Consider the following 57,671-nt stretch of genomic DNA (forward strand, 5'->3'; position numbering starts at 1 on the left):
CTTGATCAAGCAAATTAGCTAGCTGTTGAGAAGCTTGTTCCATCAAGCTAGAGTGAAATGGACCACTTACATTTAAAGGAATGACTCGCTTTGCTCCTTGCTCTTTCAATCGCACCGTAGCTTGATCTATCCCTGCTTTTGTACCGGATATAACAATTTGGCCAGGGCAATTTAAATTAGCAATTTCAACGCAGGCTTCAATCTCGGATAGCGTTAACTTTATCGCTTCTTGATCTAAGCCTAATACGGCAGCCATGCCACCTTGCCCATCAGGATCAGCTTGTTCCATTAACTTGCCACGTTCATAGACGAGCTTTAAGGCAGAGTCAAAGTCAAGCACTCCTGCCGCTACCAGCGCACTGTACTCGCCTAAGCTATGGCCCGCTACAAAGCTTGGCTGAACACCTTCAGCCTTTAACTTCTCATATATAATCGTGCTGATTAATAGTAAAGCTGGTTGAGCATACTTCGTTTCAGTCAATGTCTGCTCAGGGCCATGTAAAATCAGGTCAGTTAATGCTGTGTTTAAAATTCGATCAGCTTGATTAAAAAAGTCTTTACTTGACTCATCTTCGTTAATAAAAGCTTCTCCCATGCCAACCTTCTGTGATCCTTGACCTGGAAAAATAAAACCCACTCGCTTCATGTTATTCCTCCTCATTTAACTGCATCGATGCAATAGTTTGCTCAATCAGAGTTGTAACATCATTAGTCACCATATGATTGGCCTGTTTAATTGCACTGTAAATCGCACGAGGATTAGATGATCCATGTGCCTTTATCACCGGAGCGGCTAAACCAAATAATCCTGCTCCACCATATTCAGCATAATCTAATTTAGCTTTTAATTGCTTTAGATTCGATTTAATGACACTGGTCGCAAGCTTTGCTTTTAAAGATGAGGTTAAAGATTCTTTAAGCATACTAAACATGGTTAAAGCGGTCCCCTCAATTGTTTTTAAAGCAATATTGCCACTAAAACCATCTGTGACAACCACATCAGCCACGCCATCAAGCAAATCACGTGCCTCAACATTTCCAATAAAGTGAATCGGTGCATCTTTTAACAATGCAAAGGCTTGTTTAGTCAATTCGGTGCCCTTACCATCTTCAGTTCCAACATTCAGTAGACCTACGCGTGGTTTGCTAATGTTCCGAACCTTTTCACTGTAAATCGATCCCATAATGCCATATTGAACCAAATGCTTTGGTTTAGCCTCAACATTAGCACCTACGTCTAATAAGACAAAGCCCTTTTGATCAATTGTCGGTAATGTTGGACTTAATGCTGGCCGTTCTATTCCTTTAATTCGTCCAACCTGGAAAAGGCCCGCACTCATCAATGCACCTGTATTTCCGGCTGATATACACGCATCTGCGCGTCCTGCTTTTACTTCTTGTGCCATCAGCACGAGTGAGGCATCCTTTTTTCTTCGAACAGCTTTAACAGGCTCTTCATCACCTGTTATGACTGTCGTTGTATGTATAATGTCTATATTATGATTATTGTTTAGCAACGGCTTAATTTGATCCTGATCCCCAACTAAAGTAATGCTAAGATTATCCATTTCGCTAACGGCCATTACCGCTCCTTCAACAATTGCCTGAGGAGCATGATCACCGCCCATTGCATCTATAACCAATCTCATATTGTCTCCTCCTATTTATCGGTAGATCGAAACATCGTAAATATCCCTGAAAAAACAAGCTCCTGATCGACATAACTATCAACATTCACTATCGTTCTCTTTTTCTTATCAATGGTTTTTACATGGGCCTTAGCAATGACACGTTCTCCTTGTTTAACCTGACGTGAAAACCTAATTTCCGCTTTAGCCGTTAAGGCTAACTCGTCATCAATGACTGCAACAGCTAATGAATTAGCTTGAGCAAACAAGTGATGTCCCCGGGCAATATCGTTCCGACTAAATACATGGTCTTTGGTAATATCAAGAATGGAGATAGCTCGTTGATCAAGCTCAAGATCAATGATTTCGCCAATGACGTCATCGATGGGTAGTGCTTTTACCGTCTCATTCCATTGATCCGTTGCAACTGACTTAATCCGCTCACGTAATTCTGGGATAGATAACTCCATTCGATCTAATCGGATCGTTTGGATACTGACTGAAAAAAAATCTGCTAATGCTTCATCTGTTATAAAAGGGGTCTCTTCTATCTTCATTTTTAATTGCTCTTGACGGATCTTTTTCGGTAATCTCATTCCAGTCACCACCTCAACTATTCCTTATTCATTCATCCTATGACTAGGTACTAATAGTAATATATATGACTATGAATCATTTTGCAACCCTAAACTTTAATCAAAGCCATTAGTCTTTTGCTTTTGAACAAAATCGATATGCTGTTTTAATCGGGCATAATCTGGGTTTTGAGCTAAACGGTTTTCAAAGATAATATTAGCTGCATCCCGACGTGCGGTCTCTAATGTTCGGTAATCATGAACCAGATCAGCTAATTTAAATTCTGGTAATCCACTTTGCTTATGACCAAAAAAGTCACCCGGACCACGTAACTTTAGATCCTGTTCTGCTAATTCAAAGCCATTACTTGTTTCGGTCATAATGCGCATGCGCTCTTTTCCAATCTCACCTTTGGGATCAGCAATTAATATACAATAGCTTTGAGCATTCCCTCGACCAACTCGACCTCTTAATTGATGAAGCTGAGCAAGTCCAAAACGTTCCGCGTCATATATCACCATCACCGTTGCATTCGGAACATTGACACCAACCTCTACAACAGTGGTTGCAATAAGCAACTGGATCTCATTTTCAGTAAAGCTGCGCATAACTGCTTCCTTTTCTTCATTTGTCAATCGTCCATGTAGTAAGCCAAGCTTAATATCTGGAGCTAGCAAACCTTGAAGATTATGAAAGAGATCAACAGCATTTTGAATATCAAGCTTATCAGACTCTTCAATTAATGGGGTGACAACATAAGCTTGATGGCCTTTGGCAATTTCCTTTTCTATAAAGGTTAGAATTCGTGGCAGCATCGATTCTTTAACCCAAAATGTCTCAATTTGCCTACGTCCTGCAGGCATTTGATCAATAACAGAAACGTCCATATCGCCATAACTCGTAATCGCTAATGTTCGTGGAATCGGGGTAGCTGTCATAAAGAGAACGTCTGGATCAATTCCCTTTTCTCGTAAAACCTTACGCTGATTCACACCAAATCGATGTTGCTCATCAACAATTACCGTACCAAGGTTAGCAAAATTAACGTCATCTTGAATCAGAGCATGAGTACCAACAACAATATTAATCTGACCGTTCTCAAGATTAGCCAAAATTTCACGTTTGTGCTTAGCTTTAATGGATCCGGTTAATAATTCAACATGAACTAGACCATTAAAAAGCTGCTGTAATGATTGAAAATGCTGTTCAGCTAAGATTTCAGTTGGCACCATAATCGCCCCCTGTTTTCCTGCGGTCACGGAGCTATATAAAGCTATTGCCGCAATAACTGTTTTACCAGATCCAACATCGCCTTGAAGCAAGCGATGCATCCGATGGGGGGAGCGCATGTCATCGTGAATTTGCTTAAGAGCTTGCTGCTGTGCTTCAGTTAAGGTAAACGGTAATTGCTCAATAAACGCCTGAACAAGCTTAAGATCATAGAGCTGGGCATTACCATTTGTCCGTTCGCGGTTGTGCTTACGTAATGCTTGCATCTTAAGCTGGAAAAGTAAAAGCTCCTCATAAATGAGACGACGCTTTGCTTGCTTCAAGCTAGCAAAATCCTTTGGGAAGTGGATTTCAGTTAAGGCTGTGGCTCGATCAAGCAGTTTATACGCTGTTAAGTACTCTTTCGGTAAAATCTCATCAATAACTGAAGCAAATTGTGCTAATCCTTGACGAACAATTTTGCTGAACTGAGCTGACTTTATCGTCTGTTTTAACAGATAAATAGGTTGAATACTTTGTTCTTGATTTATTTCCCCAACTTTGTAGTTTTCAATTGTTATTTGTTGGCGATGCTGATCCCACTTTCCGGTTACTGTCACTTTTTCTCCAACCTGCAAATGTTTTTTTGCAAAGGCACGATTAAACATCACACCTTTAACAACCACTTGGCCTACTCTTAGAGGAACAGTTAAACGTGACTTTTTCTTTCCATAGAAAGTTACAATTGCTTCATTAATAATTTCCCCTTCAATGGTAGCTTTTTGATCATGACTAAGCTGATCTAGTGTGCTTACTTGGAAATGATCATATCGTGTTGGAAAAGTATAAAGTAGATCTTCCACACAATTAATATTTAATTCAACTAGCTTTTCAGCTAAAGCTGGACCTACTCCATTAATTTCAGTAACAGATTGGCTCTCCATTGTTATCACACTCTCTATTTCGATTGATTGTATAGCATCGCAGCTAACGTTTGTCCTGTAGGTGTTGCAGCTAGTCCACCCTCTGCAGTCTCACGAAGCGCACTCGGCATTTGCTGTCCAATACGATACATCGCACCAATGACTTCATCACAAGGAATTTTACTTTTTACGCCTGCGAGCGCCATATCAGCAGCCACGATTGCATTCGACGTACCCATTGCATTTCGTTTAACACAAGGCACTTCCACTAATCCAGCAACCGGATCACATACAAGGCCTAGCATATTTTTTAATGTAATGGCAAAAGCATGAGCACTCTGTTCTGCTGAACCTTGTGCCATTTCGACAACGGCTGCTGCGGCCATTGCAGCAGCCGAGCCTACTTCTGCTTGACAACCACCAGCTGCACCAGAGATAAAGGCGTTATTCGCAACGACAAATCCAAATGCGCCAGCAGTAAATAAAAAATTGACCATTTGCTCTCGTGTTGGATTAAGCCGCTCCTTAACAGCAAATAATGCCCCAGGTACACAACCTGCACTACCAGCAGTTGGCGTCGCACAGACAATGCCCATCGCTGCATTGACTTCATTTGTTGCCACTGCTTTACTAACGGCATCCAATACAACTTGACCTGATAGCGGTTGATGGTTTTGCATATATTGTTGCAATAAAACAGCATCGCCACCTGTTAAACCAGAATGTGACTGAACACCAGCCAATCCCTGTTCAACGGCTTCTTCCATTACCGTTAAGTTTTTTTCCATACGTTCAATAATGACTGCTCTCGGTTGGTCATGAACCTCTATCTCTTGTCGAATCATCACCTCTGATATTGTTATATTATCACGCTCTGCTTGAGCAACTAGTTCTGCAACTGTTCGAAACATAGTCTTCCCTCCACAATCTTCACCAATTAATTGACTACCTTTGCTAATCTAATAATATGCTTAGCAGAGCGTAGCTCTTGCTCGATCTCCGGTTCAATATTTTGATCGAGTTCAATCGTCATTAAAGCTTCCTTACCAATATCTTTACGATTCACTTCCATTCGCCCAATATTAATCTCATGCTTCGCTAATATTTCCGTAACTGATGCAATAGCACCAAAACGATCATTATGCATAATTAAAATAGCCGGATAGCTACCGGAAAGATGTAATTGGAAACCATTAAGCTCAATAATTTCAATTTTACCTCCACCAACAGAAACTCCTACTAATTCCAGTTCATCTTCACCCTCACCTAATTTAATTCTAACGGTATTTGGGTGCTCAACAGCTGTATTTTCCTCAATAAAGTCAAAAGCAAGTCCTTGCTGATTCGCATATGAAAAAGCCTCAGGAATTCGGTTATCATCTGTACCAAAACCGAGAATTCCAGCCACTAACGCTACATCAGTGCCATGTCCTTTATAAGTTTTAGCAAATGATCCATATAAATGAATCGACGCTCTAGAAGGTGATCTGCCGTATAAATGACGTGCAGCATTGCCAATTTTTACAGCTCCTGCTGTGTGTGAACTTGATGGTCCAATCATAATCGGTCCAATTATATCAAAAACAGAATTAAATTTCCCCACTTTATCACCTCATAGATAGATAGTATTTTTCTTCTAGTATACACGCTGATTGGTAAAATCCCAACTTGTCTAATACGATTTAATAGAAATAAGAGTGGAGAGAGCAGATTTTTAGCTTGAAATTTCGGAACAAGAGACAGAGGAGATCTTAAAAGAATAGCGATAGCTTTTTGAAGCTAAAATATGAGCATGACATAAATCAAGTGGAATTTTTTATAGGGAGAATGGATTGATTGGATCATCTTTCTACTACTTGCAAATCGATTGCTAAAGGGTTGACATCTGCCTACGTCGTAAAAAAGGCTCCAAAGCTTTAGCTTTGAAACCTCTTGTTTATCAGTACTTATTATTCAACTGAGAAAATATAAGAATAAATTGGCTGGTCCCCTTTGTGAATTTCAACTTCAAGCTCTGGATACTTGTCTTCAATATATTCGGTTAATGCTACAGTATCTTGATCAGAGCCGTCTTCACCTTGTAAGACGGTAATAATTTCATCATCTTCTTCAATCAGCTCACTAAGCAATTGTTTGATTGCTGTTAATTGATCTGAATCAGTCGCTTTAATTTTACCATCTGCAAGTCCCATGAAGTTGCCTTTTTCAATGGTTAAACCATCAATTTGGGTGTCCCTAACGGCATATGTGATTTGACCCGTTTTCACTTGCTGACTAGCCGCCTTCATATTTGTTCCATTCTCTTCTAAGCCTAAGTCTGGATTATAAGCTAACAATGCTGTCATCCCTTGTGGTATTGTCTTAGTAGGAATAACAATGACATTGGCATCACTTAATTTAGCCGCTTGTTCAGCCGCCATAATAATATTTTTATTATTAGGTAAAATAATGACTTTTTCTGCATGTGCCTGAACAATCGCATCTGCAATATCCTGAGTGCTCGGATTCATCGTTTGACCACCTTGAATAACAACGGTTGTTCCCAAGCTCGTTAATAATTCCTCAATACCAGATCCCATAGCTACGGAAACAATACCATATTCAGCTTTAGCCTTAGGCTTAGGTTGTGGTTGTTCGCCTACAATTGCTGAGTGCTGCTCACGCATATTCTCTACTTTTAACTGAACAAAGCTACCGAATCTTTGTGCTAAATTCATGGCTTGACCAGGATATTCAACATGAACATGGACACGAACAAAGTCATCGTCTGACACGACTAATAATGAATCCCCTAGTTCACTTAGCTCCTGACGGAAAGCTTCTTCATCATAAGGATGCTTGGCCAGTTTATCTGCTTCAAACTTAACCATGAATTCTGTACAATAGCCAAATTCAATATCTTCTGTGTTCATATAGTCTTGGTGTGATTTGTGATGCTCCGCATTAACCATTTCTTCCATCGGGACCGTTTCGGTGTCTGTTTCAGGCAACTCTTCTCCTTTTAATGAAGCTAAAAAAGCTTCATAAATCACAACAAGCCCTTGACCTCCACTATCAACTACTCCAACTTCCTTTAATACAGGTAATAATTCTGGTGTACGACTTAAAGATTGCTTAGCTTCATTAACCACAAGCTCCATAAAAGCTATAAAATCATCTGTTTTTTCAGTGAATGATTCAGCTGCATTTGCTGTATCCTTAGCCACTGTCAAGATGGTTCCTTCAACAGGCTTAATTACCGCCTTATAGGCTGTTCTAACACCACTTTGTAAGGCTGCTGCAAAACTTTTAGGTGTGAGTAAATCCAAATCCGCTACACCTTTAGCAAAGCCGCGAAACAATTGCGACAAAATAACGCCAGAGTTACCACGCGCCCCCATAAGCAAGCCTCTGGCAAAAGCGTTAGCGACCTCGGAAACTGTGCCACTCGACACTTTTTTAACCTCATTGGCTCCTGAAGTCATTGATAAATTCATGTTCGTTCCTGTATCACCATCTGGAACAGGAAAAACATTAAGCGCATCAATCATATTCGCGTTATTAGAAAGGTGATTAGCTCCTAGCAATATCATTTCAGCTAACTTGGCACCTTCTATCTTAGATAATACCACTACAACTTCCTCCCTTGTCTTTCAACACAAACCTTATTTTAGCAAAAATCAAATCACTCTTCCGATTGGACTCGAACCCCTTGGATAAAGATGTTCACAGCATTAATAGGTAAACCTAACGTCTTATCTAATGTGTATTTGACTTGAGACTGAACATTGTGGGCAATCTCAGAAATCTTGGTGCCATAGCTCACGATTATATACATATCTATGGTGAGTTGATCCCCATCCTGTTTTACCACAACACCTTTAGCGAAATTTTCCTTCCGTAAAATTTCCGCAATTCCATCTTTAAGCTGGTTCTTTGAAGCCATTCCTATAATACCATAACATTCAATAGCTGCTCCACCAGCAACGGTTGCAATCACTTCATTTGTAATCGTTACACGTCCATCTTTTGTGGTTAATTCAATAGACATACATTAACCTCCTTGGTTATCTACACTTCAATTAATAGTATATGCTAAGTCTCATTCGTTCATTTTATATCTACCAGCTTCAATGAACATGAATAGCCATTAAACATTTTACAATACTTTATGCAAATAGAAAAGGATTTATCTAAATTAAATGGAGACGCTTAAATTTACTCTTCATCTTTTTCTACAATGGACGAAAATTGTTTTTATGTCAAGTGATTATCCTTGAACACCCTGACAAAGATGCATTTGGCATCAGCTAAAGTTAAAGTAGACATTGCATTTAAATTAGTATTATGATAAATTATATAAGTATGAAATGAGATAGTTGTATGTGGGAGGGAATAAAATGAGCCGCAAATGTGTCGTTACTGGACGTCAAACTAAAGCTGGAAATCATCGTTCACACGCAATGAACGCAAATAAACGTAAGTGGAAAGCAAATGTTCAAAAAGTACGCATTATGGTAGACGGTAAACCTAAAAAAGTTTATGTGTCTGCACGTGCATTAAAATCTGGTAAAGTTGAACGTGTATAATATGTTAATCATGTAAAAGAGCACCTCCTAATTAAAGCGGGGTGCTCTTTTACTAACTAAAATACTTACTTTTTTTCTTTCCCTTGAAATGTTCCTGCCAAAAAACGTACAAATCCTCCGAGAAATTTTGGGAGCTTTATCGTATAAAAACGCATGAGACCCCTCCTCTTTAATAGCTTACAGTTGCAGCAAACGTTAATGATTTTGCTCACTACTCTTTATCACTATTAATATGCCTGTTTTAAATGAAAAAGTACCACAATTGCTGATCAAATGATTGGATAAGGCCAAAGAATCACCAAGTTGCAAGGTATGATCCACCAATGGATAATAAAATCCTTTTAACGTTAGACCGATCACTTCATTTGATAATGCTAGAAATGACACTTTATTAAAAAAGGGGTGTTTGGTTATTTGATAATGGCCAGGATTATAGATGGTCATTTCATTTTGAGTATCAATGATCGTAACCTTGACATCTCTGTCAACAAGCTTAGTTAATAAAAATAGGCTAGCAAGCTCATGATCCAATCTACCACCGGTTACACCAAATATCAAAATTTCTTTTGGTGCTAATGTCATAGCGTGTTCTACAGCCAGTTCCAAATCGGTTAGGTCTTTTTCTATAGGATAGACTGCACATTGATTTGCATGTTGTTTAATCACAGTAAGGTGATCGGCAGAGACAGAATCAAAATCACCAATGGCTAAATCAATCGGTTGTTCGTAATCTAGTAAATATTGTGCCCCTTGATCACAGCCAATCCAATAATCAGCACGTTGATTATACTGTTTCAAATTTGCTAATAAGGATTTTGGTCCTCCTGCGACAATCGCCACACAAGTCATCTTAAGTACCTACTCAATCGCCTTACGAATATCTTCGATGGCTTGCTGACGATTGGTTTGGTCGAAAATCGCACTTCCAGCAACAAAGACATCGACACCTACATCAGCACATTGCTTAGCAGTCGTAGGATTTATCCCTCCATCTACCTCAAACTCTAGAGAAAGGCCAAGCTCTTTTCGCCACTGATCAACTTGTTTGATTTTGGTTAAGACAGACTCGATAAAAACTTGTCCACCAAACCCTGGATTTACAGTCATAAATAATAGCAAGTCTAATTCAGGTAAGATAGGTTTGATAAGTTCAACAGGTGTAGCCGGATTAAGCACTAATCCAGCTTTAACATTGTGTTCCTTAATAGCTGATATTGTGCGATGGAGATGTTGACAGGTTTCCACATGAACAGAAATATAATCTGCTCCAGCTTTGGCAAACTGACTGATGTATTGATCGGGATTATCAATCATTAAGTGAACATCTAATGGTAATGACGTAACTGGACGAATCGCTTCAACAACTAGAGGTCCGATTGTGATGTTTGGTACGAAATGACCATCCATGACATCAACATGAATATAATCTGCTCCAGCTAACGCTACTTCTTTGATTTCTTCACCTAATTTGGCAAAATCAGCAGATAAAATCGATGGTGCAATTTTTTTCATAAGTTAATACCTCGGCTTTCTCAAATTTATTTCTTGATAGAATTGCAAATAATTTTGATAGCGATGGCTTGCAATGTCGCCACGATCTACAGCTTCCTTTACAGCGCATTTCGGTTCATTAATATGCATGCATCCTCTAAATTTACAACTCGAACGATAATTAGAAAATTCAACAAAACATGATGGCAAGTGCTCAAGCTCTAGCGTGTCAAACTCTAAGGAACTAAATCCTGGGGTGTCGGCTACTAATCCACCGCATATATCGATTAACTCAACATGTCGAGTGGTGTGCCTTCCTCTCCCTAAACTAGTCGAAATTTCTGCTGTTTTTAATGCTAGGTTAGGGTCAAGTAAATTAAGAAAAGAAGATTTCCCAACCCCCGATTGACCAGCTATAACAGAAATTTTATTTTCAAATAATGCCGTAAATGATGATGAATCTGTCATTTTTTGTTTATTTGAAAGTACTTCAACCTGATAACCAATTTTTCTGTAATAGTTAATATAATCATTGAGCACACCAATTTCTGCTTCGTTCACTAAGTCAACTTTTGTCACTAAGATAACGGGTTGAATTTGATTGGCTTCTACTAAGGTTAAAAATCGATCCAATAGAGCCGTACTAAAATCAGGCTCCTTCGCAGAAACTGTAATGATCACCTGATCAAGATTAGCAATTGGCGGCCGTACTAGCTCATTTTTGCGTGGGAGCAACTCAATTAGATAACCCTCTGATTGGTTATCAGCATCAAAAATAACGTGATCCCCAACGAGAGGGGTCTGCTTCTTTTTGCGAAACAAACCTCTACCTCTACATTGATATGTTTCACCATCACTTAAAACATAATAAAAGCCGCTTAACGCCTTCATAATTTGTCCCGTTGCCATCGCTTAATTCCCCTCCACATCTTCGAAAGCAACTGTCCGTTGCAGAATGACGCGATCATCACGCTCAATTTTATAAGTGGCAGTTGAATTAGGTGCTATTACTAGCCGAATAGTAAATTCAGTATCCTCTAAAATCATATCTGTCTCATACAGATCGCTAAGGTTATGATTCATGTCGTCAACATAAATTCTGACCTCTTGATGTTGTGCTTGCTCATTCTCAGCATCACCGCTTGATTGTACTGTATAAGGTACGGTTACAGTAACACTATGATTAACAGGTGGTTTTTCTTCCTCACCTAGTGAGACTGTATATTTGACAACCGCTCCTTCTTTAAGCTCAGTACCAGCTGATGGTGACTGCCTAATCACATCTCCTTTTGGCACGGAGGAAGAATATTCTTCTGTTTGATCGGGTACAAGCCCATTTTCACTTAAATATTGGCTAGCACTAGACTGATCCATTCCCGCCAGATCTTCTAAGGTAACAGTACGTTTGCCGATACTGACTTCAAAAATAACCACCGTTTCAGCTGGAACAACCTCCTGATCTGGTTCTGGTTCTCTTTGGCCAATAATTTGCCCCTCTGGTAGGTCTGAATGAATATCTACACGTTCAACCTTTTGATAACCTAGCTCGTCGAGCAAACGTGCAACTTGATTGTAGGATTGACCTACATAATCTTGAAAAATTTCAGTTTCAGGACCTAGACTAACAAAGACCGTTACCGTCGATCCCACTTTAACACTTGAATCTGCACTTGGGTCTGTCCGAACGACATGATCAGTTTCTATCTCTTCGGAATGAACGTCTTCACGTTCAACCTCTAAGCCAAGTTCTCTTAGTAAATCTTCAGCATCTTCAAATAGCTCTCCTTCGAGATCTGGGATATCGACATCTTTCGGCTGGAACAGATTTGGTAAAATAAACAAGGCAAATAAGCTAGCCGTTAATAAAACAAACAAAATCACCGAAATCCACATCACTATCTTTTTCTTTTTACTCATCTTTTTCTTCTTTTTATTGTTAGTTTTTTTACCTTTTACTGACTTTTCCGATTGGCCTTCTTCATTATTTTGATTTAGTGGCTGTGCAGGACGTGTCGGTTCAGTATTTTGCTTTGTATGAACAAGCGTATCATCCGTATCACTGTGTTCAAGTTGTTTATCGGTAATAATGGGAATAGCTTTTGTCTCATCACCGGGCTCATCAGGTTGAACATAAGCCGGTTCATTTAATCGATCAATATTTAAAGACGTGGTTAGATCTTGTTCAAATGCTGCGACGGAATCGTACCGATGAAAAGGATCTTTTGCTGTTGCTCTAAGCACAACATTTTCTAAACTTTGTGGTACATCGGGGTTCCATTCTCGAACTGATGGTGTTTTCGATTGCAAATGCTTAAGCGCAATTGAGACAGCTGATTGACCAGAGAACGGTAATCGCCCTGTTAGTAACTCAAATAAGACAATACCCAATGAATAAATATCCGACTTTTTATTGGCGACACCGCCTCTCGCTTGCTCGGGAGATAAATAGTGAACAGACCCTAGTACAGAATTTGTTTGTGTTAATGAAGTCGCACTTAGTGCAAGAGCTATACCAAAATCGGCCACCTTTACTTGTTTTTCTGAATTAATCATGATATTTTGCGGTTTAATATCACGATGGACGATATGGTTTTCATGTGCATGTTCAATGGCGGCACTTATTTGTTGCATAATATCAATGGTTTCTTCAACCGAGATCGGGCCATTTTGTTGGATATAACGTTTTAATGTCATTCCATCGACATACTCCATCACCATATAATAAATATCATCTTCTTCATCTACATCATAGATGTTTACGATATTAGGATGGGAGAGACTGGTTGCAGATTGGGCCTCCCTATGAAAGCGACGAATAAACTCCTCATCATTGGCATACTCAAGCCTTAAGGCTTTAATGGCTACTTCGCGCTCTAAAATGGTGTCATAACCTAGATAAACATTAGCCATGCCACCTCCCCCAATTAAACGCCTCACTTGATACCGTTCACTTAACTCTCTTCCTTCTAACAAGAGGCATCACCTGCCTCTATGTCACTAAATTCAGTAAGGACAAGCGTGATGTTATCTTCCCCGCCCCGATCATTAGCCTGCTGAACCATTTCTTCCGCGATTTGTCTCAATGATTGTTCATTGGCAAGGAAATTAGCGAGCTCATCATCTGCAATCTTGTTCGTCAAACCATCCGAACAAATCATTAATCGATCACCCTTTTGCCATGGAGATGAAAACACATCCGGATCAATGGTCGGGTTTGTTCCGAGTGCTTTCATTAATACATTCTTTCTTGGATGATGCTCAGCGTCTTCACGTGAAATTTGACCTGAACGAACTAACTCATTTACAAGTGAATGGTCATCTGTAATTTGGGTTAATTGATTATTGTGATAACGATAACAGCGGCTATCACCAATATGAGCAATTGAGACATGTTCATCGGTATAAATCACCGCAATAACGGTGGTTCCCATACCTTTGCATTCTGGATGTTGCTCAGCATAGTCATACACATTCTGATTAGCTTGTAATATGTGCTTATTTAGCCATGCTTCAGCAGCATCAGGAGTCGTAATAGCATCCGTCTGCTTCCAAGCTTGTTCAAAATAGTCCTTAACCATTTGACTCGCAACGTCCCCAGCCTGATGTCCACCCATTCCATCAGCGACTAGGCTAAGTGTTTGGCCTATTTGGTTCTTGAAAACTCCACCAGCATCTTCATTATGCTGCCGTACTTTGCCTTGATCTGATAAAAAATACTGCTTCATTACATCTCTCACCTCTTATCTCACTTGATCAGATAAACCGATCGTAGATCTTAATTAACTTTATTCCTTTTTATAACGTAATCGTGTTAAAAAAAAGCCATCTGATTGAAAATCATCAGGAAATATTTGCAGTCCATATGGCGTCACTCCTGAACTCTCACGTAAAAATTCAGGTAATTCTGTAAAAAAGTCTGGATCAACTTCAAATGCCTGATGACTTGATAAAAACTCATTAATGATAATTTCATTTTCCGTCGGATCAACGGTACAGGTACTATACAAAAGTTTACCATCTTTTTTAAGCAATGGAGAAACTTTATCCAATATTTCATATTGGATTAAAGCAAGTGACTGAACATCATCTGCTGTTTTCGTATATTTAATATCTGGCTTACCACGAATAACTCCTAAACCAGAGCATGGAACATCAAGCAAAATCCGGTCAAAGCTATTTGACTTATGCTCATCAGCTAACAATCGCGCATCCTTCCCTTTGGCACGAATATTAATTAACCCTAATTGCTGAGCCTTCTGGCTGACAAGCTTTGCTTTCTTATTATGTAAATCATAAGCATAGACATGACCAGTATTATGCAAAACCTCAGCAATATGGGTGGCTTTACCACCAGGTGCACTACAGGCATCAAGTACAATTTGTCCTTCTGCTAGATCCATCATTTCCGCAACAAGCATTGAGCTTTGATCTTGCACGGTAAAGACTCCTTCTTTAAAAAGAGGATGTTTTAATACATTCCCTTGCTCCACAACCAGCCCTTGCTTCGAAAACGGCGATGCTTTAAGCACAAAGCCTTCTTCCAATAGGATGTCCTGCAATTTTTCTCTAGTCATTTTCAATGGATTGACTCTTATACTTAAAGGTTTTTGTTGTAAATTAGCCTGACAAATTGAGACTGTTTTTTCTACTCCATAGCAATCAGCCCAACGTTCAACAAGCCATCTAGGGTGGCTTGTTTCGATTGCAATCTGTTCGATTGAATCAGTTATGTCAGTAAGATCCGGGAAGCCTTGTCGCTGTGCCGAACGAAGCACACCGTTAACTAGCTTTGCTACACCACTATGACCTCGTCGCTTAGCAATTTCAACTGCTTGATGAAGAATAGCGTGATCTGGCACCTTATCTAAAAACTTCATTTGATAAAATGAAAGATAAAGCAGCCACTTTACCCAATTCTCAAGCTTATTCGCTTTTTTTACAAAATATTGAGTGTAATAGTTAAGGGTTAGCTTTCGTTGTAATGTTCCATAAACCAGTTCAGTTAACAACGCTTCATCTTTTGAAGACCAATCTGACTGACTCAAAGCTTGATCGAGGACAAGGTGACTAAAGCCGCCATTATCTCCGATTCGTTCCAAAACCTTAAGGGCTTGTTGCCTTAATTGATATTTACTCATTTCATTCTCCTAGCTTCATTCCTATTTTAAACATTTCTGAACGACCGTTTAAATATTCTCTAACAGTCATACGCTTTTTCCCAGATAATTGAATATCCGTGAGTTTAATAACAGTCTTTCCCCCACAGGCGATATAGATACCGTCATTTGTTACCTCAATAATCGCACCAGGTGCTTGGTCAGTTTTCATTGAACTAAGCTCCGCCCACCATATTTTTAAGTTTTGACCAGCAATAGTTGTGCTAGCGACAGGCCATGGATGCAGTCCTCGAATTTGATTATAAACATCTGTTGCTGAGCGTTGCCAATCAATTTGTTCTTGTGCCCGCGTGATGTTAGGGGCATAAGTGGCTAGACGATCATCTTGTTCTTCAGAAGTTACTGTACCATCAAACAAGGCAGGCAACGTTTTGTGTAGCAATTGAGCACCTGCATCAGCAAGCTTGTCATGCAGAATACCGACATGATCATCTATCTCGATCGGAACAGCAACCTGATCAATAATCGCACCTGCATCAAGGGCTTCAGCCATGTACATTAAGGTAATCCCTGTTTCTTTCTTTCCTTGCATAATCGCATAATGAATGGGCGCCCCGCCTCTTAATTCAGGAAGTAATGATGCGTGAACGTTAATACAACCATATTCAGGTGCATCTAATAAGCCCTTCGGTAAAATTTGACCAAATGCAGCTGTTACAATTAAATCAGGTTGATAGGCGAGTATTTCTTGAAAGCTATCTTTAACTTTTTCTGGTTGAAATACTGGTAAGTCGTGTTTAAGTGCCTCTTCTTTAACTGGTGGTGCAGATAGGATACGTTTTCTTCCTTTCGGTCGATCTGGCTGGGTGACAACCAGAACCACTTCATATTTGTCATCAAGTAATTGTTTCAGAATTGGTACAGCAAAATCAGGTGTTCCCATAAATACAATTCGCTTCATTAGCTTTAACCTCACTTACATTAATTGATAGGGTTGAAGATCTATCTGAATCATTAAGTCATCTTTTCTGATCATGTCTTCATAATAGGATAGTATTTTTGATAAAATACGTTTTTGTTCTGGCTCTTCTTTATATTTTATCATGCATTGGTAGCGATAGCGATTTTTTATCCGCTCTAACGGTGATGGGGTCGGACCTAATACACGTGCTTGTTTGGATAAATATTTAATTAGTAATTGACTAATCGTTCGAGTTACATCTAGAGCTTGATTAGGATTGGGATGTGATACCGTGATCAATGTTATATAATAATATGGTGGGTATTGATAAGCTCGGCGCAAAGCCATTTCTTTCTCGAAAAAACCCTGGTAATTATAGTTTTTGGCCATCTCTATACTATAGTGATCAGGTGTGTAGGTTTGGACAATTACTTCTCCTTCTAATTGATGACGACCAGCACGTCCACTCACCTGGGTTAATAGTTGAAAGGTTTTTTCAGCTGCTCTAAAATCAGGTAAATTTAATAAACTATCAGCTGCTAGTACGCCGACTAATGTAACCTCAGGAAAATCCAACCCCTTGGCGATCATCTGCGTTCCAAGTAAAATATCCGCTTCCTTGCGGGCAAATTTCTTAAGTAATTGTTCATGCGAGCCTTTCTTCCTTGTTGTGTCTACATCCATACGAATAACACGAGCTTCAGGAATAAGTTGATTAAGTGTTTCTTCTACTTTTTGTGTTCCTGTTCCAAAATAACGAATCGTACTAGACTCACAGTTTGGGCAAACTGTGGGCATATCCTCTTGGTGGTGACAATAATGACATTTTAATTTATTTTGGTGACGGTGATAAGTAAGCGAAATATCACAATGTGGGCATTGAATAACATGTCCACAATCCCGGCACATGACGAAAGTAGAGTAACCCCTTCTATTTAGAAATAAAACGATTTGTTCCTTCTTGATTAGCCGCTGTTCGATGGCCTCTTTTAGTTGACGGGAAAACATGGTTCGATTCCCTGCATGAAGTTCTTCCCGCATATCAACAATGTCGATTTGAGGCATAGAGCTATCATTCATCCGATTTGGCATCGCCAATAATTGATAAACACCCTTTGTCGCTCTTGCAAAGCTTTCTAGAGTTGGTGTTGCACTTCCTAAGATGACAGGGCACCGATGTGTTTCAGCTCTTTTAATGGCAACATCCTTCACATGATAACGCGGATGATCTTCTTGTTTATAGCTAGACTCATGCTCCTCATCGATGATAATTAACCCAATATTTTCAAATGGAGCAAAAATCGCAGACCGTGCACCTACTACGACTTGCACTTCTTTACGCTGGATTTTACGCCACTCATCAAAACGTTCTCCCTTTGACAGCGCACTATGCATCACCGCAACCTTGGAACCAAAACGTCCTTTAAAACGCTCCACCATCTGAGGGGTAAGCGCTATTTCAGGGACAAGCACGATCGCTTCTTTGCCCAAGGTTAAAGCTTGTGCAATAGCTTGTAAATAAACCTCTGTTTTTCCGCTTCCGGTAACACCATGTAGTAGAAAAACATCATGTTGCTCAGCATTCAAGGCCTTTGATATTTGCTCTAATGCCTGATGCTGCTGAGGCTTAAGCTGTAAAGGCTCCGTACGATGGATCGTTTGGTCCTGGTAAGGATTACGATAAGCTTCTGCTTGAAAAGTTTCGATAATCTCGTCAGTGATTAACGGATTTAATGTTTGTCTTGATACTTGAACATTGCTTAATAATTGCTTTAATTGAATCGGTTCTTGGTTTTCCATAAAGTATTTGATAACTGCCTGTTGCTTAACCGCACGTATAGACAGCCCTGCTAAATAATCGTCTAACTCTTGTTTAGACGCTATACATCTGATCATCGTCACGGTCTTGTATGTGGCTTTACTCTTCACTTGCTGAATAATTTCAATATCACCATCTGCCACAGCTTGCTTAAGCTTGGCTAAAGAACCATTTTGGTCAACAAATTCCTCAAAGTTTATGTAATCCCGTCCTGCAAATATTGCCTCAAGTTCCTCGATTAATTCAACTGTAGTTAAGCGATGCAATATTTTTTGGTAACCTGCACGTAATGCTTGAGGGAGCATTGCTTGAAAAGCTGAAATATAAAAACTCATCGTATGTTCGGCCATCCACTTGCCCAGCTCGATAAGTTCTTCTGTCAACACAGGGGTTAGATCCATGATGTCTTTAATTGGTTTTAATTGATCGCGTACTGAATTTGGCTCAATAGCCAGTACATAGCCCATGATCATGCGGGGGCCAAATGGAACGGTAACACGCATTCCCGCTTCAAGCGATCCGTCTAAATGAGCTGGTATCAAATAATCAAATATTTTATTGGTTTGTGAGGCTGGTACATCAACGACTACTTTTGCAACCGTCACAATTAATCGACCCCTATTTCTTTAATAATAAAATGTAGCAGTTGTTCAGCTATCGCTTGTTTACTCGTTAATGCTATTTTTTCTTCCATACCCGTTTTTGTGATCAGATGAACCTCATTGGTATCCGTACCAAATCCAGCTCCTGGTAAAGAAATATCGTTAATAACGATAGCGTCTAAATTCTTTTCGATCAGCTTTGCTTTTCCATACTCCTTTATCTGATCAGTTTCTGCAGCAAAGCCAACTAAATATTGCTGTTCTTTCTGTTTTCCTAATTCTTTTAAAATGTCCCGCGTTCTTTCTAACTCTATTTGAAGCATCCCTGGTTGTTTCTTCAATTTTTGGTCATAGGTTTTAACTGGACGATAATCCGCAACAGCTGCTGATTTAATCACAATATCCTGGTCATGATAATGTGCGAGCATCGCTTGATACATTTCTTCAGCTGAGGTGACGTCTATTCGTTTAACATCCTTTGGGGTGTCGAGTTGCACTGGGCCAGAAATAAGCGTAACCATTGCCCCAAGTTTAGCAGCCGCTTCAGCAAGCGCATAGCCCATTTTACCAGAGGAATGATTGGTAAAGAAACGAACAGGATCAATCTTCTCTTTAGTCGGACCAGCCGAGATTAGTACTTTCTTACCCTGTAGCAAAGATCGGCGCTTAAATGCATCTGCTAAATAGTTAAAAATAGCTTCTGGTTCAGCCAACCGTCCTTTTCCAACATAACCTTCTGCTAAATAACCAACATCAGGCTCAATAATTTGACAACCTCTTTCACTAAGTGTTTTTAAATTGGCTTGAACAGCTTGGTGCTGATACATATGTACGTTCATAGCTGGTGCTATGTATATCGGTGCCTCAGTAGCTAGTAAAGTAGTTGAGAGCATATCATCAGCAATTCCATTCGCATATTTACCAATAATATTGGCTGTAGCTGGAGCCACGACAAAAGCATCAGCCCAATCTGCCAGTTCAATATGCTGAATATGCGAGGCACTTACTTCTTTAAACGTATCTAGGTAAACGGGTTGCTTTGAGACAGCTTGAAATGATAGAGGGGTGACAAATTGTTGTGCCCCGTTTGTCATAATCACCTTAACCGTTGCTCCCGCTTGTGTCAGTTTACTTGTTAAGGCAACTGCCTTATATGCTGCAATCCCACCGGTAACGCCTAAAACAATACGTTTTTGATCAAACATCATGATTCACTCCTTCTCAGTTAATCCCAACCACACCATCTTATCCTAAACCATCTCTCAGTACTTCTTTCGGAACCTCTACCTTGATGGACGAATAATTATAGACGAAACCCTCGTATGCCACTGGCAAACGAGGGAAACCTTAATGTCGACGTGATTAGCGTCTTTCAGTATAATCGGTTGAGATATAGGTTAATTTGCCTGAATTAATTTCTTCTAAGGCAACTCCAACATTTTTAGCAGACTTAGGATTATCCACTTGAATAATCTTAGTATCTTGAATTTGTCTGGCACGCCGAGCAGATAACGTGACTAATGTGTATTTTGAATTAATCTTTGTTTGTAATTGGTCAATTGATGGTTCTAACATCATGATTGACTCACCTCCAATAATTTCTTATATTGACTAGCAACACGCTCGCGTTTACAATGTTCGCTTTTGACAATAGCTTGCACTTTTTCCACTGCGCTTTCGACTTTATCATTAACGACGACATAATCATAAGCATCCATCAGTTCAATTTCGTCCTTGGCTGCCTTTAAACGATTCATGACAAGCGCTTCTGTCTCTGTCCCTCGATTGACGATGCGATTCTTCAATTCTTCTAAGCTAGGTGGTGACAAGAATATAAAAACACCTTCAGGAAAATTTTCTTTAACCTGTAATGCACCTTGTACTTCAATTTCTAAAAAGACATCTTTTCCTTTTTCAAGTGTCTCTTCCACATAGTGGCGTGGTGTGCCATAATAATTGCCTACATATTCTGCATGCTCTAATAATTGATTATCTTCTATCATTTGCTCAAATTCATCTCGAGAGCGATAAAAGTAATCAACCCCTTCTTTTTCTCCTGATCTCATCGGGCGCGTGGTCATTGAAATAGAATATTGTAAGGCTGTATCCTTTTGAAATAACGCCTTTCTAACTGTCCCTTTTCCAACACCAGATGGACCTGATAAAACAAATAAAATTCCCTTCTGCTCAATCAACGGTTCAATCCCTCCACTTTATCATTATCAGCTAACCTAGTTATTAAAAAAACATAATGGCAACTATGTATATTGAGTATGGCTATATGCCCATAGCACTTATCCCTCTATCAAACGCGTCTTGGCGTTTTTTGCGCCCAGATGTTATCGAGCTTTACTCGATAAATTTCCGCTGAAAATCTGGCTGTATCGCCCAAGGCTTTAACTTTATTCAGCATGGGGTATGTCCCCCCTGAATGGAATACATATTTGCATTCACTTTACCACTTATAGCAGTGGGAGACTTCTGCTGAATGAAGTTAAAATCTTAGCAACAAATATTAAGACTCATCAAGCTCTTCTTCATGACTTAATACGCGTTGACCGACTGTCTCTGGCTGAACAGCAGATAAAACGACATGATCACTATCGGTAATGATCACAGCTCGTGTTCGTCTGCCATAAGTCGCATCAACCAATTTGTTATTCTCCCTCGCTACGGAAATAATCCGTTTAATTGGCGCTGATTCTGGTGATACAATCGTAATAATTCGATTAGCCGAAACAACATTACCAAAGCCAATATTAATTAATCGTAAGCTCAATCCTGCTCCCCCTCTTGATAGGTAAGGCTCTCGTCTCTGTTAATCTACCCTTATATGATCTTATCTTTATTATTATAGTATAAATTAAACCTTTTTGAAAATGGTTATTCGATATTTTGAACCTGCTCTTTAACCTTTTCAATCTCAGCCTTTAACCAAACAACCTGTGTACCTATCTTAACATCATTTGCTTTTGCGCCAATTGTATTTGCTTCTCTTCCCAATTCTTGAACGATAAAGTCTAGCTTACGCCCGATTTCATTCGATTGCACAAATAGCTCCTTCATTTGATTGAGGTGACTATTGATTCTAGTTAGTTCTTCAGTTATATCTCCCTTTTCTGCTAATATCGCTAGCTCTTGAAAAAAACGATCTTCTCTTTTTATATTATGGTGCTCTAATAATTTATCTAAACGTTCAACCATGCGATTATAATAAGCGTGTCTAATTTGTTCACGCTGATCAGTTAACTCTAAGACAGTATCTGAGATGACATTAATTCGCGAACTAATATCTGCCATTAATGCCTGACCCTCTTGCTCTCTCATTTGGTTCACCTGTAAGCAAGTAGCTTCAATCGTACTGATCACCTGTTTTACTAACTCTTGGTCCAGCTCTGATTTTTCTACAAGTTGAAAAATATCGGTTAATTCAGGCAACTTTGGCAGTAACCATTCGGCTTGGTCAGTAAAACGAGATGAAATATCCTGAAGCGCCTTATGGTACTGATCAAGTAACGCCCAATTAATAGTAACCGTTTGTTCTGTAAAAGCCCCATTCTCAATCATTAAATATAGCTCGATCCGACCACGTCGGAAATATTTTTGTATCATGTGCTTGATCGCCTGCTCATAGGGATTGAATACCTTTGGCAGATGAAGTGACATATCTAAAAAACGATGGTTGACTGACTTTATTTCAACGATTAGCCTACCATTCGTTAATTCTATTTCAGAGCGACCAAAACCAGTCATACTTTTTACCATAAGCTCACATCCTCATCCAACATTTTGTAGCAACATGATCCCTTTAGCAAACATTTTATCTTTTTATCTAAATTAAAGTTGTACAAAAAAGCAGCGCATTTCTGGATTCACTTGTTTTTCCCTGCCCACATATCTAAAGACATACGCGCTATTGCTCGCAGTCGAGAGCTACCTCAATCTGTTGACTTTTTTGAAACCTTTCTCATCATACATCTGCTCGAAGAAATGGGGGGAAGATCTTGTCAGGCAAACGGGCGCGTGATTGTCATTGACCACGTGCCCGTTTTTTGATTGGATATTCTCCAAGTTTAATGCTTATTTGATTTTAACTTGAACCCAACAATCGTTTAAAATGAAATCTTTTGTTATATTTTCTTAATTATACACAATAGATTAACGTCTTGTAAAACCAAATATTAAGGTAGGTAATGCACTAAAGATGAGAATCGTGAGCCAATCTAGTGCTGATAAGGCTGTTGTATAAAAAATCACTTGTAGCGGCTCGAAGTAGATAACAGGAATTAACAGCCCCAATGATGATAAAACAGCAACAATAAGATATTTATTTCCAAAAGGATTACGGGCAAAAACAGAATACTGACTTCTGCAATCAAAAACATGGATCAATTGTGCCATAACAAGTGTGATAAACGCAACGGTCCGCGCGTATGTTAATGATTGCATTCCGTTTTGATAAGCAAAAATAAAAGCGAGAAAGGTAACGGCACCAATAACAAACCCTCTTGAGATAATCTTAAAGCCTAAACCGCGGGCAAATATTTTCTCTTTTATTGGACGAGGCGGGTGCTCCATCATATCATGCTCAGGTCGGTCAAGTCCTAAAGCTAATGCTGGAAGGCCATCCGTCACCAAGTTAACCCATAGTATTTGAACAGGGACTAGTGGTAGCGGTAAGCCTGCGATCATAGCAAACAACATCACAAGGATTTCTCCAACATTTGAAGCCAGCAAATAACGAATAAATTTCCGGATATTTTCGTAAATATTGCGACCTTCTTCAACAGCACCTACAATGGTGGCAAAGTTGTCATCAAGAAGAATTAAATCAGATGCTTCTTTGGCCACATCTGTACCTGACTGTCCCATACTTACCCCTATGTCACTTACTTTTAGGGCGGGGGCATCATTCACACCATCACCAGTCATAGCAACAACTTGTCCATTAGCTTGTAAGGCCTGAACAATCCTTAGTTTATCCTTAGGTGTCACCCTGGCAAATACGGCTGTGTTCATAACTTCTAAGCCGAGTTGATCATCAGTCATACCAGCTAAATCTCTTCCCGTTAAAACTTTGTTCCCTTGCTCAGTAATAGATAGGGTATCGGCAATGGCTTTGGCTGTTTGAGCATGATCCCCTGTAATCATAATTGTTCGAATGCCAGCAGTCTTGCACTGCTTAATCGCTTCTTTCGCTTCCTTTCGTGGTGGATCTATCATCCCGATTAAACCTATAAAGGTTAAATCAGTCTCAGCCTGCTGTGAGGTTACTTGTCCAGGTTGCTGAATACGCTTGACTGCAACAGCAATGGTCCGTAATGCTTTACTTGCCATCGTGCTGATTTGCGCTTCGATCGTGCGTCTATCCTTTGCACTTAATCGTTCGATTCGATCTTGTCGTTGAAGATATACAGTGTTTGCTAATAGGAGATCAGGTGCGCCTTTAACAATTGAAAAGCTTTGTCCCGAGCTATCTTTGACAATGACGGACATTCGTTTACGCTCAGCATCAAAAGGAAATTCCTTAATTACTGCAAGTGGAGGATCGGTAATCAGATTCATGTTCCGTTTGGCAGCTGCCATTGTAATTGCTACTTCGGTTGGATCACCTGTAACTTCTACATTTTCTCTACCTTCAATTATTTCAGCATGACCACAAAGCGCACCGTATTGAAGCAAGGTGTTGAGAGCTTGCTCATCACTGCTATTGATTAGTTTTGAGAATGTACCAGACAAACTAAAGCCACCTGAAACCTGCACCGTTTTTCCATTTATAAACAGCTCGACGACGGTCATTTTATTCTCGGTTAACGTTCCTGTCTTATCCGAGCAGATTACAGAGGTACTACCGAGTGTTTCGACTGCGCTTAATTTTCTCACAATAGCCTTCCGCTTGATCATCCTTTGTACACCTAAAGAAAGAACGACTGTCACGATCGCAGGTAATCCTTCAGGTATAACGGCCACTGCAAGAGATATTCCTGCAAGAAACATTTGATAAAGCGGTTGTCCCTGCCAGATCCCTGCCCCAACAACTAATGCGGTTAAAAAAAGTGAGATAAAGACAAGAACTTGGCCCAAGTGCTGGAGACGACGTTCTAATGGTGTCTTCTGAGTTGGAGCTGAATCGATAAGATCAGCAATTTGTCCAACCATTGTTTTCATTCCTGTAGCCACCACTACACCAATCCCATGTCCAGTTGTGACAAGTGAACCCATAAAGGCCATATTACTTTGGTCACCAATATTTAAGTGCTCGTCTTTCAAAGCATCATTTGTTTTGGTAACCGGTAATGTTTCACCTGTTAGGGCAGATTCCTCTATTGACAATTGTGTGGCCGTTAAGATTCTTAGGTCAGCCGCGACACGATCACCACTTTTAAGTTTAACAATATCACCTACTACCACCTCATATGACGGTACCGTTATCCAAGTACCATCCCGCAGCACTGATGCTACTGGTGTAGCCATTGCCTTTAGCTTAGCTAAGGAATGCTCAGCTCGTTGTTCTTGAAAAAAGCCCAACAAACTGTTAATCAATACAATAATGACAATAACCATAGCATCGACGACCTCACCTAAATAGGCGGCGATAAAAGTGGCAACAAGCAGTACAATAACCATAAAGTCTTGAAATTGTTTTAAAAATAAAATCAACCAGGAAGGGTGGTTTTGTTCCGTGATTTGATTTAAACCTAGCTTTTTTAATCTTTGTTCTGCGACCTGCCTAGATAACCCTATTCTTGCATTACTGGCAAGCCTGTCCAATACTTCTGATGTCGTAAGTGTATACCATTTCACCTTTATCCCCCCATAACCATTCACTCTTAATGATTGATATGCATTTAAACCTTAAAACATGCTATAATGTGAAGCAGTGAGGTGATAAATAATGGCGTTTGATGGTATCGTAACACGCGCAATTTCAGATCAATTACATCAGTTATTAATGTCTGGGCGCATCTTAAAAATATATCAACCAACCAAAACAGAGTTAATCTTAACCATTCGTAGACAAGGGAGGAATCATAGCTTATTAATATCAGCCCATCCAAGCTATGCACGTATCCATTTAACAAACAACCCGTATCAAAATCCAACTGAGCCACCCATGTTCTGCATGTTGCTTCGAAAGTATCTAGTTGGTAGCTTTATTGAATCGATACAACAATATGAAAATGAACGAATTATAGAAATAAAGATTCGAGGAAAGAATGAGATAGGTGATGAAATCAATAGGAAGCTTATGGTAGAGATCATGGGGAAACACAGTAATATCATCTTAGTTGATTCTGACAAAGGCCACATTTTAGATAGCATTAAGCATCTTTCCCCAAATCAAAATCGCCACAGAACCATTTTACCTGGTCAAGGGTATATCTATCCTCCTAGTCAAGAGAAATTAAACCCATTTAGCTTAACTGTTGATCAGATCAAAGCGAGCATGAATCAATCAGAAACATTAGGCGCAGATCAACTTGTGTCACAATTTATGGGGATTTCTCCACAGCTAGCTGCTGATATAGTAACCAAGGCTACCACAAATCAAGTTGATGATGTCATCCAACAATTCTATCATGTACTGAATACAGTCAAAAATAGCAAGTATACACCGATAGTGCATCGAGGCGATAAAGAAGACTTTTATGTATTAGAATTAGCGGCATTTAATCAGGAAAAACTAGACTTTGAAACTGTTAGTGATATGCTTGATTTCTTTTACTCCGATAAAGCAGAGCGAGATTGGGTCAAACAACAAGCCAGTGATCTGATCCGTTTTTTGAAAAATGAACGAGATAAAAATCAACGAAAAATTAAGAAACAAGAACAAGCCCTAAAAAAAGCAGAACGAGCTGAATTTTATCAACGACAAGGCGAGCTTTTGACTGCACACCTCCATCTAGTAAATAAAGGTGATCATGAAATTACTGTCATTGATTATTATGACCCAAGCCAGTCTGAGCTAACGATCACGTTGAACCCAAATAAAACACCAAGTGAAAATGCTCAAAATTATTTTAAAACATACCAAAAGCTAAAGAATTCTAAAGAGAAGTTAACAGGTGAAATTGAGAAAGCTAAAGGTGAAATTGTTTATTTGGATCAATTAGTTCAGCAGGTAGAATCCGCACGCGTAGAGGATATTGAGGACATTCGCGAGGAGTTACGAGAACAAGGCTATCTAAAAGCAAAGAGAACGAAAGATAAACATAAATCGAAACAAGCAAGCAAACCTAAGCCAGATCAATTTTGGGCAACCGACGGCACCCCGATTTTAGTCGGACGCAATAACAAGCAAAATGAATATCTAACGATGAAACTGGCTGATCGACGTGACATCTGGCTACACACAAAAGATATTCCAGGCTCACATGTTATCGTTAGATCTCATTCGCCTAGTGAAGATACATTAGCTGAAGCAGCTCAACTAGCTGCTTTGTATAGTAAAGCAAGTCAATCATCATCTGTTCCAGTAGATTACACTGAGATTCGTCATGTAAAAAAACCTAATGGGGCTAAGCCAGGTTATGTGACTTATGATCATCAGAAGACGCTTTTTGTTACGCCTGATTCAGCCATGATTAAAAAGTTAAAGGCTAATCCTAATGGCTAGCTACAATTAAGTCCAAAGAAAAGTGCAATTCTATAGATAAAGTGAAACTTCGTTAAGTGGGGGTTCGACGCCTAGAATGTGCTCGTGCAGACGTTGCGACACGACGTCACGCTTAGTCTGCTTCCTCCATCCCCCACTGATCGTTAGTTGAACCAATCGGGCCGTTACTGGCTGTTGCATCTCCCAATCAGACACATGACGCGTTCCCTTATTTTTTGAAATGGGATGCTTACAAAAGCCCTTCGATGGGGCAAGTAATCGCAGCCCCAGCCAGTTACACTGCGATAAAAAGACGCGGGAAGGTAATAGTTATGATACATAAACAAGATCGTATCATCTATTACCTTCCCTTGTTACTTAATTTGATTTCTTCTATTTATTCTAAACCATTGTTGTAAAACAACCATAAAGTCTGACAACCCCCAACCTATAAAATTCCTTCAATCTCGGATCAATCAGTTATTTCTGGGGTATTCTAATGATAACTTCCTAAAAGACGGTTGAATTCTTGAAAATTTTAATCAAATTTAATAAGTGTACTGATTTAATCATATGCTTTTAGTACAGAAGTTAAAAAATTAAGGGGCTGATATAAGGTGTTTTATCATTTTAAAGAATTGCAATATGAAGCAAAACCATCTAAACCTGATCCCGTTTACGCTGCAAAACTGCAAGAAATTTTAGGAGGGCAATATGGCGAAATTAGTGTAATGATGCAATACTTGTTTCAAGGATTTAATTGTCGAGCAGATGCTAAGTACCGCGACCTACTATTCGATGTAGGGACAGAAGAAATCGCGCATGTTGAAATGCTCGCTACCATGATTGCTCGTTTGTTAGACGATGCACCTTTTGAGGTACAACAAAATGCTTATGAAATGGACCCAGCTGTCGCAGCTATTTTAGGTGGGACTAATCCTCAGCATGCTATCGTTTCAGGACTTGGCGCAATGCCATCAGATAGTGAGGGCTACCCATGGAACGCGAAGTACATTATAGCAAGTGGAAACTTAATGGCTGACTTTAGGGCAAATTTAAATGCTGAATCACAAGGTAGGCTACAAGTTGCAAGACTCTACAATATGACAGATGATCCGGGGGTAAGAGATATGCTCTCCTTTTTACTAGCAAGAGATACGTATCACCAAAACATGTGGTATGCTGCACTAAAAGAGTTAGAAGAACGAGAAAAAGATTTGGTTGTACCAACAACATTTCCTCGTTCTAAGGAAAAAGGTGAGGTTGCTTACACATTATTTAATTTCTCAGCAGGTCAAGAAAGTGCGCAAGGTCGCTGGGCTCATGGCCCAAGTATGGACAGTCGAGCAGAGTTTCAATATTCAGCTGAACCAATTGCTTGGGGCAAAGCGCCAAAGCTTAATCCTGCTCCACCAGAATATTTTAACACCCCTATCAAGGATGATAATTGATCAAAAATCAAAGCTAAGTGAAACTTCGTTCAGTGGGGTTGCGACGCATAGGATGTGCTCGTGCAGAGGTTGCGACACGACGTCACGTACTTAGTCTAATTCCTCCCCCACTGAATGTTAGTTCAACCAATCGAGCCGTTACTGGCTGTTGGATTCCCACTTAGACATAACATGTTCCCTTATTTTTTGAAGCGGGAGGCTCAAATCGCAGCTCCAACCAGTTACACTGCGATAAAACGCATTAATCGTTCTCAGGCATGAACCTAGTATTGAATTAGGTTCATGCCGTTTAACTTTATCTAATAGAATGTTGTCGAACAGTTTTTTTTTTCTTCTTTCACTACTGCCCTAATTGATCTCGCCAAGATAGTAATTGCACGCCTTCTTCCGGTGTCAAAGTCTGATTCAGTTTTAAAAAATGAATCAACTGATCAAAATCCGTTAAAGTATAACAAGGAACACCCACTTTAGCAAAGGCTTGTTGTGCTTTTGTTAGCCCGTAACTGAAGATAGCTAAAACACTTACTACCTCTGCTCCAATAGCTTGGATAGCACGCACGGCTTCCAAGGCAGAACCTCCTGTTGAAATTAAGTCTTCAATAACGATTACTTTTTGACCTGACTCGATTCGCCCTTCAATTTGATTACCTTTGCCATGTGCTTTAGCTTTGCCTCTTACATAAGCCATCGGCAATTCCAATTGCTCTGCTAACCATGCAGCATGTGGTATACCTGCCGTAGCACAACCAGCAATAACATCTGGCTGTAGCTTTAATTGTTTAATTGATTCAACAAACCCTGTACATATCTTCTTTCTAATGGCTGGATAAGCTAATGTTAGGCGATTGTCACAATAAATAGGTGACTTAATGCCAGAGGTCCACGTAAATGAACAGTCTGATTTAATTTGGACAGCTTTTATCTCAAATAAACTTGACGCAATTTCGGTCGCTAATGTCATACAGTCCACTCCTTTTCTGCTACTAAATAGGCTTGTTTGGGCTGATCCGCTTGTGTAATGCTCCGACCAATGACAATTGCATCTGCCCCTAGTGCCCGTGCTTTCGCAGGTGTGGCAATCCGTTTTTGCTCATTCATGTCATCTTTGGCTAAGCGAATACCAGGCGTCACAGTTAAAAACTTGGGCCCAACTTGATTTTTAATTAACTCTACTTCAAGCGGAGAGCACACCACACCATCTGCACCATTACTTTGACTAAGCTCTGCTAAATGAACGACTGTATCTGCTAATGGTTCATCGATACGTAACTCTTCTCTTAGCATTACTCCGGTCATTGAGGTTAAGATTGTAACAGCTAATAACTTGGTTTGATGACCTGCCCCCCCATCTAGTAGTCCAGCCTTAGCCGCTTTAATCATTTCTGCTCCGCCTAGACTATGGACGTTAGTAAGTTCAACATCTAGTTTGGCTACATTCTTCATCGCTTTGTATATCGTGGTTGGGATATCATGAAGCTTTATATCAAGAAAAACTGGATGACCACGATCTCTTAATCGTTTAATCACCTCAGCACCTTCTCGATAAAAAAGCTCCATGCCCACCTTTACCGGCACTTCATTAAGTTGATTGGTAATTAAAAATTGCTCGGTTTGCTGCCAATCAGGGAAATCTAAAGCTAAATACATAGAACTAGTTATCATCATGTCCTCCCCCAATCACGTCTTTGATTGATGTAAAGCCGTATTCCGTTAAGCATGATGGTAGTTGATCAATAATATCTGAACATACCAGCGGGTTCTGGAAATTAGCCGTACCGATCGCCACTGCACTTGCACCTGCTAATAAATATTCGATAACATCGGTAGCGGTAACGATGCCCCCCATACCAATAATCGGGATCTTAACTGCTTGATATACCTGATAAATCATTCGGATGGCAATGGGTTTAATCGCTGGTCCTGATAGCCCGCCAACTTGATTAGCTAGCAACGGCTTACGAGTATCAAGATCTATCTTCATACCCGTTAGCGTGTTAATCATTGATAAACCATCTGCCCCCGCTGCTTCTACTGCCAAAGCTATTTCCACGATATCAGTAACATTCGGAGATAATTTAACATAGACAGGAACTTTACTAACTTCTTTAACTCTTCTGGTCACTTCAGCAGCGATATGAGGATCGGTGCCAAATTGAACCCCACCCTCTTTAACATTTGGACAAGAAATATTTAATTCAAGTGCAGCCACAGCTGCACTGTCACTCAAGGTTTTGGCCACATACACATATTCCTCAATTGAACTCCCCGCAATATTAGCAATGATAGGTAGGTCAAATGACTGCAAAAATGGTAATTGCTCCTCAATAATAGTAGTAACGCCTGGATTTTGTAAACCAATCGCATTAAGCATGCCCGCATGTGTTTCAGCTACTCGCGGAGTAGGATTTCCTAAGCGTGGTTCCTGAGTGGCAGCTTTAATCATAATTGCACCAAGCTTATTCAACGAATAAAATTGATTGTATTCTTGCCCAAAGCTAAAACAGCCTGATGCTGGCATAATTGGGTTTTTCAGCTTTAATCCTGGTAATTCGACTGTTAAATCGATCATAGGCTCACCTCACTTGCTGCAAAGACTGGTCCATCTTGACAAATTTTTTTGTAGGCTGTCTGCTCAGCATTTGAGATGACACATGCATAACAGGCACCAATTCCACAGCCCATTCGCTCTTCTAATGAAAGATAACCCGGGCAATTTACCATGGTCGACTGAACAGCTTTGAGCATAGCGGTTGGTCCACAACTAAAATAGTAGTCAGCTGTAAGCTGTTCAAGATTAATGATATCTGTCACAAAGCCTTTATGCTGATAGCTACCATCATTTGTTGTAACATAGCATTTCCCCAATTGACTAAATTCCTCATGATAAAAAACGTCGTCTTTTGTTTGAAAACCTATAACAGTTGTAACCGAAACACCTCTATCCACTAATTGCTTAGCTAACAAATAGAGTGGAGGGACGCCAATACCACCTCCAATTAATAGCGCTTTTTTTAAGGAGAGCTGTTGGATCGGGTAGCCCTGTCCTAACGGAAGGAGCAGATTAATCACTGATCCTTCCGTTAATTCTGATAGCTTGCGAGTTCCTTCGCCGATTACTTTAAAGATGACGGTTAACTGTCCTGTCTCAAGGTCAAAATCAGCAATAGAAATAGGACGACGGAGCATATGTTCATATCCCTGACCAATCTGGATATGAACAAATTGTCCAGGTCTAATAAAAGATAGGTATTCATGGTCGACTTTAACGACAAGCTTAAAGGTTGCATGTGCAATGTTTTCAAGATGGCATACGCTAGCATCGATTTGGTTCATTAACGAATAACCTCCTGATTTTGAACTATTGGTTGGGCAGAAAAAGTTGTTGAATCAATGACATCAAGAATGGCTCGAGCCGTATCTAGACTCGTTAAACAAGCTATGCCATGCTCGACAGCTTCACGTCTAATCCGAAAACCATCGGACTGTGGCTTTTTACCAGAGGTGATTGTGTTAACAACAAATTGAACCCTATTCTGCTCAATAATCGATAGGACGTTGTCTTCTTGTGTCCCAATTTTGCCAATTTGAGTCACAGCTAGTGATCTTTCCTGCAAATACTGGGCCGTCCCAAACGTGGCATAAATTTGAAACCCTAACAAGGAAAAGCGGTTAGCAATCTCAAAAGCCTCCTCCTTGTCCTTATCTGCAACGGTAATTAATACGGCTCCTTCAAAGGGGATTTTTAGTCCAGAAGCTAAAAGACCTTTAAATAATGCTTTTGATAATGTCTTATCCCTGCCAATTGCTTCACCTGTTGACTTCATTTCTGGACCTAAGATGGTATCTACACTTCTCAATTTTTCAAATGAAAAAACTGGGACTTTCACAGACACATTGTCTGGCTCTGGTAGAATGCCATTTTGATAGCCTAAATCTGTCAATGATTCACCCATGATCGCTCGTGTTGCCAAGTTAGCCATTGTTACGCCAGTAATCTTACTTAAAAATGGGATGGTTCGACTTGCTCTCGGGTTTACTTCGAGGACGAAGACCTGTTGCTTATGCACCACAAATTGAATATTAATTAAACCTTTAATTTGCATGCTTTCTGCAATAAGAATGGTCGTGTTAATCAATTCCTGCTTGATATGCTCTGATATTCGTTGGGTAGGATAAACAGCAATAGAATCACCAGAGTGTACGCCTGCTCGCTCAATGTGCTCCATGATCCCTGGAATGACAGTAACCTTTCCATCACTAATCGCATCGACCTCAACCTCGATTCCTGTTAAATATTTATCGATTAAGACGGGATGCTTATGCTTAATATGGACTGTTTTCTCAAGGTAGTAAGAAAGCTCTGCCTTACTATAGACAATCTCCATTTGGCTCCCCCCAATAACATAGGATGGACGGACAAGCACTGGATAGCCAATCTTATCGGCAACCGCGATTGCCTCATGAATATCTCTTACCGTTTCACCTTTAGGCTGAGGGATTTTAAGTTGATTCAACATTTGTTCAAATTTATCACGGTCTTCTGCACAATCAATGGCGGACAGGGTCGTCCCTAATATCTCCACACCACGACGCTCTAACCCGTCGGCTAAATTAATAGCGGTTTGGCCACCAAACTGGACGATGACACCTAGTGGTTTTTCTAGTTCGACGACGTGCATCACATCTTCTAGAGTTAGAGGTTCGAAGTAAAGCTTATCCGATATACTAAAATCAGTTGAAACTGTTTCAGGATTACTATTCATAATAATAGCTTGATAGCCTAACTCTTTTAATGCTAAAACGGAGTGCACGGTAGCGTAATCGAACTCAATCCCTTGACCAATTCGGATAGGTCCAGAGCCAATTACAATCACCTTGGGTTTGTCCGACACGAGTGATTCCTGCTCATCTTCATAGCTACTATAAAAGTAAGGAGTTGCTGACTCAAATTCAGCTGCACATGTATCAACCATCTTATAAACAGGCTTAATTCCAGCTGCCATTCTTGTTTGATAGATCTCATCCTCAGGCCATTCAACAATTCGAGAAATCTGAGCATCTGAAAAGCCAAGCTGTTTGGCGAAAGTAAGATATTCCTGATCTAGTCCATGCTGCTGTAATTCTTGTTCAAATGTAATGATCCGCGCTATTTTAGCTAAAAAGTAATGATCAATTTTTGTTAATTGGTAGAGTTCTTCTATTGAAATACCTTTACGCAATAGCTCTGCCAAGACAAACACACGCTGGTCATCAGCTTTGACCGCTCGTGTCTTTAACTCTGCTACAGTTAGCTTGGCAAGCTCTGCTAAATAAAAATCCTCTCCACTAAAGTCAAGCGATCGAATCCCCTTTAAGAATGCTTCTTCAAAGCTTCGGCCAATTGCCATGACTTCCCCTGTAGCTTTCATCTGCGTTCCTAAAGTTCGATTACCTGATGTAAACTTATCAAAAGGAAAACGTGGGAATTTAGTGACGATATAGTCAAGGGCCGGCTCAAATGCGGCAAAGGTTGTCTGTGTAATTGGATTTTTAATCTCATCTAAAGTTAAGCCAACTGCAATTTTGGCTGCAATTTTGGCAATTGGGTAACCTGTAGCCTTTGATGCTAAAGCAGATGACCGACTAACTCGAGGGTTAACTTCAATAATATAGTAGTCAAAGCTATTAGGATCAAGGGCGAGCTGAACATTACATCCACCTTCAATTTCTAATGCCCGAATGATCTTTAAGGAAGCGTTACGTAATAATTGATATTCACGATCACTTAAGGTTTGCGATGGTGCAACAACAATCGAATCACCTGTATGAATGCCTACTGGATCAATATTTTCCATGTTACAGACGACGATGGCTTGATCATGGTGGTCACGCATGACTTCGTATTCAATTTCTTTATATCCTGCAATATTCCGTTCAATTAAGCATTGATTAACAGGGGATAAGGTCAAGCCTGCTCGTGTAATATTGCGCAGTTCCTCCTCGTTATGACACATTCCCCCGCCCGTTCCACCTAATGTGTAGGCAGGTCGTACAATTAATGGATAACCGATACTAGCGGCAAATTGGACCGCTTGTTCAACTGTGGTGACAATTTCACTTTCAGGAACAGGTTCACCTAATTCTTTCATTAATTGTCGGAATTTTTCCCGATCCTCTGCTAGTTGAATGGCATCTAAGGATGTTCCAAGCATTTCAGTTGGATATTGTTCTAATATGCCACTCTGCTTTAAAGCCATCGCTAAATTTAAGCCTGTCTGACCACCTAGTGTTGGTAAAATGGCATCAGGTCTTTCTTTACGGATAATTTTAGCAATAAATTCTACCGTTAAAGGCTCCATATAAACGGTATCTGCTACCGTATGATCGGTCATAATTGTGGCTGGATTTGAATTGGCAAGTATAACTGTGTAGCCTTCTTCTTTTAGCGCTTGACAGGCTTGTGTACCAGAATAGTCAAATTCGGCAGCTTGTCCGATTATAATTGGCCCTGAACCAATAACAAGTATTTTCTCTATATCTGTACGCTTTGGCATGTATTTACCCCCTTGGATTGTTGCTTAAATGATTTAATCTGTTCGATAAATTGATCAAATAAATAACTTGTATCCTCTGGTCCTGGTGAGCTTTCCGGATGATACTGTACGGAAAAGGCAGGGTAATAACGATGGCGGATGCCTTCAACGGAATTATCGTTAATAGCAATATGGGTTAACACTAAATCAGTATGGTCAATTGATGAAGCCGTAACGGCATAACCATGGTTTTGAGAGGTTAAGTAAGTTCGGTTTAGCTTTAGATCTTTGACAGGATGGTTGGATCCACGATGACCAAACTTCATTTTTTCTGTATTGGCACCACAGGCTAAAGCTAATAGTTGATGACCCAAGCAAATTCCGAAGATTGGAGCTTTACCTAGCAGTTCCTTAATCATGACGATAGCTTGAGGGACATCTTTAGGATCACCAGGGCCATTTGTTAGCATGATCCCGTCTGGCTTAAGGGCTAAAATATCTTGAGCCGAGTATGAATAAGGTACGACCGTTACATGACAATGACGCTTAGTTAGATCACGTAATATCCCATGCTTCATTCCAAAATCAACTAAGACAATTCGATAGCCTCTTCCTGGGACAACATATGGATTTTGGGTCGAGACAAGCTGGACTTGATTGGTCAGTGGCGTTTGAAAGCTAACCTGATCAAATGTGAGCTGTGAATTCGGTTTGGTTAGAATAGCCCGCATCGTGCCATGGTTTCGAATCAATTTGGCCAATCGTCTTGTATCAATCCCGGCAATACCAGGAATACCTTTTGCAGCTAAAAAGGTATCTAACGTTTGCTCACTACGAAAATTAGATGGCTGTTGACACCATTCTTTGACAATTAAACCATGAATCGATGGCTGAATGGATTCAAAGTCATCACGATTGATGCCATAATTTCCAATTAACGGATACGTCATGGTAACCATTTGACCACAGTAAGAAGGATCTGATAATATCTCCTGGTAACCAGTCATACCGGTATTAAACACGATTTCACCATGATACTGCTCCATTGCTCCGAAAGCCGCTCCGGTAAAAATGGTTCCATCTTCCAAAATTAATTGTCGATACATGAGCTTTCCCCCTCTTGATAAACAATTTGGCCATTAACGATGGTCATAACTGGCTTTCCAATAACATTCCATTGATTAAATGGCGTATTTCGTCCTTTTGACTCAAACTGGTTAGCGTCAATGGTCCACTTTTTCTCTAAATCTAACAAAACCAGATCAGCATCAGCACCAAGTTCAATTCTTCCTTTAGCTAAGTTAAACACTTGTGCCGGCTTGATTGTCAGCCATTCGATTAATTCTGTTAAGGTACATTTTTCGGTCTTAACAAAGTGCGTGTGTAATAAAGCAAAGGCTGTTTCCAAACCAACGATTCCAAATGGGGCCAAATCGATTGTGTTTGATTTTTCCTCTTTGGTATGAGGAGCATGATCTGTTGCAATAAAATCAATGGTCCCGTCCTTTAGTCCTTCCCATAAAGCTGCCTGATCTGCCACCCCTCTTAGCGGTGGATTCATTTTGTAGTTGGAATCTGGAGTTTGAATATCTGTCTCATTTAATAATAAATGGTGTGGCGATACTTCCGCTGTAACGGAAATTCCAGCCCGTTTGGCATCACGGATGACTCGAACAGATTCTTTCGTACTAACATGGCATACGTGATAATGAGATCCAGTCGCTTCCGCTAATAAAACATCTCGTGCGATTTGTGTTGATTCACATACAGATGGAATGCCATTTAAACCAAGTCTTTGACTAACTTCTCCTTGATGGACACTTCCATTATTAATTAGACGATTATCCTCACAATGCGCCACAATGGGGCGATTTATTTGGTTAGCTCGCTGCATCGCAAGCATCATATCACCAGCTGATTGAATACCTACACCGTCATCAGTAAATGCAAATGCGCCTGCTGCCGCTAAGCTTGAGAAGTCAACTAGTTCTTTACCTTTTAAGCCTTTAGTAATAGAGGCATATGGTAGCACATTGACAACGGCTTGGTCATGAATGACCTTTAATAGGCTAGATAGTGCCTCAACATGATCAGGAACAGGGTTTGTGTTCGGCATCGCACAGATTGTAGTAAAGCCACCAGCTGCCGCTGCCCTAGTACCGGTTACAATCGTCTCTTTTTGCTCACCTCCTGGTTCTCTTAAATGGACATGAACATCAATAAAACCAGGTGCAATCCATTTGTTTTTCCCATCGATCAAGTCGTCATCTTGATTAGATCCTATCTCTGCAGCTATTTCTATAATTTTTCCTTTTTCTATCTTGATATCAACCGACTCGATCTCACCATTGCTGTGCATGTGCATACATTGTTTGATGATTTTCGCCAACTGCTTCATCCCCCTTGTTTAGTAGCATATTTAATACAGCCATTCGCGTATAAACGCCATACTCCATTTGTTTAAAAATACGAGAGCGCTCGCACTCTACCAAACAATCCTCGATCTCAACATTTCGATTAACTGGTGCAGGGTGCATAATAATTGCATTTGACTTCATTCTCTGTTCTCGCTCTTTAGTCAAGCCATAGCGGGCTAAATATTGTTGAGCAGATAAATTTGTCTGATGCTGATGTCGCTCTAGTTGGATCCTTAGTAACATAGCAACATCGCAATGTTCAATCGCTTCATCAAGATCTAGATATGGATAGTCAATATTGGGATCCTGCCATTCCTTCGGACAAGAAAGAAAGACTTCTGCTCCTAGCGTTTTGAGGGCTAATGCATTTGAACGGGCAACTCGACTATGAAGAATATCACCAATCATTAAAACTTTTAAATCTTTAAAATAGCTAAATTCCTTATACATGGTATACAAATCAAGTAAGGATTGGGTTGGATGCTCTCCCTTACCATCCCCAGCATTGATGACAGGCACAGGTAATTGCTCTGCTAATAGCTGGACTTGATTATCGACTGGATGACGGATAATTAATGCCTCTGCCCCTATTGAGCTAAATGTTTTAGCCGTATCGTAAATACTTTCACCCTTTTGCTCACTTGAGCTGTCACAATGGAAATCAAGGATCTCTAGTCCTAGTTTCTTCTCTGCTACTTCAAAGCTCATTTTCGTTCGTGTGCTCGGCTCATAAAAAAGGTTGGCAACAAAACGTTTACCTTCTTTTGTCAAATTAGAATATTGACCACGCTCATATTGCTCAGCAAGCTTGATTAATTGCTGAATTTCTCCTGCACTCAGATCCTTCATGGAGACAAAATGATTCATCAGCGTCACCTCTTGATTTGTTTTGTTAGACTGTTTTTCTAAATTCATAGGCAAGGACTTAACCTTCTCCCATACCCATACTTTTTGATAAAAAGGACTAGCAGAAAATCCTTTGCTAGTCCTCTTTTACTATTGCTTTTTCTTTTTCTCCATTGGCTAACTCTTTACCTGGTAAAATAAGATTTAAAATAACACCAATAATTGCAGCTAGTGCCATGCCAGAAATCTCGACATTCACATCAAAGATTGAAAAACGCACAATCGCGCCACCAATTCCAATAACTAAGATGATCGCTGTAATAATTAAATTGCGATTTTGGGCTAAGTTAACTTGATTATCAACAAGCATACGTAGACCACTTGATGCAATGATCCCGAATAATAGGATAGATACGCCCCCCATAACTGGCGATGGTATAGAAGAAATAATATCTGATATGATTCCAATAAAGCCGAAGCAAATCGCTAACACTGCCGCACCACCAATAACAAATACACTAAAGATTCGTGTAATAGCCAACACACCGATATTTTCACCGTATGTTGTGTTTGGTGGTCCCCCTAAGCATGCAGAAATCATTGTTGCTACACCATCACCCAAAATAGAACGGTGGAGGCCTGGTTCTTTAACAAAGTTTCTACCAACAACATTAGATAAGACCATCTGATCACCAATATGCTCAGCAATTGTAACAATGGAGACAGGGATCATAACTGCGGCAATACTCCAGCTCATCACACTAAATGGTGAATAATGAACAAATGGAATAACAAAATCCGGCATGATGAAGATGGCTGAGAAAAAAGCACCTATTGAATCAGCATTAACAATGGCTGACCAGCTTTCACTAATAGCTGAAGTATCTACAATTCCTAAAATTAGAGACAAACTATATCCAGAAATAATACCAATTAAGATCGGTACAAGTCCGAAGAAGCCTTTAAAGAAAAGGGAACCAATCACTGTTACAGCTAAGGTAAAGAGCGCAACTGTGAAGTAAGTACCACTGTAATTCCCATCAACGTTCATCGCCATATCAATGGCAGTAGGAGCTAGACCTAAACCAATGACCACAATAACGGGACCTACTACTACCGGTGGTAGTACTTTCATGATCCAATCTAAGCCAAACGATCCAATTAATAAGGCAATTAAACCATAGGAAATCCCTGCCAAGAAGCTACCAATCATCGCAGTTGGCACACCGCCACCAGCAATAGCCACTGTCAATGGTGTAATGAATGCAAAGCTTGAGCCTAAATAAGCTGGAATTTTCCCTTTAGTAATGAGTAGATAAGCAAGTGTACCAGACCCACTTGAAATTAGTGCAACTGATGGTGATAACCCTGTTAAAAAAGGAACCAGTACTGTTGAGCCAAACATTGCAAACAAATGCTGCAAACTCAGCATAAACCATTTTGATTTTTTAGGAATATCTCCTACATCCATAACCATATCTAATCTTTCCATAATGACATCCTCCTCACGCTTACAATCAATGATTAAAAGTTTAATTAGTGTTTTTATTGGTACTATGACTTCCATCTCGTTTAATCCATAAAAAAACCTCTTTGCAAAGTCGCAAAGAGGTAGACGTGCTAAATGTATACACGTATCCCTTAACAACCTTGCAAGCCTCACGGGACTTACTTAAAGGTTTCGATTTATTTTTGAAAGATACTAACGAAATCTGTATCATCTATTTCCGCCAAATTAACGACGACAATTTCATCCTGCGAAGTCGGAATATTTTTACCAATATAATCTGCTCTAATTGGCAATTCCTTATGACCACGATCGACTAATACAGCCAGTTGAATTTGGGCTGGTCTTCCGAAATCGATTAGTGCATCCATTGCTGCTCTTACTGTCCTGCCAGTATAAAGCACATCATCAACAAGAATAACCTTCTTCCCATTTATATTCCCCTTAAAATCCGCACGATTAACTAAGGGTTCTCCGCGATCAGCTGCATAGGTTAGATCATCTCGATATAATGTAATATCGACCTCCTCAATCGGTACATCTACTCCCTCAATTGTTTTAATCTTTTGACGTAAACGTTCCGCTAATGGTACGCCTCTTGTCTTAATACCGACAAGCATTAGATGGTCAACACCTTTATTACGCTCTAATATTTCGTGCGCAATTCGAGTTAAAGCTCGATTAATGGCAGGCTGATCTAATATCATCGCTTTTTGTTTCACCGTTCACTGCCCCCTATACTAAAATAACCCGATTGACATTTCGTTTACCAAGTAAAGTTAATGCCATCTTCTATTTATTGACTTAATTTAGAAAGTTGGAACACCCGTATGAGGCGTTGGAGCTGATCCACTCCTTTAACTTTCTCACATACCAAAAAATCCCTTTTCCGTGTACAGAAAAGGGATTTAGATATATGTTTGATATCTAAAGCAGTTAAGTCATTCCTTTTCAGCCTCACGGGACTGTATTTAAAGGTTATTTTATTCTTTACTCATTATTTCAAACTTCATTTTGAAAGTCAATGGGTTTGGCGAACTTTTTTCAATAGCTCGTCAAATTCTTTTGGAGGTTCAACATTAAACTGTAGCCACTCTTTTGTTCTTGGATGCTCAAAACCAAGCTCCTGAGCATGTAGTGCTTGTCCATTAGCTGATAACGTTTTACGTTGACCATATTTCGGATCACCTACAAGTGGAAAACCAATATATTTCATATGCACCCGAATTTGATGGGTGCGCCCCGTCTCTAATACACATTTTACTAGGGTATATTGCTGATTAATCCGTTCAAGAACTTCAAAGTGTGTCACTGCTTCTCTTCCACCTGTAACGACTGCCATACTTTGACGATCTTGAGGATTTCTTGCAATGGGAGCTTCTATCGTCCCATATTCATGTGGTATAGCACCATGAACAAGGGCTAAATAAGATCGCTTTACTGTCTTATTTTTGAGTTGATCGGCTAGTCCTTGGTGGGTAAAGTCGTTTTTGGCTACCATGAGTAAACCGCTTGTATCTCGATCGATACGATGGACAATACCCGGTCGAATGACGCCATTAATCCCAGATAAATCATCACAATGGTAAAGCAGGGCATTTACGAGTGTGCCAGAATAGTGTCCTGCTGATGGATGCACCACCATACCCTTTGGCTTATTGACCACCAGCAAATCTTGATCCTGAAAGATAATGTCTAGCTCAATATTTTCTGGTTGTATTTCTAATCGCTCTGGCTCCGGCTCCTGCCATGTAATCTGTGCACCAGCCTCACATCGGTAGTTGCTTTTCACGACCTTTTGATTAACTAAAACATGGCCATCTTTTATCCAGTTTTGAATTTGTGCCCGAGATAAGTCAGATAAGATCGTCGTTAACAATTTATCTAATCTAGTACTTGCCTCCTCGGTTGAAACAACATGCTCTCCTGAAATCATTTCTTTGCTCGTCCCTTTCGTAACTCTTCCCTTATCGTCATTATTGCAATTAAACTAACTCCAACCACCAATGATAAATCAGCTACATTAAAAATTGGAAAATTATAAGAGCCAATATAAACATTAATAAAATCAACAACCTCTTGGAACCTTATCCGATCGATAAAATTACCAATTGCCCCACCTAAAACAAGAGCTAAGGCAAAACCATTCCATTTACTTTCTTCAGCAAACTTTTTCATATAATAAACAATTGCACCAATCACAATAAGGGTTATAATATAAAAGAAAATCATTTGCCCCTCTAGTATACCCCAAGCTGCCCCTGGGTTTCGGTGAGAGGTTATGTACAGCACATTCTCAATTATTTTAATGCTTTCACCAATTTCCATATTTGCGATAATCCACCACTTTGTTAATTGATCCAGCACAATGATACACAATGCAATCAAATAATAACGCATTGAAGGGCCTCCATTTCTATAACATCATTCTTTAGCATTTTACCATAGACTGATTAGCATTGCATAAAAATAGTTTGTAGAAATTAAGTGAAAGCGGATTTTGTTAGAGCTTGTCGGAGCACTCAGCTACTCTCTTTGATTTGGCCTTCTTTTCTACACAAACCACACGTCAGAAAAAACAATACACCCTCTTTGTCCATGACGCGAAATGCTTACAAAACTAAACTTCGTTCAGTGGGGGTTTTCAACGCATAGGATGTGCTCGTGCAGACATTGCGACACGCGAACTTAGTCAGCTTCCTCTCTCCCACACTGAACGTTAGACATATTCTCATGCTAGGTACTGTAAGCTAAGTTGTCTAAAAAACAGTTAAAAAGCAATCAGAGTAGTTCAAGCTAGATTACCAATCATCAGTCACTGATCCGAAGATTGGGTGCAGCCCATCTCTGATTGCTTTCAATTTTTTAATAGTGGTTTTCTACTATTTCTGCACAACGTAAACAAAGTGTTGGATGGTGTTTATGCTCACCGACAGTGTCTGAGGCAACCCAGCACCGTTCACATTTTTCTGCATCATATTTCTCTACCTTTACTTCGACATAGTTATAGCTATTTGCCATCTGTTCTGTGTCGATAAGGTCAACTTTGGATACAATAAAGAGCTGATCTAATCGATCAATATCCTCTAACAAGGCTTTCGTATTTTCATCTAGAGCACGAATCGTTAGCTTAGCCTCTAAAGATTTTCCAATTACTTTGTCTGCTCTTGCTTCTTCTAAAGCTTTTAATATATCATCACGTACAGCCATAAAATGATCCCATTTTTCCAATAAACCTTGACTGTTTGCTATTTTCTTCACGGAAGGCATATCAGTCAGTTGGACAAACGCAGCTTCTTTTGCAGGGATATAGCTCCATACCTCTTCTGCTGTATGAGTAAGGATCGGAGCAACCAATTGCACTAAGCTCTGAACCATCTCGTAATATACCGTTTGAATTGAGCGACGTCTACGATGACCTACTGCTTCAATATAAAGAATATCCTTAGCATAGTCTAAGTAAAAAGCACTTAGCTCGATTGAACAGAATTGGTGAATGGCTTGATAAACCATGGAAAAATCAAATTCCTCATAAGCTGTTTTCACTTTGCCAATCAACTGTTGTAGCTTTAGCAGCATGTAACGATCAATTTCGGCTAAGTCAGCTTCCGCTACTTGATGCTGTGCTGGGTCAAAGTCATTTAAATTACCCAGTAAAAATCTGAAGGTGTTACGAATCTTCCGATACCCTTCTGCTGTTTGTTTAATAATATCATCTGAGACACGTACATCAGCTTGATAATCAACCGATGCCACCCATAAACGCAAAATATCTGCCCCATATTGTTTAATTATTTTGGATGGAACAATCACATTACCAATTGATTTACTCATTTTTCGTCCCTGACCATCTAATGTAAAACCATGACTGAGCACTGTTTTATAAGGCGCTTGGCCAGTTACAGCAACAGCGGTTGACAGTGATGAGTTAAACCAGCCACGATACTGGTCAGATCCCTCTAAATATAGATCAGCTGGCCGACGTAACTCAGGTCGTTCAACTAAAACACCTTGATGTGAGGAGCCTGAATCAAACCAAACATCCATAATATCCATTTCTTTAGTAAATTCACCATTTGGGCTATGCTCTGACGTAAACCCTTCTGGTAGAAGATCTTTTGCATCCCATTCAAACCAAATATTAGATCCATGTTGTCGGAAAAGACTTGCCACATGCTTAATGGTCTCATCCGTAATAATTGGGGTACGATCTTCTCCATAAAAGACAGGAATCGGAACACCCCAAATTCGCTGACGAGAGATGCACCAGTCTTCTCGATCTCTAACCATATTAAACAAACGTGTTTCTCCCCAATTTGGCACCCAATTAATTCGTTGAATCTCTGCTAAAATCTCATCTCTAAAATCCTTAATCGATGCAAACCATTGGTTGGTTGCTCGATAAATAACCGGCTTCTTTGTTCGCCAATCGTGTGGGTAGGAATGGGTAATAAACTTCAAAGCAATTAGAGCATGGTTAGCCTCCAGCTGCTCAGAAATTAGCTTATTTGCTTTATCATAAAAAAGTCCCTCAAAGCCAGGCGCTTCATCTGTAAAGACACCTTTTTCATCAACTGGACATAGTACTTCTAAACCGTATTGTTTACCAACTAAAAAGTCATCCTCACCGTGTCCTGGCGCTGTATGAACAAGACCAGTTCCTCCATCCGTGGTCACGTGCTCTCCTAGAATAATCAAAGATTCTCGATCATAAAGTGGATGCTGTGCCACTAAACGTTCTGCTTCATGACCTTTAAAGGTTTTGATCACGTGATAGTTGGTCCACTCTAACTCCGTAGCCACTGATTCCAGTAAAGCTTGAGCAATAATTAGCTTTTCTTGATTAACGGATACAACAGCATAGTCCAAATTTCCATTTAAGGCAATCGCTAAATTTGCTGGAATTGTCCACGGTGTTGTTGTCCAAATCACAAAATTCTCATCACCTTCTAATAAATCACCACCGTCTTTAACTTTAAATTTTACATAGATAGACGGTGAACGCTTATCTTGATATTCGATTTCAGCTTCTGCTAGTGCGGATTCAGAGGACGGAGACCAATAAACCGGCTTAAGTCCTTTATAAATGTAACCCTTCTTAGCCATTTCGCCAAACACTTCAATTTGCGCCGCTTCATAAGCTTTATCTAGCGTAATATAAGGATGATCCCAATCACCACGTACACCAAGTTGCTTAAATTGAGTACGTTGATTATCAACTTGCTTCAAGGCATATTCAGCACACTTCTGTCTGAATTCAGCAGCAGACATTTTCTTACGGTCGACTTTCTTTTTAGCCAGTGCCTGTTCAATAGGTAAACCATGCGTATCCCAACCAGGCACATATGGAGCGTTATACCCCGTCATTGACTTATATTTAACAATAAAGTCTTTTAAAATTTTGTTTAGTGCGTGCCCCATATGCAAATCTCCATTAGCATATGGAGGACCATCATGCAAGATGTATAAAGGTCGATCCTTCGTTCTTTCTTGTACCTTTTGATAGAGCTGCTCTTCTTCCCACTGTTCTTGTAATTTTGGTTCTTTGTTCGGCAAGTTACCACGCATTGGAAATGCTGTTTGTGGCATCAATAATGTTTCTTTATAATCCATTGTTAATCCTCCTTTAATTGAATCGACTTGATTGATCCAAATTATCTATCACTCGGTAAGTAAGCTTTCTCTAGTGGACATTAGCTGGACTAGTCATTTAAGATAAATGCGGATCAAGCAAAATAAAAAAGAGTCCTCTTGTTCCCAAAAGGGACGAGAAGACTCGCGGTACCACCCTAGTTAGCCCTACTTAGATTAGTGCTCACTTAACATCGTAACGCGATGAACGTCCAAGCCTACTATTATGTTCAACTTGGAAGCTTGAGGGTGATTTTCGGTTGTTTCATTTCTCAGGCTCACACCATCCCTGATTCGCTTTAAAATTTCAGACAACTTACTCTTCCTCGCATTGCTAATAAGACTTCATTCAATTTAACTTCTTCGTGATGAAAATTATATGTAATATTTCGTATTACGTCAAGTCGTGATCAAATTTGTCACTAATCCTCTTCTAATTCATGCTCACCAATTTGTGTTTCAAATAATGATTCCCAATCACTATTTTCTATCAATTCTAGCTGCGCTTCAACCAACATCTTTAAGCGTGTTTGAAAAACTTTTGCTTGTTTCTTTAATTCTTCCACTTCTATTTCAATCCGTCTTGACTTTTCCAAAGCATCATTAATAATACGATCTGCATTTTTCTCAGCTTCACGAATGATTAATTTTGATTCTTTAGTTGCGTTTCCTTTTACATCCTCCGCAGTCTGCTGCGCAATTAAAATAGATTTATTAAGTGTTTCTTCAATATTTGAAAAATGGCTTAATTTTTCTTTCATTTCTTCTACTTGGCGTTGTAAATCTTTTTTTTCACGAATAATTAGTTCGTAGTCCTTAATGACTTGATCTAAAAATTCGTTCACCTCATCTTGATCATAACCTCTTAATCCACGAGTAAACTCTTTATTATGAATGTCTAATGGTGTTAATGGCACTATGGCCACCTCCTTTTATCTGCTTGTTGTTCTATTGTTTAATTTATTTCGACATCATTAGGCAATTCTCCTGCTTGAAACGGATATTTCGCAATCATGGTAAATCTCATCACCAAATCTTATGTGGAGAACTAATGACCATTAATATGTTGAGTCTTTTTGTATGATCAATCGCAGAACATGGCATTATTCCCCGACTGGATTATTTTCACCAATGCTTATCCTACTTTAGATTATTGAATACCTAAACCTAGATATCTTCCTTTTCTTAGCGTCTAGCTGTACATGCGCCCCAGACTTTATCGAGCTTCACTTGAAATTTTCGCTGAAAATTTACAGCCCCCGGAGGCTTTAAAAGTATGGTTAGCTTAGTATTTGAAATTGAATACGCCAGTTATCTTTTTTCGTCTGACCTAGTATATTTAATAAGCGACTGCGCCCTTTACCACGACAAGACAAAACATCTCCTGTTTCGACGATAAAGGCAGGATTGTCAATAACCTTGAAGTTTACCTTCACATCCCCTTTTTCAATTAATTGAACAGCCTGAGACCGAGAATAACGATAAATATGCTTGACTAGCAGATCAAGACGTAATGAAGAAATGGTCCCTTCATACGTGATCCATTTGTCTAATGGTGCTAACAACTGATCCGGATGGCATGCCTCAAATTGAAGCTTCGTTCTCTTAATTGACGTTAGTTGTAGTTTGACAAAATCCGCGACATCTGCCGAAACACATAGCTGTATCTTTCCTTTGTTGGGATCAATAATTATATCGCCAAGCTTTTTTCGCATCAACCCTAATGATAAAAAGGCACCCATCACATCACGGTGCTCGATGTTAGCAAACTTCATTGGATAACTCGCCTTTAGGACAGAAATAGGAAAGTGATCGTCATTGATCGCTTCATAATAAGGGGCTAAAACAGCTTGTTTTCGTTCTGCAAGATCGATTCCACCATAAAAGGCCAGTTGAAGCTGATCATTATTTCCAATAATAGTTTGAAAAATCAGCTGTTCCCGAGGATCAAGAAAATCCGTGAATTTACTAACAAACCGCTGTTCAACATAATCCTTCCAATTAAAGATCTGATCAATAAATGGTTGCTCATCTTTACGAAAGTGCTGATAAACCTCCATATCGATCTCCTATCTAAAAAATCCTAATAATACGAATAAGCCTTGTAAAGCTAGCTGTAAGACAAAGATTGCGACAAGCCCCGAAATATCAAGCATTCCAAGAGGTGGTATAATTCTTCTGAAAGGTTCCAGATAGGGTTCAACAATACTAGCAAGAAATCGTCCAAATGTTGACTCTCTTGCTCCTGGAAACCATGACATTAAAATATATATCACAATCGCAATTTGATATAGATTAAGCAGTCTAAATAATAATGATTCTAAGCTCATTTCGATCTACCACCTTTGTTCAAAATCATCTTCATCTTCGATGACTTGAGTAATACTTCCAGTAATCTCTACATTATCCGGTGTGCACAAAAAGGTATGAGGACCTAATTTTTGTATTTCACCTGATACTGCGTAAACCGTTCCACTTAAAAAGTCAACAATTCGTTTCGCTTGCTGATAGTCAACACGTTGTAGATTGATCACAACAGAACGTCGATTAACAACGTGATCAGCAATTTCCTGAGTATCATCATATGAACGCGGTTCAGCTAAGACAACTTTTGTCTGAGCTTGTACGGATTTTAGACTAACAACATTTTGTACATCCTTTTTATGGTGTTTACCACTTCTTCGTGATAGCTCATCGACTTCCTCTGGCATCGTCTCTTCTTCTTCATAATATTCTTCATCTTCAACGGAAAATAGTGTTCGAAATTTGTTTTTGATACTCACTTTTATCACCTCAACTTATCAGTTCCAACTAAACTGGAGCCAATTCTAATATGTGTTGCACCTTCTTCAATGGCAATATGGAAATCATTACTCATTCCCATCGACAGCCCTTGGCAAGGTGCATGTTTATATCCTTTAGCTTGGATTTGGTCTCGAAGTTCTCGAAGCCGACGAAATACCTGTCTTAAGATTGATTCGTCGTCTGTAAATGGAGCCATTGTCATTAAGCCAACGACTTTAATCTTTGGATAGGCAGTTAGTTGTTGAATAAACATTTCTAACTCGTCTGGCGGCAATCCTGCCTTGCTTTCTTCTCCACTGACATTTACTTGGACAAAGCATGAAATGACTTTATCTGCCCGCTTATTTATTTCTTCAGCTAAAGATAGACGATCTAATGCATGGAAATAATCTACTTGGTTAATAACTTTTTTTACTTTTTTGGTTTGAAGCTGACCAATAAAGTGCCAAGAGATAGCAGGATCGTCTAAAGCTACCTGTTTCTCGGATAATCCTGTATCGCGATTTTCTGCAATATTGGTAATACCTGCTTGCAGCACTTCCTTAGTCCGTTCTATTGTAACATATTTCGTCACCGCTATCAGGGTTATTTCCTCTACTGTACGGCCCGAGCGCTGACAACTTGCTTCAATCATTTGCTGAATGGTTGTTAAGTTATCTGTAACACGCATATTCTGCTCCCCCTGAGTTTATCTTAAACCAATAAATCCAAGCATCCTTCCTGTCTTCCCTTGATCACGCCTGTAAGAATAGAGTCTATCCGTTTGATATGTACATCGACTCGTTTTAACTAAGTTGGTATGTTTTATCCCCTTATCCAGCATGATTAGCTCATTTAGTTTGGGTAGATCCAGTAGATACTGATCGTTTAAATCTGCTTGTTTCGTTACAACCCGCTCTCGATACCGTGTCGGAACCTTGTCCACCACATTGGTATTAACCTGGTAATGCCTTTGACTAATAGACGGTCCGATGGCCGCTTTTAAATTCTTAGGATTTACACCTTGTTCTACTAGGACGTCGACCATCCGAGCAGCCATACCAGCTACTGTTCCTCGCCATCCTGCATGTGCAATGCCAATCCATTCTGTGACCGGATCGTAAAAATATAACGGAACACAATCAGCGAAAAAAGCCGCTAAAAGAACAGATTTTTGGTTGGTAACCAGTCCATCAACACCTGATAAAGGAGGCTTTGCTAGAGTCGCTCCCGCGCCGATAGCACTTTCTGTAACCACATTAATCTTTGTCTCATGAATCTGCTCACCTAGTACCCAACGATCAAGGTCAATCTGGAGCTTATCGGCAAGGCGTTGACGATTCTTTAATACGGCATTGGGATTATCGTTAACGTGCAACCCCATATTAAGTTGCTGATAAGGAGCCTGACTCACTCCACCACAACGTGTTGTTATGCCGGCTATCAAGGCTGGAGTGTGCTCTATCCATGGCTGAATCTGATAGTAAATCTCTTGTGTTTGAAAGGGCTCCATATTTCTTCTCCTTTTTTCACTATTCTATCATATTTTCCTCTTTTTTTCTTAACTGTTTTAAATCAATTACTCCAGCAATTATTTAATCAAAATGACGTCATCACCAAATGTGACAATATTTGACCATGGAATGGTGTATTCACTTTGCTTGTTAAATAATTGACTGATACCAGATCGTGCTCCAATAATAATATCGGTTATCTTGCCTTGATCTACATCAATTTCTAAGTCAATAATATGTCCAATTCTTTTCCCTGTCTCAATCGAGACGATTTCTTTCGTTTGTAAAGCTGTTAAGGTTATCATTTATCCTCACCTTCCTCACTTCCACTATATGATCGCTCATTGTTCACCATTACTAGGGTACGACAAATTTTAATTGACAACTTATTACGATTTAGTTAGGGAAATTTAGATATTAACATAACGGTAACCTGCTTTTTATCAATGATTGAAGATGGGATAATTGATAAAAAACACGGATAAAAAGCCGATAGCTGCAGCATTGACAACCGTTCTGTTACAACCACGAAAATTAGACTTGTTTCATAGAAACAGGCACATGGCTCTTTTCCGCCACGTGCCTTGCTTTATAACTGATATCTGTTTCGATCGTTTGATTATCTTTTGCTAAATTACGCTTTGCTTCAGTCTCCAACTATCTCAATATACCAAAGTTGGATCAATTAACTAGTCCTTGGATCATTCGAGTTAAACATAGTCTCGTTCATTTCTTGAATTGCCGCCTTTTCTAACCGTGATACTTGTGCTTGGGAGATACCTATTTCATTGGCTACCTCCATTTGTGTCAACCCTTGAAAAAACCGTTTAGTGATAATCATCTTTTCTCGAGCATTTAAACGCTTCATTCCTTCTCTTAACGAGAGCTGGTCAAGCCAATTCTCCTCTAGATCACGTTCATCACTCACCTGATCTAATACAAAAATAGGGTCCCCGCCATCATTATAGATTGGCTCAAATAATGAAACGGGATCTTGTATCGCATCCATTGCAAAGACTATATCACTTTGTTCAATTCCTAGCTCCTTTGCAATCTCCTCAGCAGTTGGTTCTTTTAATGTTTGATTCATTAGCTTTTCTCTAACCTGTAATGCTTTATAGGCGGTATCACGTAACGAGCGCGATACACGAATGGGGTTATTATCGCGTAAGTATCTGCGTATCTCTCCAATTATCATCGGTACAGCATAGGTTGAAAATCTAACATTCTGACTCAAATCAAAGTTGTCAATTGACTTCATTAAGCCAATACAACCAACTTGGAAAAGATCATCACCGTACTCACCCCGGTTTTGAAAACGTTGAATAATGCTCAATACTAACCGAAGATTACCATTTACTAATGTTTCACGGGCAGATCGGTCACCTGCCTGCATGGCTTTAAATAGCTTACGCATTTCTTCATTTTTGAGGACAGGTAGCTTTGATGTGTCTACACCGCATATTTCTACTTTATGTCTAACCATAAGTGACCCTCCCATGTATTGAACAGCTGTACATGGAACAGTATCACCATAGGTCATTTATTTTATGCAGGTAATTATTTCCGAAACTCTATTAAGACAATGGCACAAGAAAGAAGTCTGAGACAAAAGTATAATTAGATATATGAGAGCCGAACATTAATATGACAAAGACATATACCGTTTCGACAAAACACTTCGCTTTTACTTACCTGCACAAAGGAGACATCTTCATAAATTCAGTGTCTCCCTAGCACTTACCAGCACAAAGGAGACATCTTCATAAATTCAGTGTCTCCCTAGCCGTGTGCACGGCTTTAGCTAACTGTGTGAAGAAAGGCACTTCACACAGTGGATCTTCAGCTCGTGCTTTCCCACAGGAGTCTTCGTATTTTGTCTCCACTATGCTAAATGTTCGGATTCTCATGCTATCTATTTCGTTTTGTCCCAGCCTCTTTCTCGCAATTCTTACGGTACGTGGTTGGTTTATTGTGCAATCAACTAACTTATCTATGGCTTTGATAAATAAAGTAAGGTAAGAGTACAAACAACGAATGAAGATACTATGTCACTTTTTAGTGCGTTTCTAAAATCCACACCGAATTTGTCCATGTGGGGATTCAAATCATTTTCTCAAATTCCTTCTGTAAGCGGCGGATAATCTTCTTTTCAAGTCGTGAAATATAAGATTGAGATATACCTAGTAAATCAGCTACATCCTTTTGAGTCATTTCCTCATCGCCGACTAAGCCAAAACGTAATTCCATAATCTGCTTTTCTCTTCCAGATAAGCGCTCGAGTGCTTTTTTTAATAACTTTTTATCTACAGATGCTTCTAAATCCTTTTCAATTATATCGTCATCTGTACCTAAAATATCTGACAATAACAGCTCATTTCCATCCCAATCAATGTTAAGTGGCTCATCAAATGAAACCTCTGATTTTAATTTATTTGTTTTCCTTAAATACATTAATATTTCATTTTCGATACAACGAGAAGCGTAGGTGGCTAATTTGATCTTTTTTTCTAAATTAAATGTATTAATCGCCTTTATCAGTCCAATTGTTCCTATACTGATCAGATCCTCGATATTTATCCCGGTATTTTCAAATTTTCGAGCAATATAGACAACTAGCCGAAGATTCCTTTCAATTAGCATCGCTTTAGCTGCCTTATCACCAGTAGGTAACTTAATTAATAATTGGTACTCTTCTTCCTTCGTTAATGGTGGTGGTAAGGCTTCACTCCCACCTATGTAATAAATTTCTTTTGGTTTAATACCCAATTTCATTTTGACTCTTAAATAGATTAGTCTCAGTTGGAGAAGAAACTTTTTCAAAATCTAACACTCCTCATATATGATATTTATACTTTGGATTTAGTTTTACTGATTTTCTTTGATGAATCGGTTAATTCTATAACAAGACAAAAAATGATACACAGTAAAATAAATAGCACATGATAAGATTTTTATAACTATGCTATCCAATTCCTCGCTCAAGGAATCAATTCATCTAACCATTTATCTTTACAGACTATAAACCAAGGTGGCTTTCCTTATATAAATAAGAAGCAAGGGCGTATTCTTTGCTAAATTTAATTACCCTAATTCATATAAGGTTTATGAAACAAATGTTTGTTTCTTGAATAGCTCTGGATTTAATAAACAATGGTAAAGTTGATCAGTTGTAAAATAACTAAATTTCAATCCAACCAGAATCCTTTTGAAATGTAAAACTTCACCATTGCACTCAAGTGAAATGAAATTGGCTCTAAAGGCAACTAAAATACTTGGTGACGAGTCTATGCCTCGAAAGGGAATCAAATGAATATTCTTCGAGATGTCTGCTGGCACACCATTAAGATCATAGGTTTGCTCAAGCGTTTTCAATGCATCGATCGTAGACTGCTCGAACAGTTGTTCAATAGCATATAAATCGATTAAAACAACTGGGTCTCCTGAAATAGGATCAGTAAGGTGGTTAGCACTATCAAGATAACCGTTAACTTTAATGGTTTTATCAGCCAAGTTAATAATGGTTTGATAGGTTTGATCACTACGATAATTTGTTAAAGCTTGCTTGTCCATTGTTTTCCTGGTGAAGAACCAACAGATTGGGAAACCAATTATGACGAAAAGCCAACTAATTGGTGTACCATAGCCCGTTGATTGGGTCATAAAAGCAGTACCTGACCAGTGATAAGGCTGTTGTAATAAATAATGGAGACCAAATAATGCCCCACCAATGGCAAATGTGACAAAATAAAAGACAAAGAATGTCTTGATAAATAAGGTGATAGACTTGAAACCAAAAGCAATCAAAAGAATGAGGCAAGAATATAACAGTTTACCTAGTGGTGTTAGAATAAAATGGCCTGGTGCATAAACAGTAATGAAGACAATTAGTGATGCAAAAAGTGCTGCAGCAATCAAAGACCAGCCTCTTGTTTTTGATTTAACAAGATGACCTGTCATCTGGATGATCATGAAATCAATACATATATTTAAAATCCATATGACGTCTAAGTAGATGGTCATCATTGGTTACCTCTCTCAACCTAATTAAAGATAGTATACGGGGATAATAAAGCAAAGTCTGTCAGAGTTTGACTGTGAAATAACCCTTTTTTTAAGAGAAAATTAGAGCTTGTGTCACTTGTACTAAGATTCATCAAAGCAAAGCTCCTTTAGCCACGTTTTTAAGGAAATGTCGTGATTTCGCGTTCTCTCTCTTACTATCGCCGTTAGAAAGTAAGCTTGAACTCGCTATTATGTTACACAAATAAAAAAGCATGAGTTTAGGGGACCAAACTCATGCTTTTTTATTTTTTTAAAATATTTAAAGCCATAATTTAAATTTTAGCAACTGCTTAGTAAAAGCTATCGGCGTCGATTGCGATTTCTTAAGAAAGTTGGGATATCTAATGTATCCTCTTCTTCTTTAAAAGAAGATTGATCGGTAGCTTCTTGCTCTCTACGTCCACTTTCTTGGGCATTACTTGGTTTATTGGCTGGTCTTTGTCTTCCTTGACCTGTATTAACTTTCGAATCATCAAAACCTGTTGCTATCACTGTTACGACAATTTCCTCTTTTAAGTCTTCATTAATAACAGAGCCAAAGATAACATTAACTTCTTGATCAGCTGCTGACGTGACAATATCCGCAGCTTCCTGTACTTCATATAGGCTTAAATTATTTCCACCAGTAATATTCATTAAAACGCCTCGGGCACCATCAATCGATGTTTCTAATAATGGAGAAGAAATAGCCTTTTTAGCTGCTTCTGTCGCGCGGTTTTCACCAGTTGCCATTCCGATTCCCATCAGGGCAGAGCCCTTATCAGACATAATTGTTTTAACATCAGCAAAGTCAACGTTGATTAAACCTGGAGTAGCGATAAGATCAGAAATGCCTGAGACACCTTGACGTAGAATGTTATCTGCCTCTCTAAATGCTTCAAGCATTGGCGTATTCTTATCAATAATTTCTAAGAGACGGTCATTCGGGATAATGATTAATGTGTCTACACTAGCCTTTAACCCATCTATACCTGTAACAGCTTGTGTAGAACGCTTGCGGCCTTCAAAAGTAAATGGGCGTGTCACGACTCCTACTGTTAAGGCACCAATTTCCTTTGCTACTTGAGCAATAACAGGAGCAGCTCCTGTTCCAGTGCCACCACCCATACCAGCTGTTACAAAAATCATATCTGCACCTTTTAAGACTTCTTCTAACTGCTCTTTACTTTCTTCTGCAGCCTTACGTCCAATTTCAGGATTTGCGCCAGCTCCAAGACCTCGCGTTAATTTGGTTCCTAATTGAATTTTTACTTCAGCCTTTGATAGATTTAGGGCTTGTGCATCAGTATTTACCGCAATAAATTCGACACCTTGGACACCATGTTCAATCATACGATTGACAGCATTGTTACCTCCGCCCCCAACTCCGATTACTTTTATATTCGCTAGTTGGTCTAATTCAGTATCAAACTCTAACATGTAAGTTCCTCCTATAATGACAAGATTACACACGTCATGATGCTAACGATCCGACGGATGATCTAATCCTATAATTAATCGAAAAAGTATTTAAATAAATTTGCCACACCTGATTCTTTTTTCTTTTTCGGCGGCGTATGTACTTCGCGTTGAGTCTTAGGTTTGCTTGCTTTTTTCTTTTTTGGGGCTGGTTGATCAAAGCTTTCCATTTGAGTAACTGCCTCTTCTAATTGTTTGCCTTGGATTTTGGCATTACGGTAGGAAAACTTTAATATGCCTACACCTGAGGTGAATTGAGGCTCACGTACACCAATGTAATCCGGAATGGCTACACGAACATTGGCATGATATAAATCTTGAGCTAATTCTAAAGCACCAGGCATGCGCATACACCCACCTGTTAAAACAAAGCCACCTGGTAATTCAGAATAACCCATTTTTTTGATTTCCCTTGCAGCATATGAATAGATCTCCTCAAGCCTTGCCTCTATAATATCGGCCAAATCAAGCTGATTGTAAGTGTAATGCTGGTCACTGCCGATGGCTGTTACTTGAAAAGTCTCCCCCTCTTGTGCATCAGGGTAAAAACCATGACCATGCTTTAACTTAATCGTTTCTGCCTCTTCTGAACTTGTTTTTAACCCAATCGAAATATCCTTGGTGATGTTATCGCCACCCAATGGAACTACACGTGTAGCAATCAATTGATCATTCTCAAATACAGAAATAGTGGTACAACCACCACCAACATCGACTAACGCAACACCTAGCTCACGTTCGTCACTTGACAACGCAATTGACCCAGTAGCAAGCGGCTGTAAACATATGTCAGTCACCTCTAAATTAGCACGTTCAACACATTTTAAAATGTTATGTAACATGGTTCTTGAGCATGTAATAATGGTCCCTTCCATCTCAAGTCTTACACCAATCATACCTCTTGGGTCATTAATTTCGTCAAGTCCATCTACAATAAATTGCTTAGGGATCACATCAATGATTTCTCGCTCTGGCGGAATTGAAATGACTTGGGCTGCGTCAATCACCCGCTTAACATCCTCATCGCCTATTTCGCGATCTTCACTCGCCACAGCTACAATTCCTTGGCAAGGTTGAAGCTGAACATGATTACCATTAATACCTACTATAACACGATCAATCTTCATATCTACCATACGTTCAGCCTGTTCAATAGCTGCTCTGATAGATTGGACAGTCTGATCAATATCAATAATGGCCCCTTTTTTCATTCCTTTTGAATGTGCGGTTCCGACACCAATTATATTTAGCGTGTCAGGCAAAACCTCTCCAATAATCACTTTAATTTTTGATGTACCTATATCTAGGCTAACTAGTATTTCATTGCTCAATAGTAAGGCACCTCCCAATCTAAGGCATCAAATTATGTTAGACAGATGTTAACATGATTAGATAAAAATTGCTAATGTTTAAATCTATTATTTTAAAAAACTTTATACCTGTCTATTATATCACTTAATTGCAATCCAATTAATACTATATAGACAATTTATTAAAATTCCAGTATTTACATTATTCGCTTTTCAGTTAACTTTTTCCTTTTATAACTCTTCGTTTTTTTCGTTTTTCGTGATAAAGGGCTAAAATAGAGCGTCTGATTACAGCAATATTTTGGAACATACGTAATCCAAATGCCAAAATGGCTGCTAAGTATAGATCTACCCCTAATTGATCACCGATAAACGTTAAAATGACAGCTAAGGTAATGTTAAAGAAAAATCCTGAAATAAAAATACGATCTTCAAACACATGTGTAAAATGGGCTTTAATTCCCCCTAACAATGTATCAATTGCAGCTAAGATAGCAATCGACAAATAACTGGAATAGTACTCGGGAATCGTTATATTCGTTAAGAAACCTAATGCTATCCCTATCATTAAAAATAAGATTGGTAACCACATGACTATTCACCTTCTTTTTCATCATCACTTATTGTGACATAATCTAAATTAATTTCACCATCAAAGGCTGGAATTTCAACATGATCTTGAACAG

53 protein-coding genes and 1 other annotated feature (2 of these 54 running past the window's edge) are annotated in these 57,671 nt (G+C 39.3%); of the genes, 3 read left to right on the forward strand and 50 right to left on the reverse strand.

The window, feature by feature from the left end; translation table 11 throughout:
* From fabD to ASE01S_RS03990, 8 genes are all read right to left on the reverse strand, one after another.
* A protein-coding gene (gene fabD, locus ASE01S_RS03955) for an ACP S-malonyltransferase (protein WP_067838685.1) crosses the window boundary here: on the reverse strand, positions 1-646 show its 5' portion. 299 nt of this gene lie to the left of the window's left edge; 646 of the gene's 945 nt are visible here — the first part of the coding sequence; its start codon is at positions 644-646; the stop codon falls past the left edge of the window.
* Position 647: 1 nt separating this feature from the next.
* The gene (gene plsX / locus ASE01S_RS03960; protein WP_067838687.1) at positions 648-1,649 is read right to left on the reverse strand and encodes a phosphate acyltransferase PlsX; all 1,002 of its coding nucleotides are present in this window, start codon (positions 1,647-1,649) and stop codon (positions 648-650) included.
* Between the two features lie 11 nt (positions 1,650-1,660).
* Positions 1,661-2,224: a transcription factor FapR gene (gene fapR / locus ASE01S_RS03965; RefSeq protein ID WP_067838689.1), complete on the reverse strand. Its 564-nt coding sequence runs from the start codon at positions 2,222-2,224 to the stop codon at positions 1,661-1,663.
* Between the two features lie 96 nt (positions 2,225-2,320).
* On the reverse strand, positions 2,321-4,357 hold the full coding sequence (gene recG / locus ASE01S_RS03970; RefSeq protein WP_067838691.1) for an ATP-dependent DNA helicase RecG: 2,037 nt from the start codon (positions 4,355-4,357) through the stop codon (positions 2,321-2,323).
* A gap of 14 nt (positions 4,358-4,371) precedes the next feature.
* A complete protein-coding gene (gene sdaAA, locus ASE01S_RS03975; RefSeq protein ID WP_067838693.1) occupies positions 4,372-5,247 on the reverse strand; it encodes an L-serine ammonia-lyase, iron-sulfur-dependent, subunit alpha in 876 nt (291 codons plus the stop codon).
* Positions 5,248-5,273: 26 nt separating this feature from the next.
* Positions 5,274-5,939, reverse strand: a complete 666-nt coding sequence (sdaAB, locus tag ASE01S_RS03980) for an L-serine ammonia-lyase, iron-sulfur-dependent subunit beta (RefSeq protein WP_083512009.1) — start codon at positions 5,937-5,939, stop codon at positions 5,274-5,276.
* 346 nt (positions 5,940-6,285) lie between these two features.
* Positions 6,286-7,947 (reverse strand): DAK2 domain-containing protein, encoded by a 1,662-nt coding sequence (gene fakA / locus ASE01S_RS03985; protein ID WP_067838696.1) that lies wholly within the window; start codon positions 7,945-7,947, stop codon positions 6,286-6,288.
* 53 nt (positions 7,948-8,000) lie between these two features.
* Positions 8,001-8,366, reverse strand: coding sequence for an Asp23/Gls24 family envelope stress response protein (locus ASE01S_RS03990; protein ID WP_067838699.1), 366 nt, complete (start codon positions 8,364-8,366; stop codon positions 8,001-8,003).
* 349 nt (positions 8,367-8,715) lie between these two features.
* On the opposite strand from ASE01S_RS03990, the gene rpmB reads away from it, so the two are divergent.
* Positions 8,716-8,904: a 50S ribosomal protein L28 gene (rpmB, locus tag ASE01S_RS03995; protein WP_067838702.1), complete on the forward strand. Its 189-nt coding sequence runs from the start codon at positions 8,716-8,718 to the stop codon at positions 8,902-8,904.
* Between the two features lie 65 nt (positions 8,905-8,969).
* Here the strand turns inward: rpmB and spoVM are convergent, their stop codons facing one another.
* The 15 genes from spoVM to ASE01S_RS04070 all read right to left on the reverse strand — a co-directional run bounded on the left by spoVM (position 8,970) and on the right by ASE01S_RS04070 (position 25,698).
* Positions 8,970-9,059: a stage V sporulation protein SpoVM gene (gene spoVM, locus ASE01S_RS04000; protein ID WP_067838705.1), complete on the reverse strand. Its 90-nt coding sequence runs from the start codon at positions 9,057-9,059 to the stop codon at positions 8,970-8,972.
* Between the two features lie 40 nt (positions 9,060-9,099).
* Entirely contained in the window at positions 9,100-9,753 is a 654-nt protein-coding gene (locus tag ASE01S_RS04005) for a thiamine diphosphokinase (protein WP_067838708.1), read from the reverse strand.
* Positions 9,754-9,762: 9 nt separating this feature from the next.
* Positions 9,763-10,416, reverse strand: coding sequence for a ribulose-phosphate 3-epimerase (gene rpe / locus ASE01S_RS04010; RefSeq protein WP_067838711.1), 654 nt, complete (start codon positions 10,414-10,416; stop codon positions 9,763-9,765).
* A gap of 3 nt (positions 10,417-10,419) precedes the next feature.
* A complete protein-coding gene (gene rsgA / locus ASE01S_RS04015) occupies positions 10,420-11,304 on the reverse strand; it encodes a ribosome small subunit-dependent GTPase A (RefSeq protein WP_067838717.1) in 885 nt (294 codons plus the stop codon).
* A 3-nt stretch (positions 11,305-11,307) separates the two neighbouring features.
* Complete coding sequence (gene pknB / locus ASE01S_RS04020; RefSeq protein ID WP_067838718.1) at positions 11,308-13,368, reverse strand: Stk1 family PASTA domain-containing Ser/Thr kinase; 2,061 nt, start codon at positions 13,366-13,368, stop codon at positions 11,308-11,310.
* A complete protein-coding gene (locus ASE01S_RS04025; protein WP_067838721.1) occupies positions 13,362-14,120 on the reverse strand; it encodes a Stp1/IreP family PP2C-type Ser/Thr phosphatase in 759 nt (252 codons plus the stop codon). Before ASE01S_RS04025 ends, pknB begins: the two co-directional genes overlap by 7 nt.
* A gap of 60 nt (positions 14,121-14,180) precedes the next feature.
* Entirely contained in the window at positions 14,181-15,533 is a 1,353-nt protein-coding gene (rsmB, locus tag ASE01S_RS04030) for a 16S rRNA (cytosine(967)-C(5))-methyltransferase RsmB (protein ID WP_067838723.1), read from the reverse strand.
* Between the two features lies 1 nt (position 15,534).
* Positions 15,535-16,473 (reverse strand): methionyl-tRNA formyltransferase, encoded by a 939-nt coding sequence (gene fmt, locus ASE01S_RS04035; protein ID WP_067838725.1) that lies wholly within the window; start codon positions 16,471-16,473, stop codon positions 15,535-15,537.
* 15 nt (positions 16,474-16,488) lie between these two features.
* Complete coding sequence (gene priA / locus ASE01S_RS04040; RefSeq protein ID WP_067838728.1) at positions 16,489-18,897, reverse strand: primosomal protein N'; 2,409 nt, start codon at positions 18,895-18,897, stop codon at positions 16,489-16,491.
* A gap of 2 nt (positions 18,898-18,899) precedes the next feature.
* The gene (gene coaBC / locus ASE01S_RS04045; protein WP_067838730.1) at positions 18,900-20,099 is read right to left on the reverse strand and encodes a bifunctional phosphopantothenoylcysteine decarboxylase/phosphopantothenate--cysteine ligase CoaBC; all 1,200 of its coding nucleotides are present in this window, start codon (positions 20,097-20,099) and stop codon (positions 18,900-18,902) included.
* A gap of 157 nt (positions 20,100-20,256) precedes the next feature.
* Positions 20,257-20,472, reverse strand: a complete 216-nt coding sequence (rpoZ, locus tag ASE01S_RS04050) for a DNA-directed RNA polymerase subunit omega (RefSeq protein WP_083512010.1) — start codon at positions 20,470-20,472, stop codon at positions 20,257-20,259.
* Positions 20,469-21,089 carry a guanylate kinase gene (gmk, locus tag ASE01S_RS04055; RefSeq protein ID WP_067838732.1) on the reverse strand — a complete coding sequence of 207 codons (621 nt, stop codon included), beginning with the start codon at positions 21,087-21,089 and terminating at the stop codon, positions 20,469-20,471. The genes rpoZ and gmk overlap by 4 nt, the downstream gene beginning before the upstream one ends.
* Before the next feature lie 320 nt (positions 21,090-21,409).
* Entirely contained in the window at positions 21,410-21,673 is a 264-nt protein-coding gene (gene remA / locus ASE01S_RS04060) for an extracellular matrix/biofilm regulator RemA (protein ID WP_067838736.1), read from the reverse strand.
* 104 nt (positions 21,674-21,777) lie between these two features.
* Positions 21,778-22,659 (reverse strand): YicC/YloC family endoribonuclease, encoded by an 882-nt coding sequence (locus tag ASE01S_RS04065; protein WP_067838738.1) that lies wholly within the window; start codon positions 22,657-22,659, stop codon positions 21,778-21,780.
* Positions 22,660-23,052: 393 nt separating this feature from the next.
* Positions 23,053-25,698, reverse strand: a complete 2,646-nt coding sequence (locus ASE01S_RS04070) for a cation-translocating P-type ATPase (RefSeq protein WP_067838739.1) — start codon at positions 25,696-25,698, stop codon at positions 23,053-23,055.
* Between the two features lie 91 nt (positions 25,699-25,789).
* Between ASE01S_RS04070 and ASE01S_RS04075 the strand changes: the two genes are divergently transcribed.
* Together ASE01S_RS04075 and ASE01S_RS04080 are read left to right on the forward strand one after the other, a co-directional pair.
* Positions 25,790-27,511 (forward strand): Rqc2 family fibronectin-binding protein, encoded by a 1,722-nt coding sequence (locus ASE01S_RS04075; protein WP_067838740.1) that lies wholly within the window; start codon positions 25,790-25,792, stop codon positions 27,509-27,511.
* A gap of 596 nt (positions 27,512-28,107) precedes the next feature.
* Positions 28,108-28,941 (forward strand): manganese catalase, encoded by an 834-nt coding sequence (locus ASE01S_RS04080; protein WP_067838741.1) that lies wholly within the window; start codon positions 28,108-28,110, stop codon positions 28,939-28,941.
* A 340-nt stretch (positions 28,942-29,281) separates the two neighbouring features.
* Here the strand turns inward: ASE01S_RS04080 and pyrE are convergent, their stop codons facing one another.
* The 27 genes from pyrE to ASE01S_RS04215 all read right to left on the reverse strand — a co-directional run.
* A complete protein-coding gene (pyrE, locus tag ASE01S_RS04085) occupies positions 29,282-29,902 on the reverse strand; it encodes an orotate phosphoribosyltransferase (protein ID WP_067838744.1) in 621 nt (206 codons plus the stop codon).
* On the reverse strand, positions 29,899-30,603 hold the full coding sequence (gene pyrF / locus ASE01S_RS04090) for an orotidine-5'-phosphate decarboxylase (protein WP_067838747.1): 705 nt from the start codon (positions 30,601-30,603) through the stop codon (positions 29,899-29,901). Before pyrF ends, pyrE begins: the two co-directional genes overlap by 4 nt.
* The gene (locus ASE01S_RS04095) at positions 30,593-31,507 is read right to left on the reverse strand and encodes a dihydroorotate dehydrogenase (protein WP_281176872.1); all 915 of its coding nucleotides are present in this window, start codon (positions 31,505-31,507) and stop codon (positions 30,593-30,595) included. The genes pyrF and ASE01S_RS04095 overlap by 11 nt, the downstream gene beginning before the upstream one ends.
* Positions 31,507-32,274: a dihydroorotate dehydrogenase electron transfer subunit gene (locus ASE01S_RS04100; RefSeq protein WP_067838754.1), complete on the reverse strand. Its 768-nt coding sequence runs from the start codon at positions 32,272-32,274 to the stop codon at positions 31,507-31,509. Before ASE01S_RS04100 ends, ASE01S_RS04095 begins: the two co-directional genes overlap by 1 nt.
* Positions 32,274-35,474, reverse strand: a complete 3,201-nt coding sequence (gene carB, locus ASE01S_RS04105; RefSeq protein ID WP_067838757.1) for a carbamoyl-phosphate synthase large subunit — start codon at positions 35,472-35,474, stop codon at positions 32,274-32,276. Before carB ends, ASE01S_RS04100 begins: the two co-directional genes overlap by 1 nt.
* Positions 35,453-36,559, reverse strand: a complete 1,107-nt coding sequence (locus ASE01S_RS04110; protein WP_067838760.1) for a carbamoyl phosphate synthase small subunit — start codon at positions 36,557-36,559, stop codon at positions 35,453-35,455. Before ASE01S_RS04110 ends, carB begins: the two co-directional genes overlap by 22 nt.
* A complete protein-coding gene (gene pyrC, locus ASE01S_RS04115; protein ID WP_067838764.1) occupies positions 36,544-37,842 on the reverse strand; it encodes a dihydroorotase in 1,299 nt (432 codons plus the stop codon). The genes ASE01S_RS04110 and pyrC overlap by 16 nt, the downstream gene beginning before the upstream one ends.
* On the reverse strand, positions 37,796-38,737 hold the full coding sequence (locus tag ASE01S_RS04120; protein ID WP_067838916.1) for an aspartate carbamoyltransferase catalytic subunit: 942 nt from the start codon (positions 38,735-38,737) through the stop codon (positions 37,796-37,798). The genes pyrC and ASE01S_RS04120 overlap by 47 nt, the downstream gene beginning before the upstream one ends.
* A gap of 115 nt (positions 38,738-38,852) precedes the next feature.
* Complete coding sequence (locus tag ASE01S_RS04125) at positions 38,853-40,208, reverse strand: solute carrier family 23 protein (RefSeq protein ID WP_067838766.1); 1,356 nt, start codon at positions 40,206-40,208, stop codon at positions 38,853-38,855.
* A 194-nt stretch (positions 40,209-40,402) separates the two neighbouring features.
* The gene (gene pyrR, locus ASE01S_RS04130; RefSeq protein ID WP_157065139.1) at positions 40,403-40,945 is read right to left on the reverse strand and encodes a bifunctional pyr operon transcriptional regulator/uracil phosphoribosyltransferase PyrR; all 543 of its coding nucleotides are present in this window, start codon (positions 40,943-40,945) and stop codon (positions 40,403-40,405) included.
* A 299-nt stretch (positions 40,946-41,244) separates the two neighbouring features.
* Complete coding sequence (locus ASE01S_RS04135; protein ID WP_067838770.1) at positions 41,245-42,159, reverse strand: RluA family pseudouridine synthase; 915 nt, start codon at positions 42,157-42,159, stop codon at positions 41,245-41,247.
* Entirely contained in the window at positions 42,156-42,623 is a 468-nt protein-coding gene (lspA, locus tag ASE01S_RS04140; RefSeq protein WP_067838774.1) for a signal peptidase II, read from the reverse strand. The genes ASE01S_RS04135 and lspA overlap by 4 nt, the downstream gene beginning before the upstream one ends.
* Before the next feature lie 465 nt (positions 42,624-43,088).
* Complete coding sequence (ileS, locus tag ASE01S_RS04145) at positions 43,089-45,836, reverse strand: isoleucine--tRNA ligase (protein ID WP_067838777.1); 2,748 nt, start codon at positions 45,834-45,836, stop codon at positions 43,089-43,091.
* Positions 45,837-45,982: 146 nt separating this feature from the next.
* Positions 45,983-46,195: a binding site (T-box leader), on the reverse strand.
* An 81-nt stretch (positions 46,196-46,276) separates the two neighbouring features.
* Positions 46,277-46,771 carry a DivIVA domain-containing protein gene (locus ASE01S_RS04150; RefSeq protein ID WP_067838780.1) on the reverse strand — a complete coding sequence of 165 codons (495 nt, stop codon included), beginning with the start codon at positions 46,769-46,771 and terminating at the stop codon, positions 46,277-46,279.
* Between the two features lie 363 nt (positions 46,772-47,134).
* A complete protein-coding gene (locus tag ASE01S_RS04155; RefSeq protein WP_067838783.1) occupies positions 47,135-47,914 on the reverse strand; it encodes a YlmH family RNA-binding protein in 780 nt (259 codons plus the stop codon).
* 9 nt (positions 47,915-47,923) lie between these two features.
* Positions 47,924-48,184, reverse strand: coding sequence for a YggT family protein (locus ASE01S_RS04160; protein WP_067838786.1), 261 nt, complete (start codon positions 48,182-48,184; stop codon positions 47,924-47,926).
* Between the two features lie 6 nt (positions 48,185-48,190).
* Positions 48,191-48,637, reverse strand: coding sequence for a cell division protein SepF (locus tag ASE01S_RS04165; RefSeq protein WP_067838789.1), 447 nt, complete (start codon positions 48,635-48,637; stop codon positions 48,191-48,193).
* Between the two features lie 5 nt (positions 48,638-48,642).
* The gene (locus ASE01S_RS04170) at positions 48,643-49,329 is read right to left on the reverse strand and encodes a YggS family pyridoxal phosphate-dependent enzyme (RefSeq protein ID WP_067838792.1); all 687 of its coding nucleotides are present in this window, start codon (positions 49,327-49,329) and stop codon (positions 48,643-48,645) included.
* An 18-nt stretch (positions 49,330-49,347) separates the two neighbouring features.
* On the reverse strand, positions 49,348-50,151 hold the full coding sequence (gene pgeF / locus ASE01S_RS04175) for a peptidoglycan editing factor PgeF (protein WP_067838796.1): 804 nt from the start codon (positions 50,149-50,151) through the stop codon (positions 49,348-49,350).
* 78 nt (positions 50,152-50,229) lie between these two features.
* Positions 50,230-50,457, reverse strand: a complete 228-nt coding sequence (locus ASE01S_RS04180) for a YlmC/YmxH family sporulation protein (protein WP_067838799.1) — start codon at positions 50,455-50,457, stop codon at positions 50,230-50,232.
* 380 nt (positions 50,458-50,837) lie between these two features.
* Entirely contained in the window at positions 50,838-51,638 is an 801-nt protein-coding gene (gene sigG, locus ASE01S_RS04185) for an RNA polymerase sporulation sigma factor SigG (RefSeq protein ID WP_067838802.1), read from the reverse strand.
* 617 nt (positions 51,639-52,255) lie between these two features.
* Positions 52,256-52,975 (reverse strand): RNA polymerase sporulation sigma factor SigE, encoded by a 720-nt coding sequence (sigE, locus tag ASE01S_RS04190; RefSeq protein WP_067838805.1) that lies wholly within the window; start codon positions 52,973-52,975, stop codon positions 52,256-52,258.
* A gap of 282 nt (positions 52,976-53,257) precedes the next feature.
* Entirely contained in the window at positions 53,258-54,178 is a 921-nt protein-coding gene (gene spoIIGA / locus ASE01S_RS04195; protein WP_067838808.1) for a sigma-E processing peptidase SpoIIGA, read from the reverse strand.
* A 339-nt stretch (positions 54,179-54,517) separates the two neighbouring features.
* Positions 54,518-55,636: a cell division protein FtsZ gene (gene ftsZ, locus ASE01S_RS04200; RefSeq protein WP_067838810.1), complete on the reverse strand. Its 1,119-nt coding sequence runs from the start codon at positions 55,634-55,636 to the stop codon at positions 54,518-54,520.
* A gap of 74 nt (positions 55,637-55,710) precedes the next feature.
* Positions 55,711-57,006 carry a cell division protein FtsA gene (gene ftsA / locus ASE01S_RS04205; RefSeq protein ID WP_245630317.1) on the reverse strand — a complete coding sequence of 432 codons (1,296 nt, stop codon included), beginning with the start codon at positions 57,004-57,006 and terminating at the stop codon, positions 55,711-55,713.
* Positions 57,007-57,202: 196 nt separating this feature from the next.
* On the reverse strand, positions 57,203-57,577 hold the full coding sequence (locus ASE01S_RS04210; protein ID WP_067838816.1) for a small basic family protein: 375 nt from the start codon (positions 57,575-57,577) through the stop codon (positions 57,203-57,205).
* A gap of 2 nt (positions 57,578-57,579) precedes the next feature.
* On the reverse strand, positions 57,580-57,671 hold the final stretch of the coding sequence (locus tag ASE01S_RS04215; RefSeq protein WP_067838820.1) for a DUF881 domain-containing protein. It continues 640 nt past the right edge of the window; 92 of the gene's 732 nt are visible here — the last part of the coding sequence; the start codon falls outside the window, past its right edge; the stop codon is at positions 57,580-57,582.

The organism is Amphibacillus sediminis NBRC 103570, assembly GCF_001552275.1.
In the GTDB taxonomy this organism is placed as follows: Bacteria; Bacillota; Bacilli; order Bacillales; family Amphibacillaceae; genus Amphibacillus_B; species Amphibacillus_B sediminis.

Coding starts and splice junctions, on each gene's coding strand:
- plsX (WP_067838687.1), bottom strand. CDS start 1,649: ATGAGATTGGTTATAGATGCAATGGGCGGTGATCATGCTCCTCAGGCA.
- fapR (WP_067838689.1), bottom strand. CDS start 2,224: ATGAGATTACCGAAAAAGATCCGTCAAGAGCAATTAAAAATGAAGATA.
- recG (WP_067838691.1), bottom strand. CDS start 4,357: ATGGAGAGCCAATCTGTTACTGAAATTAATGGAGTAGGTCCAGCTTTA.
- sdaAA (WP_067838693.1), bottom strand. CDS start 5,247: ATGTTTCGAACAGTTGCAGAACTAGTTGCTCAAGCAGAGCGTGATAAT.
- ASE01S_RS03990 (WP_067838699.1), bottom strand. CDS start 8,366: ATGTCTATTGAATTAACCACAAAAGATGGACGTGTAACGATTACAAAT.
- rpmB (WP_067838702.1), top strand. CDS start 8,716: ATGAGCCGCAAATGTGTCGTTACTGGACGTCAAACTAAAGCTGGAAAT.
- spoVM (WP_067838705.1), bottom strand. CDS start 9,059: ATGCGTTTTTATACGATAAAGCTCCCAAAATTTCTCGGAGGATTTGTA.
- ASE01S_RS04005 (WP_067838708.1), bottom strand. CDS start 9,753: ATGACTTGTGTGGCGATTGTCGCAGGAGGACCAAAATCCTTATTAGCA.
- rpe (WP_067838711.1), bottom strand. CDS start 10,416: ATGAAAAAAATTGCACCATCGATTTTATCTGCTGATTTTGCCAAATTA.
- rsgA (WP_067838717.1), bottom strand. CDS start 11,304: ATGGCAACGGGACAAATTATGAAGGCGTTAAGCGGCTTTTATTATGTT.
- ASE01S_RS04025 (WP_067838721.1), bottom strand. CDS start 14,120: ATGAAGCAGTATTTTTTATCAGATCAAGGCAAAGTACGGCAGCATAAT.
- rsmB (WP_067838723.1), bottom strand. CDS start 15,533: ATGAGTAAATATCAATTAAGGCAACAAGCCCTTAAGGTTTTGGAACGA.
- fmt (WP_067838725.1), bottom strand. CDS start 16,473: ATGAAGCGAATTGTATTTATGGGAACACCTGATTTTGCTGTACCAATT.
- coaBC (WP_067838730.1), bottom strand. CDS start 20,099: ATGTTTGATCAAAAACGTATTGTTTTAGGCGTTACCGGTGGGATTGCA.
- rpoZ (WP_083512010.1), bottom strand. CDS start 20,472: ATGATGTTAGAACCATCAATTGACCAATTACAAACAAAGATTAATTCA.
- ASE01S_RS04065 (WP_067838738.1), bottom strand. CDS start 22,659: ATGGTAAAAAGTATGACTGGTTTTGGTCGCTCTGAAATAGAATTAACG.
- ASE01S_RS04075 (WP_067838740.1), top strand. CDS start 25,790: ATGGCGTTTGATGGTATCGTAACACGCGCAATTTCAGATCAATTACAT.
- pyrE (WP_067838744.1), bottom strand. CDS start 29,902: ATGACATTAGCGACCGAAATTGCGTCAAGTTTATTTGAGATAAAAGCT.
- pyrF (WP_067838747.1), bottom strand. CDS start 30,603: ATGATAACTAGTTCTATGTATTTAGCTTTAGATTTCCCTGATTGGCAG.
- ASE01S_RS04100 (WP_067838754.1), bottom strand. CDS start 32,274: ATGAACCAAATCGATGCTAGCGTATGCCATCTTGAAAACATTGCACAT.
- carB (WP_067838757.1), bottom strand. CDS start 35,474: ATGCCAAAGCGTACAGATATAGAGAAAATACTTGTTATTGGTTCAGGG.
- ASE01S_RS04110 (WP_067838760.1), bottom strand. CDS start 36,559: ATGTATCGACAATTAATTTTGGAAGATGGAACCATTTTTACCGGAGCG.
- ASE01S_RS04120 (WP_067838916.1), bottom strand. CDS start 38,737: ATGAATCATTTTGTCTCCATGAAGGATCTGAGTGCAGGAGAAATTCAG.
- ASE01S_RS04125 (WP_067838766.1), bottom strand. CDS start 40,208: ATGGAAAGATTAGATATGGTTATGGATGTAGGAGATATTCCTAAAAAA.
- ASE01S_RS04135 (WP_067838770.1), bottom strand. CDS start 42,159: ATGATTTCAGGAGAGCATGTTGTTTCAACCGAGGAGGCAAGTACTAGA.
- lspA (WP_067838774.1), bottom strand. CDS start 42,623: ATGCGTTATTATTTGATTGCATTGTGTATCATTGTGCTGGATCAATTA.
- ileS (WP_067838777.1), bottom strand. CDS start 45,836: ATGGATTATAAAGAAACATTATTGATGCCACAAACAGCATTTCCAATG.
- ASE01S_RS04155 (WP_067838783.1), bottom strand. CDS start 47,914: ATGGAGGTTTATCAGCACTTTCGTAAAGATGAGCAACCATTTATTGAT.
- ASE01S_RS04160 (WP_067838786.1), bottom strand. CDS start 48,184: ATGAGCTTAGAATCATTATTATTTAGACTGCTTAATCTATATCAAATT.
- ASE01S_RS04170 (WP_067838792.1), bottom strand. CDS start 49,329: ATGCGTGTTACAGATAACTTAACAACCATTCAGCAAATGATTGAAGCA.
- pgeF (WP_067838796.1), bottom strand. CDS start 50,151: ATGGAGCCCTTTCAAACACAAGAGATTTACTATCAGATTCAGCCATGG.
- ASE01S_RS04180 (WP_067838799.1), bottom strand. CDS start 50,457: ATGATAACCTTAACAGCTTTACAAACGAAAGAAATCGTCTCGATTGAG.
- sigG (WP_067838802.1), bottom strand. CDS start 51,638: ATGGTTAGACATAAAGTAGAAATATGCGGTGTAGACACATCAAAGCTA.
- spoIIGA (WP_067838808.1), bottom strand. CDS start 54,178: ATGATGACCATCTACTTAGACGTCATATGGATTTTAAATATATGTATT.
- ftsZ (WP_067838810.1), bottom strand. CDS start 55,636: ATGTTAGAGTTTGATACTGAATTAGACCAACTAGCGAATATAAAAGTA.
- ASE01S_RS04210 (WP_067838816.1), bottom strand. CDS start 57,577: ATGTGGTTACCAATCTTATTTTTAATGATAGGGATAGCATTAGGTTTC.